Below are 57,671 nucleotides of genomic sequence, written 5' to 3' on the forward strand. Positions count from 1 at the left end.
AATATTGCCCAGATCTTGCGGGGCCGCGCTAGATGCGGCTGCTGAAGTATTCATAATTGCTTTAACCCTCCAAATCCTTATCCAAATGTTCTTTATTTAGTTTTTCCTAAGGTCTGTTGCTCTAATCCCGTAAAGCAAAGCGTCCAACGCTACACGGTAAAGCCGAATCGCTTCCTCCAGGTTCAAATCGCGCGAGGAATCGCCAAGCCCGCGGAACATGCCTTCCAGAACGCGGCCAAGATCTGAGGCGTTCACCGACTTGAATTCTCCAGAGTCAATGCCCCGTTGAATCAGTTTTTGGTAAAATACACGATTCTCCTCTGTCTTTATGGCGATTTGGCGGCAGCCTTCCTCGCTCTTGCCCCAGGCTTCCTCAAGAAACTCTCTGGCTGCCCGGTTCAAGGGATGATGGAATCCGCGTTCCAGTCCAGCTTCAATCATGCCATTAAGCATATCCGACGTGGTTTCATAGAGCTGTTCCTGCTCTGCCCATAGCGACTTCCATTCCGTTTCGAATTGATCCAGCAGCGTGAGGAATAATCCTTCCTTGCTTTTGAAGTGATAATAAATATTGGCCTTGCTCACTCCGGTAGCGGAAGCGATATCTTCTATAGAAGCAGCATGATAGCCTCGTTGTGAAAACAGGATGTTCGCAGCTTCTATAATACGCGATTTCGTCTCTTCGCTTTGCGTTTTCTTTTTGTTCAAGACGCCTCTCCTTCCTTGGGAACTGACCGTTTGAAAAACATAAACTGAACGGTCAGTCAGTATTGTAGCATGCACAATCCTTTTGTGCAATTCCTTTCTTTATCAGCGGCAAGCGGTGTTTGTTTTCATTTTGGTATAGGTAGTTTATAATAGTTGGGAACCATGGTGGGACATTCCGGGGACTAGGAGGAGTGTGAACGTTGCGTTTGAATCTGCCCAATCTGCTGACATCATTGCGATTTCTGTTGATTCCTGTCTATATTGGTATATTTGTTAGCGGTCACATGATTCCAGCTTTTCTCGTCGTGGTCGCCGCCGGTGTCACAGATGTGATGGACGGCTATATTGCCCGCAGATACGGACAAGTTACGACAGTTGGCGAGATGCTTGACCCTCTGGCGGATAAGCTTATGCTGATTACCGTCATTTTATCATTGCTGCTGACGAGCCATATCTCTTGGTGGGCCGCGGGAGCTATGTTTTTGCGCGATCTCGGAATGATTGCGGGAGGGCTATTGACGCATTTCCGGGGAAAACGGACCGTGCCTGCCAATTGGATGGGCAAGCTGACGACCGTGATGTTTTATTTTGCGATCATGTTTATATTTTTTCAAGCACCATTCGCCCATACATACTTGTGGATCGTTATTGCGTTTTCGTTCGTAACTTCTTTCGTATATTTGGCGTCTTATAAAGAGCTGAACCGCGAGAATAACACAACTACAGAGCAAGTATAAAAACAGAAAGAGGCTTGATCCCGACACTTTAGGTCAGGGTGATCAAGCCCCCTTATCTTAACCTCCATAATCTGCAGAGTTATGAAGGATAAGACTAGTTTCGCTTAGATTGGCCCGTTTTATACTATGAATTGTTGAAGGAGTCATAATGATGCTGGATATTAACCAAATTCAAGAAATCATTCCACACAGACCGCCATTTTTGCTCATTGACCGTATAGTGGAGGTCGAACCGGGCGTACGCGCCGTAGGACTTAAGAATGTCACGATGAACGAACCGTTTTTCACCGGTCATTTTCCAGGTTATCCGGTTATGCCGGGTGTATTGATCGTGGAGGCGCTCGCTCAGGTTGGTTCTGTGGCTATGCTGATGGTCGAGGCTAATAAAGGAAAACTGGGCTTTTTCGCAGGAATTGACGGATTCCGTTTCCGCGATCAGGTGAAGCCTGGCGACACGCTTATTCTCGAAGTGGAGATTACCCGTCTGAAGGGGCCAATCGGCAAAGGAAAAGCTACTGCTAAAGTAGGAGATAAGGTCGTCGCAGAGGGCGAGCTTATGTTTGCGTTGTCTGATCGTTCATAATTGTGGATTTTATGCAAGGATAAAGAATCCTATAGACAAGGGAGAGGTAGTCAAGGGTGAGCCAACTGACGAATGATAGCATCCAGACTCGATATGAGGCCTGGTTGAATGATCCTGTAATCGATTTGGCGACGAAGGAAGAGTTGCGGGCTATTGCAGGTGACGAGAAGGAACTGACGGATCGTTTTTACCGCGAGCTTGAATTTGGCACGGGGGGACTGCGCGGCGTGATGGGTGCCGGCACCAATCGGTTGAATGCATATACGGTAGGCAAAGCGACGCAAGGGCTTGCCAATTGGCTGCTGGCTAATCGCGTCGAGGGGAAAGGGCTTTCTGTCGTCATTGCCTACGATTCCCGTAACAATTCTGCGGAATTTGCCCTGGACACAGCTCTTGTGCTTGCCGGGAACGGAATTAAAGCCTATTTGTTCAAGGAGCTGCGCCCTACGCCGCAGTTATCGTTCGCTGTTCGCGACTTGGATGCTTCTGGGGGCATTGTAATAACAGCCAGCCATAACCCGCCGGAATATAACGGCTACAAAGCATACGGTGCGGATGGCTGCCAGCTGATACCGGAGGACGCTGAGCAGGTTATAGCCTCTATTGCGGCTATTGACAGCTTTGGCGTTATTCAACGTGCAAATAAAGGGGCTGCGGAATCAGAGGGCTTGCTTGTGTGGCTCGGGGAAGATGAGGACCGCCGATATACGGAGACGGTTGTTGGCGAGAGCCTGAACCGTGAGCTGCTGCAAGGTGAGCTGGGTGAGCGCTTCGGCATCGTCTTTACGCCGCTGCATGGATCAGGTAATAAGCCTGTACGCGACGCGCTCTTCGGCGCTGGTTTCAGGAAGGTGCTCGTCGTCCAGGAGCAGGAGCAGCCTGACGGCTACTTCAGCACGGTCAAATCGCCGAATCCGGAAGAACGGGAAGCGTTCGAGCTGGCCATTGCGCTGGCGAAGCAAGAAGCAGCGGATATGATTATCGGTACAGATCCGGATGCAGACCGGATGGGTGCGGTCGTCAAGGACGGCAATGGGGAATATGTTGTGCTGTCAGGCAATCAATCTGGTGCTTTGATGGTTCATTACAAGCTTAGCATCCTGAAGGAGAGAGGGCTGCTTCCGGGTAATGGCGTGGTCATCAAGACGATCGTGACAAGTGAGATGGGAGCCGATATTGCCCGCTCTTACGGAATGAGCGTCGAAAATACGCTGACCGGCTTCAAATATATCGGGGAAAAAATGACGGCATACGAGAAGAATGGGAAACGGGCTTTCTTGTTCGGTTATGAGGAGAGCTATGGCTACCTCTCCGGTACATATGCACGGGATAAGGATGCAGTAGTTGCTTCTTTGTTAATCAGCGAAGCAGCCGCTTACTACAGCAGTCAAGGCAAGACTCTTTATGACGTGCTGGTGGAGCTTTATGAGCAGTATGGCTTCTATCTCGAGGCGCTTGAATCTCGCACACTGAAAGGCTTCGATGGCGTGCAGAAGATCGGCGTGATTATGGAAGATTGGCGCTCCAACCCTCCAGTCGACATCAATGGCGTACGTGTCGTATCGGTTCAGGATTACGGAATCGGTCTGGACGGCCTTCGTCCGGAGAACGTGTTGAAATACGGTCTGGAAGACGGTTCATGGTTCTGCCTGAGACCTTCCGGCACGGAACCGAAAATTAAAATCTATTTTGGCGTAAAGAAAGAGTCGGCGGATGCTTCCGCTGCGGCGCTTCAGCAATTGCGGCAGACGGTTATGTCCCGTGTGGACGGACTGGCTTAACAAGGAATAGAACGGAGGATTAACGTGCTCATGCGTTGGCAGCGTTGGAATCGGAAAGCAAAGCTGTGGCTGTGGGTCATTACGCTAATTGGCGTAGTGGCAGCCATGCCGCTTGGCCTATCGCGAATGGCGATGGAGAAATCATCGAATACGATCGAGTATGTATTTGATCATCGGGATATTGTGGAGGTGGCGGAGCTTCGTCCGAATCCCAAGTCATTTTTGAATGAAAAGGTGGATTTGCTCAAAGAGTCCGGCATTACGACAATGGCTCTGTATGAGAGCTCGCTCAAGGAGCTCATGCAGGCGGGCAGACTTACGTATTACAATGAAAAAGATGCCGCTTTGCTGCAAGGAAAATTACCGGACGAGCGGGTTAACTATACCTATGTTCTCTTTAACGGCCGTGTGGAAGAAGAGAAGATCGGTCCGCTTCTGCGCGAAGCGTATGGACGGATGGAAGTTCCGGTCCGCAATTGGTCGTTCGATGGACGTCCCGGTTTAATAATCGAAGAATCGCTGACGGCAGCCGTGCTGAAAACGTTCGACTTTGATCCGATGACCATTGAGGAGCTTACGGATAAAGGCTTTCACATTTTGCCGCGCTTCTCAGATCGCGTGGTACCCTACGATTCGGAGCGTACGGCAGCGCAGCTGGAGCGGCTTAAGTCGTACGGCATAACGCGTGTTCTATTCGACGGAGAGAAGGCTAAAGGCGTGTCAGACCAATCGGCGCTGCATAGCCTTGACAGCTTCGGCGAATTACTTAAGCAATACGACATCGGTCTTATTGCGATTGAGAATTTGAAGAAACCTCAGCAAGGCATAAATAAATTGGCTTATTTGACAAATTATAATGTGACAAGGCTTTACTCCCTGTCGCCGGAAGACAGCATAGAGATGACGCAGGAAGGCATTGCCGACCGTTTCTTGCTGGCTGCCAAGGATCGCAATATTCGAATGTTCTTCCTGAATACGATGAATCAAGGCAGCGCGGATACAGGGCTGCTGAATCATTCGGTGGACAAGCTTGCCACTGCGATGAGCGGGCCTAATGGCGTAATCGCCCAGTTGGATGAGGCAGGTTACCCTTCGGGAATTGCCCAAGCGTTTACCTACGAAAAGCCATCATGGGAGAAGCCGGTGCGCGGTATTGTAGCGCTGGGAGCGATTGCGATAATCACGCTGCTGATCAGCGCGTTTATTCCGCATATCTCCATTCTGGTCTTTATCCTTGGCTTAATCGGTTCCGCAGGCTTGTTCGTTTTGAACAGCTCGCTTATGGAGCAAGCGCTTGCGCTTGGAGCAGCGGTGAGCGGTCCGACACTGGCGCTCATTTGGGTCATGAACCGGATCTATTCCCGGACGATTGGCGAGCGCCGCATGGTTGGCGGCGAAGAATGGACGGTTGGGAATCCGGCTAACGAACCTGAAGAACGGACACAATGGGTATTCCCTAGCGTGTCTATTGGCCGCAGAATCGGTATAGCGCTGAACTGGTTCATCGTGGCGACATGCATCTCGCTTACGGCCGTTCCGCTTGTATTCGGTTTGCTAAACAATATTACGTACAGTCTGGTGCTGGAGCAATTCAGAGGCGTTAGCGTATTGCATTTGGGTCCTATTGCTCTTATCGCACTGTACATCCTGCTTTATGAGGGCAATGAAGGCCGTGGCGTTATCAAGCGCGCGACCAAGCTGCTTCGTCAGCCGATCTTGGTTAGTTGGATCATTATTGCGGCTGTCGTAGGCGCGATAGGCTTCTACTATCTGTCCCGCACAGGCAACTCGGGACAAGTCTCCTGGATCGAGCTCATTATTCGCAATTGGCTGGAATCGACGTTCGGTGTTCGTCCGCGCTTTAAAGAGTTTATGCTGGGACATCCGCCGCTGCTGCTTGGACTGTTCCTCGCGATTCGTTACCGCGCGGCATGGGTATTAATCATTGTGGGCGCGATCGGACAGCTGACGATGGTTAGCACGTTCACGCACATTCATACGCCGCTGTATATTTCGATTGTACGCACACTGCTTGGCCTGGGCGCAGGTCTTATCATCGGCGCGATCTTTATCGCGGCTTGGATCGTATTGGAAGGAGCATGGCGCAAATGGCTGGCACCAATGATTCGCAAATATTCCGCATAGCCATATCCGGATATTACGGCTTTCGCAACAGCGGAGACGAAGCGGTGCTTCGTTCGATCCTGCTGGCGCTGAAGAATGAAGGAGACAAGCAGGGCGTAATCGTCCAGCCTATCGTGCTTAGCGCCGATCCGGCATGGACGACAGCGATGTATGGCGTGGAGTCCTTCCACCGGATGAAGCCGGGTGAAGTGCTCCGCGCGCTCCGCAGCTGTGACGGTCTGATCAGCGGCGGAGGCAGCTTGCTCCAGGACGTGACGAGCGGGAAGACGATTCCCTATTACATTGGTGTCATGAAGCTTGCGCAGTGGCTGGGCAAGCCGACCTTCGCCTATGCACAGGGAATCGGGCCGATCAATCGCCGCTCCATGGATTCTATGATCCGGAGCGCAATGCGCCGGAGCAAGTATGTGTCGGTGCGAGATGCGGAATCCGCCGCTCTGCTGGGGCGGATCGGCATCCCGCTGGACCGGATCGATGTCGTGCCCGATCCGGTGATGGGGCTGCCGCTGCCGGAGGGTTCACCGGCAGCGGAGCCGCGCGCGAGCGCGGACGGGACGCCGCCGATTATCGGCGTCTCGCTGCGCCGTTGGCGCGAGGACGGCGCCGATATGGCGCGCGCCGCCGAGGCGCTGGTCGCGCTGTCGAAGCGCAGGCCGGTTCGGCTGCGCTTCTTGCCGTTCCACACTCCTTCCGACCGGGTAACGTCGGAAGAGGTGATGGAACGGCTGAGCGGCCGGCTCGGCGAAGGAAGCTCCGCCGAGCTGGCCGCTCCTGGCGACGACCCCCAGGCGATGCTTCTGGAGGTCAGCCGCTGTGACGCTTTGTTCGGCATGCGCCTTCACGCGCTAATCTATGCCGCCAATCAGCAAATTCCGATGCTTGGGCTGTCGTACGACCCTAAGATCGATCAATTTATGAACCGCTTGAATCTGCGTCCGATCGGAACAACAGAATCGCTGGATGCCGAGTCATTCGCAGACGAAGCTTGCGATTTGCTTGACGCGCCGGAGGAGTGGCGAATCAAGCACGGTCCCGCTATCGAGACGTTAAAGCAACAAGCAAAAAATCCCGCGCAACAAATCTTGCAAATATTGCGTCAATATAGATCGAGGTGATTTCCTCATGTCGAAACAACTGCCAACCGTGCCGATATTCGGCGTACCGTTCTCGAAAATGAGCATGGACGAGACGGTTCATTATCTTACTGAGGCTATTGAGGATGGACGCTTGACGCATGTCGTAACAGCGAATCCGATTATGGTCATGGAAGCTTTGGACAAACCAGAATTTGCTGCCGTATTACGCAAGGCTGACCTGATCGTGCCGGATGGCGCAGGGGTTGTATGGGCTGCCAAGACGGGAGGCAATCCCGTCGCTGAGCGTGTAGCGGGCTTTGACCTGATGCATCGGCTCATGGAGCAAGGAGAGAAGCGGCGCTGGACAGCTTATTTGCTGGGGACCACTCAGGAAATCATTGAAGCTGCCGCCGAGAAGCTGCAATTGCAATATCCGCAGGTCCGTATTGTGGGCTGCCGCAACGGATTTTTTGGCCCGAATGAAGATGAGGAGATTGTGGAAGAGATTCGCAAGCTTAAGCCCCATCTGCTTTTCGTTGCCCGCGGCATGGATAAGGAAGCTTGGAATGCGCAGTACAAAGAACGTCTCGGCGTGCCCTTTATTATGGGTGTCGGGGGAAGCTTTGATATCGTATCCGGCAAGCTGAAGCGCGCGCCGATGTTCTATCAGAAGCTCCGAATTGAATGGCTATATCGCTTATTCCAAGAGCCTTCCCGCTATAAGCGGATGCTTGCGCTGCCGAAATTCGTCGTGAAAGTGCTCCGCAACAAAGAAAACGTGACAAAACCTCGTCCTGAGGCGCAATAATGTCGGTATTTTCATGAAAATTGGTTGAAAACGGTGTTGGTAATTCTTTTTCGAACGGAGTATAATTCACTTCGGAGCAAATGGTTGCCCAGGTGACTGTAGTCGCCGAATAAGGCGCCGTTTCCCGGTGAAATATAAGCAGAGCACTCGCTCATGGGTAAGACTGCTTATGTTTTCAGAAAAGGAGAGTTGTACACATGCCAGTTGGCTTCTTGTATACGATGGGATTTATTATCGCTCTTTTATTAGCACTTGCCATGACGCCGCTTGTGAAGAAATTTGCGTTCAAGATTGGTGCCATTGACAAACCGAACCACCGGAAAGTACATACGCGCATTATGCCGCGTCTCGGAGGACTTGCCATTTATATCGCATTCGTAGGCGCGTTCTTGGCCGTCTCGCCATTTATCCCGGACGGACTGTTACGCCCCCGCGATGTGAACATGATTAATGCGCTCCTTGTCGGCGGAACCATAATTATTATTCTTGGCGCGCTGGATGACCGCTTCGAGCTGTCAGCGAAGGTTAAGCTGCTGGGGCAAATTGCAGCCGCCTGCGTTGTTGTATTCGGCTTTGATGTACGGATTGATCTCGTCAACATTCCGTTCGGTGAGACCATGCAGCCGATCGCAGAGTGGATCGGTATTCCGCTTACTATCCTTTGGATTGTCGGTGTGACGAACGCCATTAATTTGATTGATGGCCTCGACGGGCTCGCCGCTGGCGTATCCGGTATCTCCATTGCGACGATTGTAGTGATGGCGTCCCTGATGGGCTTCCAGCCAGTTATTCTGCTCAGCACGTTGTTGCTCGGCGGCATAATCGGATTTTTAGTATTCAACTTTCATCCTGCCAAAATATTTATGGGTGATTCCGGCTCACTGTTCTTGGGCTTTAGCTTGGCGACCTTATCCATGCTTGGCTTCAAGCAGGTGACGATCGTATCCTTCGTTACGCCGCTGCTTATTATCGGCGTACCGCTCTCGGACACATTCTTTGCGATTGTGCGCCGCTGGGTGAACAAGAAGCCGATCTTTGCGCCGGATAAGGGGCATCTGCACCACAGGCTCCAGGACCTTGGCTTCAGCCATCGTCGCACGGTATTGATTATTTGGGGAATTGCCGCAATTTTTGGCGTCCTGGCCATTGTTCAGTCCGCTGTCGTACAATCGAGCGCAGCCAATTGGATTACCTTTGCGGTTATATGCTTGCTGATGTTCTTCTTGCAGATTGGCGCCGAGTTGACGGGCATCGTTGACAAGTCGAAGCGTCCGCTCATCAATTTCCTGGCTCGTATCGGCGTTCGTATAGCGAAGGTGGATACGCAGCAGTCGCGCGGCAAATAATTTTCGCACTTATACACATAGAGCTCTGTATTCTTCGGGATACAGGGCTTTTTTATATGTCCGGATACCTGTTCTCTAGGAGTATTAGCCTAATTGCGCCAGTAATTTACCAGCTTGTCTAAACATCTGAGTTTTAGCCGCCGATAAAATACATACAGAACTTTTCTTGGGTCAGTGCGTCTTATAACAGGAAGAGAGAATATCTGACTTTGGAGGTAGAGGGAGGAACGATTATAAGTCAGTCATCATCCTATGGACATGCTATCCAATGACTATAGACCTAATTCATTTGATCCAAGTAGTTCAGCTGACTTACGCGCAGCATAAGAACAGATCCGCATAAAGGAGGAACACCGTTTTGAAAAGAGTATTAGCCCTACTTTTGACATTTGCACTTATCGTGACGTTGCTGCCAACCTACATGGCTCCGCAAACGGCGAACGCTGCGGGAGCCTATTTCCTGTTCCCGAATGAGAATGACACAAGAGCCAACGCAAGAATTGTATCCACGAAGACGATTCAGATCGACGGTACGATTAACGGCGTTGTTGGCAGTTCCATTAGCTATAATGTCAAACAAGTGACTTCCACTGGATTAGAGGAAGTACTGAATACGACTGAAGAAATTACGACGGGGATCTCCACGACGGGCGATAACCGAATTAGCATTAATAGTCTCATCCTGTTCCCAGGTATGAACAAAATTACACTGAAAGGTATTGCAGGCACTTCGATTGTCTCGGAATCGATCTACATCGAATATCGTGACAACCCAATGCTGTATGACCTTAAGGTAACCTTCGAGAATCAGGATTACGATATGAAGGAAACAGGGCCTACTATGCTCTATTCCACAGCTCCAAACATTACGCAGCAAGGCCAGATCGTCATTACCGGCCGCGCGCCTAATGCTACAAAGGTAACAATTGATATCAACGGACGCAGCTACGACTTCAACGTGTCGACCGGCAACAACAACAACCGGTTCAGCACATCGCAGCTGACGATTGACAAAGGCATCAACAACATCAAGTTCAAAGTGCATAACGGTGGACAAGTTGTAGAAACGACACGTCAAGTTGCTTTCTATAACGGCGAGGTTACATACTATGACCTTAAGATCAGCAACAGCGCAAACCCGCCAAAGGAGTCCAATCTGCAAAACAACACGGACTTCTCGACTAATGCGGGAACCGGCATTAAAGTATCCGGTACAGCGATTATTCCTTTGCCTCTGCATGATCTGAACGGAACGGTAAACAACACCATTCCGACAACAGATCCAGTGGTATTTAAAAATGCTCTAACAGCGATGCTAGCTATGCGTATTCAAGGCGTAGCGACGGACCTTACCCCGGCTTCCGTATCTTACTCGCCAACTACGATTGATAGCACGACTAAGTTCATCACGGTTGATTTTACGTATAACATGCCGACTTTGTCGTTCGACGTAAAGAACAGTATTCGCTTCAAAGCACCAAACCTGACCCAGTTCGATTGGTCGACCTGGATCGACTTTACACTTAGAGACAATACAAAAGCGTATATCCACGACATTAACTACCTGACGGGCTTCGACGGCTCCATGACAGAAGCCATTACTGGTAATACCAACATGGTGCGTGCTAAAGACATTAGCCGCGTATTGAGCCTGCAAAGCACGGACATTCCTAGCGGGGGTGTAGACGTATACTCTGTGCCGATGGGCGTGGAATTGTTGATCGGCAACTATAACTCTGTTGTTGGACAAGATCTATCCCAGCTTAATGCGTTAGTGGGCAACATTCTGGTAGGTACTGTTCCGAACTCTACAGCGCTTAGCTACAAGCTGGTTGGTGAATCAGGCACCAGACCGCTGGGACAGATTGTTACCCAGACTGTCAATAACGAGCAGGTTTCATTCCTTCGCGTTTTTGTAGAAATTCAAAAACTGCCTACATCGGGTTCCAATACGATTACGTTCAAGTTGAATCATAATAATGCATCCAACGAGACGAAAAACGTTATCGCACGTTTGCTGTATGGCCCGTATATGAAATTCGATGCCATCGTTGATGGAATGGATGTTAAGTTTGATACAGTGAACGGCACGCCAGCAAGCCTTCTCAATCAGTTGGGCTTCTTGAAGGGCCAATTGTTCAATGTGGTCAATGACGGTGAAATTAAGTATGCCGGAGCAGATCAGTCTGTGTTCCTGTACATTAATAACGTGGCCGTTGAATTAGAGCAGCAACCGGGCTCGGTGACCAAGTTCCAGCCGAAAAACTTTAACGTTGATGCGACTCAGCAATTTATTGCAGGCATCTTGAATAAAGCCGGCAACAATACGATCAAGTTTGTTTTTGCATCCAAGAGCAATAATTATGAGTACACGCTAAGGTTCAGCATCGTACCAACGAACCTGCCGACGATTCCGTCTCCTAACTCGGACGGCGTCTACCCGTATTCGCAAGGCCAATGGCCGCCGGTATCGGCAGATTCCAACTTTAATAAGCAAGGGTCTGTCTACACAACAAGAGAAGCATATTTTGATGTATACGGCACATTTGACTTCGTAGATCTGGGTACAGTTCCTGCGAACGTTCAATCCAATGTAGACCCAACTAGATTATCAAACCCGCAAGATTATATTGTTACCATTGATTCGCCGGACTGGAAAAGCCCGGTCAATTGGAACTTGACGAAGCAATTCAAGATGGCGGATAAAGACCGCAATATTATTACGATTGATGGAAGCCCGGGCAGTGCCCACCATGTGATAAACGGAGCTGGAGAAAATCCATCCACTCCTGACGCAGCTGTACAATTCTATTATGATGTGAATGCACAGGACTTCTTCTTTACGATTAATAGCCAGGTAATGCCGGAGGATGGCAGTTCCTTGGTTTATGTAATCACAGTATTTAATGCCGGTGTTAATGGCCCGCGTGCCACATACCGTCTGGAAATCAATCCAATTTCCATCCCATACAGCATTAAATCGCCTGTCAAAGAAGAGCTTGTGACGAATAGAAACTTTGTTGAAGTTATTATCAGTTCCCCAGGCGCCGATTCGATTACGGTCGGGAAGCAAAAAGCGGAGCCGGTTACTTTCGTTGATTATGGAGCTAACGGAGGCGGAACGACTTATATTGAAGCCTACCGGGCAGTAGTCAAAGATTTGAGAGCGGGCAGGGATACCAAAATTCCGTTTACGATTACACGCGGTGAGGATACAATCAAGCAAGAGCTGACCGTCAAGTATGTGCCGACGAACATTCCAGGCGCACAAATGATGGAGACAATGGCTTCATCGCACAAATTGTTTAACAATTCATTGACGCTGACCTTCAGCAAAAATACGCAACTGATCAGGCCGGAATATAACGCGTCCACTGGTCATGCAACGCAAGTATACAATGGTAATGATTTATTGTTTGCCATTGCGAATCCTAATGATGGTATCGTAGACAGGCATTTATACGAAGGACAGCCGCCGAACTACTCGGCGACAAGTCAAGCTGCAGGCAACCTGCATATCGGTTATCGCTTCCAAGATGAAGCAAGACAGTTTATTAAAGCAAGCCCGCTTTACTGGATTGACGGAGGCTTGGCTGATAATCCGGATCCGACTAGCCCGGCGTACGATCCGATTACGACGGGGCAAGATCCGTTTCCGTTCCCGAACCTGCTGAACAAGTATACCGATAACTTTGCAGCACGCTGGGGACAATTCGATCGTGAATTGGTACCGAGCGCACCAGGTTCATTGACGCTAACCTACGACTCTAATGTCGTGCAAAGTGCAGGTACGACGATTACGGTATTCCGTTTTGACCCTTATAACAGTAAGTGGGAAAACATCGGCGGTGTTGTAGACGAGAAGAAGCGCACCATTACCGTTCCGTTTACGAAGTTCGGCTATTATGTAGCCGTTAAGCTGACGCGCGGCTTTAACGATATTACGGACCATCCGTATGCTCGTGAAGCGATGGAAGCGATCTTCGCTAAAGGCATTATGAATGCCATTGATCCTGTTGGTATGTTCGGCGGAGACCGTTACGTTACGCGTGGCGAGTTCACCCGTATGATCGTGAGAGCGATGGATCTGCCGTTAAACTTCAAGGGTGATCTGCATTTCTCCTATTATCCGGAGACGATAACGAACGCGAATCAGTCCAGCTCGATCTATGATTACCGTTATATTGAGACGGCTGCAAGGGCAGGTATCGTCAACGGCAAGCGTCCTGGCTTCTTCGATGAGGATGTGGAGCTCACGCGTCAGGAAGCGGCGGTTATACTTGCCAGAGCGCTTCAACTGAAGATGGAGCCAGATGCGACGAAAGCGAAGAAGTCGCTGGATAAGATATTTAAGGATTCTGGAACTTTTGATTTCTACTCCATCCCTGCAGTTCTAGCGATTCAAAAGAAAAACTTTATTCAAGGCAAGCTCATTAATCCGACAAATCCAAAAGAAGGATCCGTATTCGATCCAAAAGCAAGACTTCTTCGCAGCGATGCGGCTATTATCATGGCCCGCGTGATGAACGATATGAAGAAGCTTCCGAAGATATACAATTAATTACTGTGTTGGAAGAGGGGTTGGCGCTAAGCCAATCCCTCTTTTGTGCAATGTTACGAAAATTTTCAGCATTGATGCGTAATAGAGCTTGTACGAGAGTTATAGGGAGCATTTTTATCCATGGAAAATCTTTTGCATCGACTCCATGAATAGAACAAGCTATACTAACAACGTGCTAAGGACGCGGCTTCTCTTAGAAAAAACTCAGAAAAGTTTTTCTGAACGATTCGCAACTTTTCACGATCACATACGTTTAAATACATGACGTTGTCGAGAGGGCGCTACGATTTTAAATGGAATGAATTCACAAGTTCCTCTTTACGGTACGGGTAGCCCATTGTATAATGTTATAGTGATGCAGCTAGTCTAGCATCTATTCTTTCATGGTTTACAAGTTTCTACGACATGAGATTACATAGGGTTGATCATGCGTAGACATCATTTATACAAATTACTGCTCTACTCTGGGAAGGGGGTGAATCGGCTATGAGGGAAACGAGCAATTCATTATCCAAGCAAAACTCTCAACAACCGAAGCAATTTAGAGGAGGAGAAAAAAAGGTTATGAAGAAAAGTTTATCCCTGTTGGTTGCGATCGCAATGGTATTCTCCATGTTCGCAGCTGTAGCATCCGCAGCAGAGAAACAAACTGCTGGTGAGTACCTGCAAGAAATCGGTGTTATTAAAGGTAACCTTGAAGGAAACCTTAACGAAGACAAAGAATGGAAACGTGAAGATTTGACAGTTCTTCTGTCCCGTCTTCTGGGCGTAGAGAAAGCTGCTTCCGAGCACGCTAACACTCACGGCTTCACTGATGTAACTAACTCGTTCTACGATGGTTTCATCTCGTGGGCTAAAAAAGAAGGCCTGATGATCGGCAAAACCGAAACTACTTTTGGTTACAACGCTCCACTGACTAACCAACATTTCGCAGCTGTCGTTCTTCGCGCTCTGAAAATCGAAGCTGACTATGACGACGTTCCTAAAGTAGCAGTTGAAAAGAAACTGGTTGCTGAAGGCACTGACTTCGCTGCTAACGCTCTTCGTGGCGCTACTTACGAAGTTATCGTAACAGCTCTGAACACTGAAGTTACTGGCACTGGCAAGAAACTGGGCACAATCCTGGGTCTGAAAGGCTTTGAAGTTAAAGAGCTGACTCTTGACTCTGTAATCGCTCCTAGCCGTGCAACTGTTGTTCTTGACTTCAACACTGAAGTTGGCGCTGCTAAAGCTACAAACTTCACTGTACATGAAAAAGGCAACCAATACGCAATTAAAGTTATCGACAAAGTAGCAGTTGAAGGCGACAAAGTTACTTTGACTTTGATCGACACTCTTACAAACGATAAAGAGTATGTTGTAGAAGTTAACGGCCTGAAAACTAAAGCTGGCGACTACACGCTTGACCTGACTTCCAAAGATTTCAAATATGTTGCTCAAGCAGCAGCAAGCATTGGTTTTGCTCGCACAACAGTTGCTAAAGGTTCTGACGTTCCAGTTGTAATTAAAGATGCTAACGGCAACGACATTACAGCTAACTACAGCATCCCTGGCGACCTGACTATCGAAACTTCCGACACTACTAAAGTTGCAAGTGATCTGGAAGCAGTTAACGTTGGCTACGCAGTTGTTAACGTTAAACTGAACAACACTGATTTCGAAACTGGCAACACAATCATCAACGTTAAAGAAACTCTTTCCCAAGTAACTTCTTTTGGTAAAGTAGGCATCGGCAACATTGATGACCAAAAGCTTGACATCTTCGCTGGTGACACTGGCGTACTGAGCTTCCAAGTTCTTGACCAAAGCAACAACGTGGTTGACGCAGGTCAATACACAGCTTCTTTCAGATCGCTTAACCCAACAGTTGTAGTTGTTGACCAAGCTGGCCTGGTAACTCCAGTAAGCGCTGGTACTGCAACAGTAGTTCTGACTGCTGACGGCGGCGACGACAAGAAAATCTCCAAATCCGTAACAATCACTGTTAAAGCAGCAGCTAAAGCAACTTCTATCAAAGTTGAAGCAGCTAACTCGAAACTGGTTATCGGTTCCGCAATTGCTCAAACAGTTAAATTCGAAGTACTTGATCAATACGGCAACACATTCAAACCTACTTCTCCTGAAGTAACAGAAATCACTTACTCTATCAACAGAGACAAACTGGCTGACGGCGTTGCTAAAGACGTTGTTCAAACAGTAGGTATCGTTGACGGTAAAGCTGACATTGTTCTTAATCCTTATTCCGCAAGTGACGCTGAAGCACTTTCCGGTTCCCTGAAAGTGAAATACGGCTCCATGGAAAGAACTATCTCTGTTTCCCTTGTAAAAGCTGGAAACTTCGCTGGTTACGCTGCAGTTGCTGGTGACACTGCTCTTGACCTGAACGTTGACACAGCTGACAAAAAGCGTAAAGGTCCTACAAACACTACAATCACTGTTTACGAAAAAGACGTTAATGGCAACTACATTTCCGTTGTAAACAGCGGTGTAACTCTTGAAGATGCAGACGCTACTGGCGGTGCAGTATCTGTTGCTGGTCAAACAGTAACAAGCGCTAAAGTTGGATCCGAGAATGTTGTTGTTAAAGTAAACAGCGCTCGTGTTGCAACTATCGGCTTCACAGTAGTTAACACTACTCCAGCACTATCCACTGTTGCCCAAAACAACAATGCTGTAACAGTTAAAGCAGGCGACAGCTTGACTACTAAGTTGTTCGGTACTGATGCTGACGGCGGCGTGTTCGTTGGTTACAACCAATACGGCGACAAAGTTCAAATCATCCCTACACTGGATGCTACTAAAGTTCAAGTTATCTCTTCTGACCTGACTGTAGTAGACAACGATCTGAGCATCGGCGTTAAAGGTGAAGCAACTCTGACACTGAAAATCGCTGACAAACACTACATCATCGTAGTTAAAGTTGTTGACTAAGACTTAACAACTACATGAAAGAACCCCTTGGCATATGCCAAGGGGTTCTTTCTATTATTTTCAATAAATTACTCTTATAGAACGCAACAAATTAATTGGCTTATGCGTCTAATCTAATACCAAGATTAGGAGGGGTCTCATTGAATCATTATTTTCAGAAGCGCAGTCGAGTCATACAGCTATGTCTAGTACTTAGTCTGCTGATTGGATATACGATTGCACCGAATAATCGCATTGAAGCAGCAGCTACTGCGACATCTAAGAAACCAACTACCACTATCGCCTCGAACGTGCAAGCAATTCTTTATGATGCACAGCTTGTAACACAAGAACAAGGAAAACTAGCATCTTTTACGATCGCGATTCAGAATGATTCTTCGAATAGTCTTCAATTGCTGGATTATTGGGCAAAAATTAAATCCAAGTCCGGTAAAACGTATCCGACCAAATTAAAAGAAGCGGATAAAACTAAAGTAACAGCACCATCTAAGGGGACCACTTATCTTACATATTATGCATCTGTGGATAACCAAACCAAGCTTGCTGATTTGAGCATTGATTTAATTAAATGGGATTTCTCCAGCTCTAATTATGAGAGCAAATTAGGCACTTTGAACGCGTCGGGAACGGGATCTACCGCTTCATATGGCGTTAGAGAAATGTTATTCGGCAATAATAAGCTAAAAGGTCAAGTAAAGCAGTATACGCTTTATAAGGACAGCCAGTACGGCTACTTGACCGTTGATTATTCACTTGAGAATTTATCCTTAAGTTCTGTGGACCTGACTCCGGTCAATTACTTTGCGCAAATAGATGGCGGAAGCGTATTTGCATTCGACAAGAACACATCTAACATTACGCTTAAAGCTCGCGAAACCAAGATGATTACACTTTCCGTAGCCATACCATTGAAAAATCTTTCAAGCAAATTCTCATTAGTATTGTCTACGACGGAAGAGCAAAGTAAAACGAACTTGCCAATTGGTGTATTTGATCTACCGGCACTTAAGCCAACGGTTGCTGTTAAACCAAACGTAACGAAAGCTCTGTATCTGGGTGGCAATACACTTAACGTTACAGCAGGAGACAGCTTTGTTAGCTTAGCAGCTAATCACGAACAGCTTTCTACTCAATTTGTTTTGGAGAATACAAGTTCCACAAAATTGCCTTTACCTGCTTTGGAATTTTATCTGAAAACTAAAGAAGGTTATCTCTATCCATTAACCAGAGATTCAGACGCTGAAGTAGTACTTCTCCCTAAGATTAAACAATCGATTCAGCTTTCTGGACAAATTCCGAACAGCAGTATTCTGAAGACCAGTGAGATTGTTGTTTTCTATAAAAATGGTGGAGAAGATAGCAAGAGCAGCTTCCTGAGCAATTTTGCCGTAGCTGTGAAAACAGCAACTGGAGAGCAAAGCAGTGCAGTTGCACAATACAATGGATATGAAGTAAGACAAGAATCGATTCAGCGTACGCCTAACGACCTAACGGATCTGGTCGTAGCAGAATTTACCTTCAAAAATACTACAACGCAAGCGAAATCGAAGCTTCAACTTGGCGGACATTTCATTGTAGACGGTGTTAAAATTGATCCAGCGAAATCTACAATCGTTGTTCTGGATGATGTAACGACTGTAGGACCAAATCAAAGCTATAAAGTAGTTGCTTACACAGAGGTGCCTTATACGCAGGTAATAAGTAAAATCGAGTTTGTCATGAATGAGACAGATGCAGATAAGAAAAATGAAAAACAAATTCACATCTTCTCCGTTGATGCGCCTACTCAAGCTATAGAACTAGGCAGCAACGAAGCGTACAACATTACAAGTCTCGGAAAACGCGCTGAAGTAAGATTTGTAAAATCTGCTTTGTACAAAGGCACTAGCAGTGATTTCTTCTATGCTGAGGTTGAATATACCAATAAAGAGCGTAGAGCAATTAATCCGGCACAATTAGCTGGTTATATCCAGAATCAGAATGATTCGATTATCGATCTGACATTCAGTGAATACAAAGAAAAAGTGATGCCAAATGGCAAAGTAGTCATCTCAGCGTGGACGAAGGTGCCTAGAAACTTCGAGAAAGATAAGATTTCGTTCTATTTTGGCGAAGCTTTTAAACTGGCAGATGATAAAGGGACCGCTGTGGTGAAACCAGTATTTACAGATTATGCAATTAAAGAAATTGCAGTACAAAAAGACTTGAAAAAGATTGGATTCATGAATAACTCGTTAGACATTCGTTATGTTGTAGCTACTATGCATGCATCGGATGGCTATGCGATTGATAGCGTAAAAGTATCATTTGAATATGATCTTGTTGAATCGGAAGATGCTGATCGGGCATTTGCTGAAGAGCACAAGTTGATATTTGAATTTGTGGATAACGATTATAAAGATATCGTATTCACGAAAGAACTGGCTCTTGGCAAAGACAATAACAAAGACGAACTGGTTGTAGGTAAAAAGCTGCAAAAAGAGTTCGTATTCCAAAATCAACTGGTTACTCACAAGAATGAGTACGCAAAAGGCTTCACCATCAATGTTTATGACTCCTTCCAAGGTTTCAAAACATTGATCGCGTCGCAAAACATGCAATGGGGTACAGTAAACGATTAAACTACCCAATCCCCCTGAAATCTAGTATCCTAGTACGTATAGGATACTAGACGGAGAGGAGACTTCTAGAGTGAAACAGAAGATGTTGAAAGTAATGGGAGCGGCTGTGTTAGTGACAGCAGGTGTCTGGACCGGAATGGTTCTGGCGAAGCCGCTTGAAGCGAACTCAGCCGTTACACCGGGAACGATTGAAGATCCTGTTGTGACCAAGAGCTATGTAGACGAACAGATTGCCAAGCTGAACGGTGGCGGCAATACAGGAAATAATAACGGCAACTCCGGTGAGACTGGCGCCAGCGTCAAGCTGGAGGTCGTAGAGGTGCCTGTAGGCAAAACATTGATGGCTTCGGCTGGTGCTGAGGTGGTCGTCCGCGTAGGCAAAGCGGTGGCCTATAGCTCCGATACGAATGGTATCTCGGATCTGACAGGCGGTGTGGATATCAAGAGTGGCAAGGACGTGCCGACGAATCACTTGATATGGTTCCCGCGTGATGGCCGTGGCATTAAAGGACATCCGAATGAGACGAATATTCTGACCGTTCTTGTAAAAGGCAATTATACAATCAAATAGTAATGGCAATTTCTAAAAGCTATCCCAATGATATCATTGGGGTAGCTTTTTTTGGTCGTATATATTTATCCCTTACATGCTATAAATTTCTCCAAGTTCCATTAAGTTATACGCTTGAAGCCAAGAAGGTGGATGCACAATAGGGGTGTAATCCATTCCTTACGGAGGTGCATGTATAATGAGTCGTTCCAATAAAGTGGTTGTTCCCAACTGTAAAGCCGCACTTAACCAAATGAAATACGAAATTGCAGCAGAATTCGGTCTGATGACAGGCGGATATTCTTCCAATGGTGCCGATACTGAGTTTGCAGGTGAGCTAGGCTCCGTGTCCGGTCAAGGCGGCAGCGTACATTGGTCAGGGCTCTCTACTCGTCAGGCCGGATCTGTAGGCGGAGAGATCACTCGTAGGCTTGTCGCGCAGGCTGAACAGGTGTTAAACGGAGGCTTCCAGTTATAATTGGCAAATGAGGCGTCCATTGACACCAAGCGACATTTTCGGTATCATAAATTTTTAGAAGAAGAGTTGTCTAACAACCTTTTCCTTCGTGGAAAAGGTTCGTTTTTTGTGTAGAACATTCGCACTTATTCAATACTAAGGTTGTAGGAGGTTGATATGGATGTCGGTTAAAGGACGCCACTTATTCACATCGGAATCAGTAACGGAGGGACACCCGGATAAGATTTGTGACCAAATCTCGGACGCCGTTCTTGATGCATTCCTGGAAGCAGACCCTAATGCGCGCGTAGCGTGCGAAGTTTCGGTAGCGACTGGCCTCGTGCTTGTTATTGGCGAAATCAGCAGCCGTGCGGATTATATTGATATTTCGGCGATCGCTCGCCGTACGATTAAGGAAATTGGCTATACACGCGCGAAATATGGATTCGACTCCAGCACTTGTGCCGTTCTGACTTCGTTGAACGAGCAATCCGCTGACATCGCTCAAGGCGTTAATGCTGCGCTTGAAACACGCGATGGCAAAGACATGAAGCAAGAGAATGAAGATATTGGCGCAGGCGACCAAGGTCTGATGTTCGGTTTCGCTACGAACGAGACACCTGAGCTGATGCCATTGCCAATCGCATTGTCGCACCGTATCGCACGCCGCTTGTCCGAAGTGCGTAAGAACGAGACGCTTGCCTACCTCCGTCCGGACGGCAAAACGCAAGTAACGATTGAATACGTAGACGGCAAGCCAGTTCGTGTAGATACAATTGTCGTATCTACTCAACATGCGGAAGAAATAACGCTGGAGCAAATCCAAAGCGACATCATGGAGCATGTTATTAAACCGGTTGTTCCAGTTGAATGGCTGGACGAGCAAACCAAATACTTTATCAACCCTACAGGCCGTTTCGTTATCGGCGGTCCTCAAGGCGATGCCGGTCTTACAGGCCGTAAAATCATCGTTGATACTTACGGCGGCTACGCTCGTCATGGCGGCGGTGCCTTCTCCGGCAAGGATCCTACAAAAGTTGACCGTTCCGCTGCCTACGCAGCTCGCTACGTTGCGAAAAACATCGTTGCGGCTGGTCTGGCTGACAAATGTGAAATCCAGCTTGCTTATGCAATTGGCGTAGCACAGCCGGTTTCCATCAATGTCGATACGTATGGTACAGGCAAAGTGTCTGAGGAGAAGCTGGTTGAGCTAATCACGAGCAACTTCGACCTTCGTCCTGCTGGCATTATCAAGATGCTGGACCTTCGTCGTCCAATCTACGCTCAAACTGCAGCTTACGGCCACTTCGGACGTACAGACGTGGATCTTCCTTGGGAGCGCGTAGACAAAGCCGAGCTGCTTAAAGCAGGAGCTGGCCTATAATCCCTTTTGGAAAATAATAGTGCGCATGCGCAACTTAAAAGTCGTTTTACCCGTCAACTTGTACTGATGGGTGAAACGGCTTTTATTTTTGTTATGACTATAGGGCTATCGGCACAAAAAAGTGTACGAACCTAACATTTTCATGCATTCAGACCGAAAAATAAGGTACGAGTGTATATTTGAGGAGTGAACATTATGTATCGTATGCGCAAGTTGTCCTTATTCTTATCTATTGCTATGCTACTTCAATTCGCATTGCCTGGCTGGTCGTCATCCGAGAACATTTCGGCAGCGCCGGGAGGTCCTGTTGTTACAAGCTTCTTCCCCGGCAAAAATTTGGACAATGTGCCGCTGCGCACGAGCTTGCGTCTGACCTTCGACGAAAATGTCAAATTGGGCGCTTCTTCAACAAGCATTTACATATACAAAACGGAAAACAATGCTCTAATTGAGAAGATAGGCGCTACAAGCGGCAGAGTATCGATATCCGGCAATCAAGCGACGATCACCCCGGCGCTTAGTTCGCTCGGAGGCAAGTTCGAACTGAACACTGAATATTATGTGTTGATCGACCAAGGTGCTTTTGTGAACGACTCCAATGGAGCGTCTTATTTGGGGATTCAGGATGCGACAACCTGGCGCTTCCGTACGGTGCTCGTGGAAGACAATACGAGGCCGCAGTATACGTACCGGAGTCCGGAGGGCGATAATGCCTCCATTACAAGTCCAATTACGATGTCCTTCAGCAAGCCTGTTTATGCAGCAAGCGGAGACATTGTTCTGGAATCGACAGAGGATAATCGTTATATTCCAGTGACATCATCCAGCGTAACCGGAAGCGGAACGTCTTATATCACGATTACGCCGGACGGGGCACTTATGCCTAAGACAACTTATCGTGTACGTATTTCCGGCAGCAACTTCCAAGATTCATCAGGCAATACTTTTGCCGGCATGACCTGGACATTTACAACGGGGTCAGCGCCTGTTAATTTGGCAAACAGCAATCCCTTTACCCCTGCAAAGAACGCAACTCTTGTTCCAACTACTGGAACTGAGCTGACGATTCGCTTTGACCAGCAGGTTCAGGCTAATACGAATAAATACATTGAAATTCGGAGAGTAAGCGACAACGTAGCCGTACAACGCATTCTTGCGACGTCGAGCGCTGTAAAAGTGGATTTTAACTCTGTGACGATTAAACCGAGTACCTTGGCACCGAACACGCCTTATTACGTGTGGATCGAGCCAGGTGCATTCTCCAGGCCGAATCCAAATGCGAGTCAGTGGTTCTATGGCATAAGCTCCGCTACGGTTTGGAATTTTACAACCGGATTTGGCAATGATACATCGCCTCCAAACGTGACGACCTATTCGCCAACCAGAGGCGGCACATTGTCGAACTTGAACGGCAAGCTGACGTTAACCTTTAACAAAGAAGTATATTTGAATAACGGTGACATTGAGATCCGCCATGCCAATAGCGGCACGCTGTTCCGTTCCATTCCAATTACGTCTACACGTGTGAAGGGCGCAGGAACAAAGGAGCTGACAATTGACGCGACAAGCCACGTATCCTCAAGTGATGCGGCCAAGTCCTTTGTCAATAACACGAGATACTACGTAACAATCGGGAACCGTGCGATTAGAGACGGGGCGGGCAATTTCTTCACGGGTATCTCCGGTTCCAGTGGATGGTCCTTCATAGCGACACAGGATGACAAGAAGCCCAATATAGTCAGCCTTACACCAGCGAACAATTCGAATGTAGTAGAGGTCAACGATACGTTCAAAGCGACATTCGATAAGCCGATCATGGTATCAACAGATTCGTTCAAACAAATTAAATTTATAACAAAGGTTCAGGAAGGTTACCGCACGATTGTTGCGTCCTACTCTATTGATCCTGAAGACAATAAAAGCATTATCATTAATCCCGGCAGATTCGCACTATCACTAGATACACGGTATTTTGTGAACATTGACGAGGGAGCCGTTACAGACTTGGCGGGCAATGATTTTGCGGGCATACTGAATGAATACCAGTGGACCTTCTTGACGAGAGGCGCAGATACTACGCCTCCGTCTATCTCCAGAACAGAAGTTAGCGGATCGACGATTCGACTGATCTACAATGAGCCGTTGAAAGAAAGCTTAAAGCCGTCTGCGGCCAGCTTCTACGTTACTGTAGCGGGATTGCCGCGCAACGTAACGGGTGTGAAGATTGAAGGGAATATCGTATTTGTAACCTTGGCGAGCAGCGTGACTGCCAATCAAAAAGTGACGTTGTCTTACACGAAGCCAGGCAATCCGCAAATCCGTGATTTGTCGGACAATGCAGCAGATACTTTGAACAATGTGGATATCTCCAATGGCGCTTCAAATACGAGCCCTGTCATCTCTAGCGCTACGGCTTCGGGTACGACGGTTACGTTAAGATTCAGCGAAGAGCTGATGAAGCCGCATGCTTATGCGTACAGTCAGTTCACGATTACGGTGGGCGGCGTCAATTATAGCGCCAATACATTAACGCAAAACGGCAATACCCTTACACTGAACCTGTTCAGCTCGATTCCAAGCGGTCAACAGGTGCATATTTCTTATAGCCCGATCAGTTATCCGATTATCGGCGTATCCGGCAACCATGTCTCATCCTTCAGCAACTATTTAGCCAATTCGGGAAGCAGCGGCGGAGGCGGTACAGGAGGCACGACAGGCGCTCCGCAGATACAGAGCGTAGCGGCTTCAGGCAACATGGTATCGATCCGATACAATCGGGCGCTCAATACCACAACAACGCCAGGCACGTTCCAGTTCAGCGTACAAGCTGATAGTCAATCCAAGTCCGTCACGAACGTCACGTTGTCCGGCGACTCTGTTATATTGACACTGAGCGCTACCATTTCGAATCCATCGACGATGAGAGTGTCCTATTACGGCAGCAGCAGCACTACGAAGGATATTTACGGCAATGCTGCGGCTTCATTCAATAGCTTGTCGATTACGAGTGGAACAGGGGGCGGCAATACAGGAAGCATCTCGATGATTGGAGCCATCCTGAAAGGCAATCAGCTGACGATTTCCTTCAGCGAGACGCTTGATCCGTCTTACGTACCGTCGAATACTTTCTTTGTGGTAAGAGTTAAAGATATGGTTCGGTTGGTGACAGGTGTCAAAGTGGAAGGAAGTACGGTCATTCTGACACTGGATAACGCAGCCAAAGTGGGCGAAAAAGCGGAAGTGACGTATTTGAGCAATTCCAATGGGCTCCGTTCCATATCGGGCAATACGGTTAATGTTTTCAACAACGCCAATGTTGCGAACCAGACAACGATTCTGGATAGCTTGACCGGCGATTACGAGGCTGCCGATGGCGGTGGCGTGGGTATCTTGCCATCCGCTTCCACGATCACCAATGATACTTCACCGGCAGGCGTATCGGCCAATCGTTATACATTGGTAAGTGAGAAGTTTATTGCAGCCGTTACAACGTCCAGAGATGCTGGCTTAACAAGCCCTCGCATCGTTTTCAAAGTTCCGGATTATGAGAATGCAGCGCTTGTTGCTGTACCAATCGTGGCACTTGAGATGGCGAACAGACAAGGCGGAGATGTGACCTTTGTAGTTCAGCATGGAGATGCAACGTTCGAGCTTCCTCTGAAGACGTTGAACTTCTCTGAGCTGTCCAGAGCGCTGAACGGCAGCGGGTCAACCAACCATCTGTTGCTGGCTATTGATAAAGGGAACTCTTCCAAGACCCAAGCGCTGACTACGGCTCTGAACAGCTCCAGCGCATCGATCATCGCAGGACCACTTAACTTTGAAATTTTGGTCGTGAATGGTTCCAACAAGCAAGAAGTAACAAATTACAGCGGGTATGTCTCCAGAACGCTCAAGACAACTGCTAGTGTGAATAATAGCCAGTCCGCGGTTGTATGGCTGGACCCTGTGACAGGTACGCTATCATATGTACCTACTACCTTCAAACAAGAAGGTGGCTCGACTAAAGCGACATTCAAACGTAAAGGAAATGGCGCTTATGCGCTGGTGCGGAACTCCAAGAGCTTCAGCGATATGGGCAAACACTGGTCATCGGATACCGTTCAAATGATGGCGCGCAAGTTCATCGTAGAAGGACGCACCGCGTCCACCTATGAGCCGGACAAGCCGATTACACGCGGTGAATTCGCCACGTATATCGCCAAAGGACTGGGCTTGGCAGGCAATCGTACGGCTGCGGCCAAGTTCAAGGATGTGAATGCAGATACGGTCATGGGCGCCTACATTGGAGCAGCGGCTTCAGCAGGCATCGTAAATGGTACAAGCAGCACAGCCTTTAAGCCAAATAACTTCATTACGCGTCAGGAAATGGCGGCCATGATGATGCGTGCGGCGAAGGTAACCGGCATGAGCGTAAGCTTGCCCAGCTCGGTTGACTCGTATCTCCAGAAGTATACAGACCGCACCAAGGTGAGTGCCTATGCGAAGACCAATATGGCAGAAGCTGTCTACCTGGGCATTATCAACGGCAAAACGAATACAACGCTTAGCCCGACGACGAACGCTTCAAGGGCAGAAGGCGCGGTTATGATCATGCGTCTATTGGAGAAAGCGGAATTTCTGACACAGTAATTGGATTGAATAGGACCTTAGCTCGCGGGAACGCATCCCGGGCATAAGGTCCTATTTTTATGGGACAGGTCTTATTGGAAGAGTTGAATGCTGTTAAGAAAGGCATATATAGCTAATATCTATCGCTTGGTCAATAGTGATAGCAGTCTTTTATGGACGAAACTTTAAACCCTTTCTTGTAGTCTATACTAAGTAGTTACATAGAGATGGGAGAGTTGCTAGAATTATGAGCAAGCGATCAGACAGCATTGGTCGGCAGAAGAGCAGAGTGAGTAGACGAGTCGTCATTATCGCAGTAAGCGGAGTCCTATTGGCACAACCTATTGCCGGATTGCTTCCGGGGAATGGAGCATCCTTTATCGTATCACAGGCGGAGGCGGCAAACGCAGCGCCTGTTTTGAAGCTTAAGCAGTCACAGATTATTACAGCGGGCGCTAAGCGTATGGATTATGTATGGCATACAACCAGAAGCAATAAGGCTGTCAAAACCGATGTGCATGTCATTGAAGTGGATCTCACGAATCCGCATGTAACATTAAATGCCATGAGCGGCAGGAATAATAGCGTCGGACAGCGAAACAATATTTTGAACATGACAAAAGAAAGCGGAGCGGTTGCCGGAATTAACGGTGATGTGTTCGTAATGGCGAATGAAGGAGCGCCTCTGGGCGCGCAAGTGACAAGCGGCTCTCTAATGGTCAGCCCATCGAAACTGAATGGCATGTACGCATTCGCTATGACGACAGACCGCAAGCCGATGATTGATGCATTTACCTTCAGCGGAACGGTTACGGCGGAGAACGGTCAGACGTTCGCGATTGAAGGCCTCAACCAATCGACTTATACGCCGGAGATTGCAGGCGTGACTTATAGTCATGTAGACAACCTGTTCATCTACACAAGCGCTTGGGGCGGAGCGGAGAGACCAAGAAATTCTGCAACAAAGCCGACTGAGGTTCTCGTTCGCAATGGTATCGTGGAGCAGATCAGCGAAAACGAACAGATTGCTGGCGCAGTTCCGGCAGACGGCTATATTTTGCGGGGACACGGCAAAGCTGCCGCTTTCATCAAAGCGAATATTCAAGTAGGTCAAGCCGTCACATCGGATTATACGCTTGTCTCACAGACGACGAAGCAGCCTGTCGATACTTCGACTCTGCAAATGCTAGTCGGCGGACATACGCTTCTCGTCGATAATGGAGCCGCTTCTTCATTCTCCAGAGATATTCAAGGTGTAAGCGGTTCATCCTTTACATCTCGTACCGGGATTGGCTACTCCAAGGACGGAACAAAGGTGTACATGATTACAAGCGAAAGATCCGGCAGCAATACCGGATTAAGCTTGAGAGAGCTTCAGCAGATCATGGTTCAGCTAGGCGTACATAAAGGCGTTAATATGGACGGAGGCGGCTCGACTACGATGACCGAGCGTCCGCTTGGCACAACGAATTTGCAGCTGGCTCATCCGACGCAGGAGAGCTCGCAGCGATCCGTATCGAACGGAATCGGCGTCTTTACAACCGCTCCTCAAGGTACGGTAAGAGGCATGTCCGTCTATGGTTCCAATATTATGTTGCTCGGCCAGACAGCCAAATATGCGGTAAGCGCGTATGATACATACTACAATCCGATCACAGTGGATCCAACGACGCTGACATGGACTTCATCAGCTGCGGTTGGCAAGTTTGAGCAAAATGCATTTACGGCGAGCAAAATTGGCAAAACTACATTTACAGCCAAATCGGGCAATGTGGAAGCCAAATATGAGGTCGAGGTTATTGGCCAAGATCAAATCGCCTCGATGAAAATTAACACTTCTGCCGGCATGCTGTCGCCAGGCAGCTCGGTGAGCGTGCCCATTACGGTGAAGCTGAAAAACGGCAAAACGTACAACCTGACAGGAGATTCCTTGAAGTGGGAATTTGTTGGCTTCGAGGGAACGTATCAGAACGGTGCCATTACCGTTAACAGCGTTGACGGCAAATCGACTACAGGTTATGCGGTCGGCAGCTACGATGGATATGGAGCAATGATTCCGTTCGTTAAAGGAGAAGAAGCGGTTGTCGTCGAAGACTTTGAAGTGTCACGCTATGGGATCACTTCGCAAGTGACGCCTGCGGACACGACAAAAGGCGGCGTGAAGCTCATTAGCGACCTGCCGGACCAAACGAGCCGTGGCCTCCAAATATCGTATGACTTCTCGGCAGGAACAGGGACAAGGGCTTCCTACGCGGTATTCGGAACCAATGGCGTAACGCTAGCAGGTTCGCCAACCTCAATGACGATGGACGTATTCAGCGATAACAGCAAGAATTGGGTAAGGGCCGAAGTGGTTGACGCAAGCGGCAAGACCCATCTGCTGGACGTAGCCAAGGAACTGAATTGGGATGGCTGGAAAAACGTCAAAATCGATGTAGGTAGCGCAGGCATCGCATTCCCGGCCAAGCTGAAGCGCATTTATGTGGTGACCATTGATCAAAACAGCGATAAGAAGGCGCCTTCCGGTGCTATTGCGATTGATAATATCGTCCTTCGTACTGCGGCAACTGTGAAGGAACCGGCAAGATCGTCAATCGTCATGAATATAGGCAACACGAATGCATCTGTTAATGGCAAAGGTATTAAGCTGGAGGCGGCTCCGCTCATTCAGCAGGGCTCGACTTATGTGCCGTTGCGTTTTGTCTCGGAAGCGATGGGTGCCGAGGTGCTCTACGATGACAAGACACGGAAAGTAACCGTGCTGCGTGGAAGCCAAATGATCGAGATGACGATTGGCAAGAAGGATTATATGCTGAACGGCGTGCGGTATACGTCGGATGTAGCGCCATTTACGCGTAATGGCAGAACGCTGATTCCGGTCCGATTGTTCTCGGAGAAGCTGGGCTTCAAAGTCGGTTACGATGAGAAAGCCAAAAAAGTTACCATAGAATAGCTAGACGGAATACGGATAAAGTGTGGTATTATAAAGAGGAATATCCTTTTTCGATGGGGAGTGCCTAGCCGCAGTGGATCACCTTACGGTCGATATTAATAGAGTAATCTCGAATGCCATTCAAGTCATGGAGGATAGCAAATATCAAATCTATGAAATATGCGAATCGGCACGAACGGAGCTGGAAGCGCTGGAGTCTGAGCTTGAACAGGTGCTTCAGGAGACAGTCCGGACGATCGATAAGGTAGATCAGTTAGAACAGGAGTACCGGCGCGCGCGTATGCGTCTGACGGAAGTCAGCCGAGACTTCGTGCGGTATAAGGAAGAAGATATTAAGTCCGCATACGAGAAGGCGACTCAGATCCAGCTGGACCTGATGGTTTATCGCGAGAAAGAAAATTATTTGAAATCTCGCAGGGATGATCTTCAGAAGCGGGTGCGCAATGTCGAGAAATCGATTGAGCGTGCGGAGATGATCGGCTCCCAGATCAATGTGGTACTGGAGTATTTGTCGGGGGATTTGAATCAGGTTACACGCATTATTGAATCAGCCAAGACCAGGCAGCTACTGGGATTGAAAATCATATTGGCGCAGGAGGAGGAGCGAAAGCGCATTGCGAGGGAGATTCATGACGGCCCTGCGCAGTCGCTTGCGAACATCGTCCTGCGTACCGAGATTGCGGAGCGCATGCTCATCAAGCAGCAGTTCGAGCTGGTGCAGGATGAGCTGGTGGATCTGAAGAGCCAGGTGCGTTCCGGACTTGAGGAAATTAGAAAGATCATATTTAACCTTCGTCCAATGGCGCTAGACGATCTTGGTCTGGTGCCTACGCTGCGTAAATTCGCCCAGGACTTCGAGGAGAAGGCCAGGGTTCATACCGTATTCGAGCTGACGGGGAAGGAAATCCGGCTGCCTTCCGCCATGGAGGCAGCCATCTACCGGATGGTGCAGGAAGCGTTCTCTAATATACTGAAACATGCGAACGCTTCCCATGTATCTCTGGACATCTGCTACAGCCCGCAGCTTATTACGTTGACGATTCAGGATAACGGGAATGGCTTTCTGGTAGGCTTGGACGATCAGCCTACCAGCCGCAATTCCCATTTTGGCCTGGTTGGCATGAGGGAGCGCGTGGAATTGATCGAGGGAAGGATGGTAATAGACTCAAAACCTGGGCAGGGAACGAAGATTGTAATAGACATTCCAGCAACTTCCGAACATAGAAAGGAGAATGAGAATAATGAACCAGATATCGGCTAGCAGTTCCACTAAGATTAAGATTCTATTGGCTGATGACCATCAGCTTTTTCGTGAAGGATTAAAGCGCATTCTTAATATGGAAAACGATATAGAAGTAATAGGCGAATGCGGTGATGGCATTCAGGTATTGGAATTCTGCAATCATACCATTCCAGAAATCGTACTCATGGACATCAACATGCCGATTGAGACGGGAGTTGTCACCACAGAGCGTCTGAAGGGGATGTTCCCGGACGTTAAGGTTATTATTCTATCGATTCACGATGATGAAAGCTATGTTTTTGAGACGCTTCGCAAAGGTGCGACAGGCTATCTGTTGAAGGATATGGAGGCTGAGTCGCTCATTAACGCAATCCGCTCTGTACATCACGGACATTCTTACATTCATCCGAAGGTGACAGGCAAGCTCATTAACCAGCTACGCCGTATGACGTACCTGGATGAGATGGGCGTTGCTTCTGGTGCAGCAGCAGCGAAGGAGCCAGGCGTTAAATATATTGCAACTGAAGATAGCCCATTAACACGTCGTGAGGCGGAAGTACTTCGTTTGATGGCGGAGGGCAAGAGCAATAAGATGATCGGCGAGTATCTGTTCATTAGCGAGAAGACGGTTAAAAACCATGTCAGCAGCATTCTGCAGAAGATGGAAGTCGACGATCGCACGCAAGCCGTTATCAATTCCATTAAGTTTGGCTGGGTTACGCTTTAACGATAAATAGGTATGAATCCATTTAATCAATGGCAACAAAGCCCTTGAGGCAAGCATCGCTTGCTCCAAGGGCTTTGTTCGTTGTTGCTTATATGGATGACATTACCTCGCTAATACCATCCTCAAGATTCGTTATTGCGCCGTCTCTTCCGAAGAGTGGCTAAGCCAGTTACGAGAATAAAGGAACCTAACAAATAGTATGGAACAGGACTATTTTCTCCAGTCTTAGGCAACTTGTCGATCGGAACGGATTGTTCCGGATTATTCTCATCGGTAGATTGATCGATGATTTCTTCACCCTCATCCGTGCCTCCGCCAATTGGCACTTCCTCTTCTTCAACCGTTATGATAGTTGGCGTAGGAGTAGGAGCGGTCGACTCCACCGGAGTAGGCGTAGGTGATTCGCTTGGCGTAGCAGACGGCGTCTCCAATGGCGGTGTCGCAGTTGGCGTACTCGTAGGTGTGGATGTCGGTGTGCTTGTAGGCGTCCAAGTCGGCGTGCTCGTAGGTGTCGGAGTAGGTGTATTCGTCGGTGTCGAAGTAGGCGTGCTCGTAGGTGTCGGAGTAGGTGTATTCGTAGGTGTCGGAGTAGGTGTATTCGTCGGTGTCGAAGTAGGCGTGCTCGTAGGTGTAGGAGTCGGTGTCTCCGTAGGTGTCGGAGTAGGTGTATTCGTAGGTGTCGGAGTCGGTGTCTCCGTAGGTGTCGGAGTAGGCGTATTCGTAGGTGTCGGAGTCGGTGTCTCCGTAGGTGTCGGAGTAGGTGTATTCGTAGGTGTAGGAGTCGGTGTCTCCGTAGGTGTAGGAGTTGGCGTGCTCGTAGGTGTAGGAGTTGGTGTCTCCGTAGGCGTAGGAGTTGGTGTCTCCGTAAGCGTAGGAGTTGGTGTCTCCGTAGGCGTAGGAGTTGGCGTGCTCGTAGGTGTCGGAGTCGGTTCTGGACAACTTCCTGCGTTGTATAATAGATGATACCTTAAAGTCAAATGGTCATGCCCGTATCCCGGGTTCAAAGTGAATTGAGTGGGTCCTGCATAAAGATCCAATTGGCTTAAACCGCATTGAGGTAATGAAATGTCGAGCGAATAATTGCCGGCGTTATTCAACTGGACACTATTGCTGGAAAAATGCTTCTGATTTTCGTAAGGCGTAGGCGAGCCTTCGTACGTATACGCCGAGAATGTCACTTCTACGCAGTCTTTATTCGTTTTAAAGGTGGCCGTTGCAGTGCCGTCTCCATTTATTTTGATAAACGGAACGCCTGGCTCCTGCTGGTCAATCGCCCCAAAATGTTTAGAGTAGCTGGTACATACAGCAGCGGTCGCATCTTCTAATACATCTTCCGGCAGTGATTGCGCATTCAAGCTCTCTATAGAAGCTTCCTGCTCATTCGTCCGTCCTTCTGCAAATACAATGGAGCTGAGTGTTAAGGAAGACATCATTAGCAAAGCTAAAGCGATAGATAGAGGCCTTTTCATTTTCTTCATCCGTTCACTCTCCTTTTATCTATATGATCATTGGGCCCGGTTCGGGCTATAAGGACGATTCCACTCCCCCTTCATTATGCAGGCCATCATATCAACGATATGAATATACGTGTACAAAAATGATAGCATATTATGGTAATTGAGCAAGAGTGTATTTTTGGTGAGAAGGCTCGTATTTTTGTCGAATGGTGTACGTTCCCTCAAATTGTGCTCCACTTGTCCCTGAAAGCCGTAACCGATGGGCGGTTAGCGGCATATAGTGTGGCAAGGGTATGCTGACGAAGTGGTTTTGCATGGCAAAACGATTAGGAGGTGCCGACAGTGGAGCTTATCCTTCTCATCATCGGTTGTTATGCTGTTGCGGCGTTGTTCGTGCATCTGGCTTTTTGGATCGGACAGAGGCGGTCCCGGACGGAGAAGCATTTTGTGCTCATTGCGGGGCAGGCCGGAAAAAATATGGAATGGTATTTAAGGATGCTGCATGCCTTCTCCCGTTGGCTGGGCAGGGATATCCGCCTCACGGTGGTGGATGCCGGGGCATCGGAGGAGACCATGGCTATTGTGGAGCGATGGAAGCGAAGGGGCGAGCAGGTTCACATTCATGCAGTTGCAGTAAAAGAACAGGAGCAAGAAGGCATTACAAGTGGTAAGCGCTCGCAGCCATCCGGAGGCACTGCGGTGCAGCTCATGTGGCTGCTGCAGGCTGAAGGCATTGTGTCGGAGTCAGATCACGCAGTGCTTGTCGATTTGCAAAACCCGGCCGACTTGTCGAAGATGCCGTTTTGACTTATAATTCCATTATAGAGATGAATGAAGAGTGAAGCACACTTGAGACGCCTTACGGGCGTTATCGGGTGTGCTTTTTTTGTTGATTTCAATCGGAGATTGGAGGAGAGTCGGGCATGAAAGCGTGGGTGTATATCGTACATAAAGGTACTGAATGGGAAGTAAAAATGACGCTGGAGCCGCAAGTGGATTACTGGTATTGGTTCGAAGGAGGGGGCTGCCAAGAGCGGGCAGATGCAGGATGGTTTTGGAGCGAGCCTTTGCCGTTAGGCTGGGCCTGCCGGGTTGCTGAGGGTTGGGATTATCGGCCGAGTGTGAGAGGTAGCCGAAAGTATGTCTTAAGTAAGGAGTTGTCGGGGAGTGGTGCAGGTTCGAAGGAAGCGCTGGCCTACTTGGCTCAAATGATACAACGTGTGCATAATGAATACCTTTCGGCGGAAAGGGGGGTAAAAGGCACTTCACAGCGGGCCGGCGAGAAGGTTAAGGATTCGCCGGATCGGATGGGGTGGCTGGAGCGAGCGGAGTATTGGCCGCGAGACGACCGGGGTAAGCTGAAAGGTAGCGTAGCGGAGAGAGGCATGGAGCAGGTGGCGGCGTCGGTGAGCATAGCCGCCGGGCTGCTGCAGGGACGTGCGCTGCTTAGCGGAGAAGCGCGCGCCCTGCTTGAGGGCGCTAGCGCGCCGGTGGCAGGAGCCAGCTGGAGCGAAGCGGTGCAGCTGGCGGCTTTGCTCGGGCGCGTGCGCCTTAGCGGAGCGGTCGCCGCCGCTAGTGGGCGGGCCGACGCCCGGGGGCGCAGCCGCTGCCTGCGCTGCGGCTGCGGCGAGGAGCAGTTGCGCCGCACGAGCTGTGCGTCGTGCGACAGAATCTGTGCGTATTGCGAGGCATGCCTGACGATGGGGAGGAGCCGGGAATGCGAGCTGCTGGTGCTGGGCAGGTATGAAGCGTCTGAGAAGGGGAAATGGGCCAGGGAGGGCTCTGCGGGTCCGGAGCTGCCTGTGAAGGAGAGGCTTAAGAAGTGGGGGCTTAGTCCTGCCCAGCATGCAGCGGCTACGGATGCTTTGCGTTTTGTTGAATCGCAGCCGTTGTACAACAAGGGAAGCAGTCTCCGCCATGGAGCCCGCTTATCGAGCAGCCTGGCTGCGGGAAAGGGCTCTTGGTGCCAGAAAGCCGCAGAGTGGCATAGACGCCATCCCCTGTTGCACGAATGGCCGAAGACTCTCTTGTCCTGGGTCACACCACCGGCAGAGGAACGAACGGATATACGCAACTTTTTGTTGTGGGCGGTTACGGGGGCCGGGAAGACGGAAATGATCTTCCCGCTTGTCGATTCTGTAATAAGCCGGGGAGGCAGGGCGCTGATCGCTTCTCCGCGACGGGATGTTGTTTTGGAGTTAGATCCGCGCATTAGGCGCGCATTCCCTGATGCGCAAGTGGTGACGTTGTATGGCGGAAGCGAGCAGAGGTGGGAGCGGGGCGAGATTACGTTATCGACCACCCATCAGCTGTTCCGTTTTCAGGAGGCTTTCGATCTCGTCATTCTTGATGAGTTAGATGCTTTTCCCTATCACGGAGATCCCATGCTTAAGTATGCGGCGGACAAGAGCTGTTTACCGGGCGCTCCGCGCCTGCTCCTATCCGCTACTCCGCCTCGTGATCTTCAGCGGGCAGCCCGGAGCGGCAAGCTGGCGCATGCCCGCGTTCCTGTGCGCTATCACAGGCATCCTTTGCCTGTTCCCAGCCTTGTGGGCGCACCGACTGTGAGGGGCATGCTCGAGGAGAGCAAGCTTCCTCTGGCCTTGACGAAGGCGCTGAGAGGCTCCCTTGGCCGGGGCGCCCAAATCTTCGTGTTCGTGCAGCGAATTGCGCAGGCGGAGCCTCTGGCAGCCCTGCTGCGCCGCAAGCTGCAATGTCCGCATGTCGATGCCACATCTTCGCAGGATCCGGATCGGGCTGCCAAAGTCATAAACTTCCGTAAGGGCGATATTCGCCTGCTAGTTACGACCACGATTCTGGAGAGAGGGGTGACGATTCCTAGAAGCGACGTCTACATTTTGGATGCGGACGGGAAATTGTTCGATGAAGCTTCCCTTGTACAGATGGCGGGCCGGGCTGGACGATCTGCCGATGATCCGGGCGGCAAGGTATATTTTTTCGCGCCGGAGCGCAATCAATCTCAGCTACAAGCAGTGCGACATATCCGATCGATGAACAAGATAGCAAAGGAGCGGGGGTACCTGCTGCCTGTATATACGGGAAAGGGAGTGCGCGCATGAGCGGCTTGGGACAAAGGTTGGGGCGTCTCAAATCGATTCTTCGGACCGCAGGAGAGCGGCCGATGGAATGGCTGTCTCCAGCTGTAACTGGCTGTATGCTATGCGGGAAAACCGTGCTGCCCCAACAAGGGGACTCCTATCCTGAGCGGGGTATGGCCTCGTACCGTCAACTTCGACAGGCCACATGCGTAAGCTGCTTTGTGTCCATCCCTTGGCTGGACCGGATTCAATGCGAGATATGCGGCAGAGGAGTAAGCTGCGGGGATTGCTTACGGCGGACGGAACGTCATTTTGTATGCAATCGCAGTGCGGTCGGTTATAGCTCCGCTATGCGCGAATGGCTCGCCATGTACAAGTATCGGGGACATGAGCGCCTTGCTCCCTTGCTTGCGGAGATGCTGGTGCCGGTCTTCATTCGGCTTACGGAGGAAACAGGAGTCTTCAGCTATAAAAGAGGTCGGATTGGGTTGAGGGAGGGGCCGGGTAGAGGGCTTCAACGGTTCAAGCAATGGGTACACCATGCATGGAATCCATATGCAGACTTATCCCGAAGCTGGGATGCGATCACGTATGTGCCGATCAGCGGGGAGCGGGCGCAGGAGCGGGGATTTAATCAGGCTCAGCAGCTGGCGCTCCATTTGGCGGACAAGTTCGAGATTCCGATCTATGATTTGCTGAGACGCGACCGGCATACCGAGAAGATGAGCTTTAAGACAAGAGCGGAGCGGCAGCGTGATTCCCGTTCTCTATTTACAGGGAATGAAGCTCAGATCAGGAAGCTGGAGAGTCGGACACCTGCTAATACGGAAGCCTATCGAATTCTTCTCATTGATGACATTTACACAACAGGCAGCACTGCCGAAGCCTGCGCCGTAGCGCTGATTCATTGCGCCTCTCGACCGGTTCATCTGTACACGCTGACGTGGGCGAGATCGTAATCGGTGATCTTTTATGACAAAATAGCGAATCTCTCCTTTATGTAACTATAAAATTAATGAAAAGCGTGCTGAAATCCGTTAATATAGATAGAAATGCAGAAGTGAAGATGAGGAGGGCCTGAGCGATGAATTTGGATAATTGTCCTCGTTGCGGAAAGCTGTTTGCCAAAAATTTCAGAGATGTGTGTCCGGTGTGCATACGTGATATTGATAAGGAGTATCAGCTTTGCGCCGACTACTTAAGAGAGTTTAAAGGTGCGATCATTAGCGAGCTGTCGGATCAGACAGGCGTATCGATCAAGCAAATTACTAAGTTTATTCGCGAGGGCCGGATCTCGATGGTTAATGCTCCGAACATGTCCTATCCTTGTGAGTCTTGCGGAACGCTCATTAAGGATAGCCATCTATGTGACAACTGCCGGAATCGTCTGACGAAATCCATCAATGAGATTTCCGAGCGAAAATCCGCGAGTTCCTCGGAGGATAAGAACGCCGAGATTTCCTATCGGGGAATCAATAAATACAAAGATAAATTTTGATAACTATAAATTAAATCTTGACAGAAGCCGATATTAGTAGTGACGACAATCGGCTTTTTTAGTTTCCAAGATAGATGAGGTGGAGAAATTGAAGATAAATGAAACCAACCGTATTGGTTCTATGCAATCCTACCAGAAGCAAAATGATTTTCGGTTGAATGACACCAATAAAACAAAGAAAAAGGACGAGGTTCACATCTCGGCTGAAGCAAAAGAAATGCTGACGACAAGCAAGCTTAACAGTGCGGAAAGAGCGCAATATATAGACCAGTTGAAGCAGTCTGTTACGACTGGGACGTATCGTGTAGAAGCGGAGAAAATTGCAGAGAAGCTATTGCCCTATCTTAAGAATAACTAACTCTTGTATGAACGTAGGTGAGCCTATTGACCATTCAGCATATCGCAGATAATTTAAATCAATTGTCTGAACGGCATGAACAGCTTATAGAGTCCGGATTGAAAAAGAAGCAAGCGATTATATCAAAAGATCTGGATACATTAATGCGGATCATGCGAAATGAGTCAAAGCTCATTAAGGAAATTTCCTTATTGGATGATGAACGAGCTTCCTTATCCAGAAAGCTGATGATCGAGAAGGGCGTCAAACACCGATTTAATATGAGCTTTAAGCAACTTATGAGTATTGTCTTTAATGTTGATGATCGGTTGCTCATGCAGGGCGTCCATAGACGCCTGGAGGAAGCGCTGATAGAGTTAAGACGGATTAATGAGATTAATCAGGCGCTGCTTAATCAATCTTTGGACTTTATTCAATTTTCCATTGAGTTGTTCATATCTCCGGAGGATGAGAGCTACACTTACAAACGCCCTACGGATTATCCGAGTCAACCTAGAGCTTAAGGAGGCAGTCCATTATGAGGTCAACCTTTCATGGCATTGAGACAGCCAAGAGGAGTTTGTTTACGAACCAAGCGTCTATTAACACGATCGGTCACAATATTTCGAACGCGAATACTCCCGGCTACTCGCGCCAGCGTGTCAATCTGGTAGCCTCGAGGCCGATAGAAGCTCCAGGATTCATGAGAAGCAATATTCCGGGGCAACTAGGAACGGGTGTTGAATTTGTCTCGATTACCCGTATCCGGGAGCAATTCCTGGATGATCAGTTCCGTAACGGCAATTCGACATATGGCAGTTGGAATGTTCAATCCTCCACGTTAAATAAGCTGGAGACAATCTTTAATGAACCTTCCGATTCCGGCCTTCGCACAGTCATGGATAACTTTTGGAAGGCATGGACGGATTTAAGCAAAAATCCTGAGGATATTACCGGCAGGAAGATTGTTCGGGAGAATGCGCTTGCTCTTGTCGACTCCTTTAACACCACGAGCAAGCATTTAACTGATCTTCAATCAGATTTGACAAGTAGCATTAATACGAAGGTATCGCAAGTTAATTCTATAGCGCAATCCATTGCATCCCTCAACTATGAGATTAAAAGACTAGAAGGCCATGGAGATAACCCGAATGATTTGAGAGACCAACGAGATTATTTGGTTGATCAATTATCTGCTATTGCAAATGTAACGGTTGTGCAAACTAACAATGGTTACGATATCTCATTGGGCGGCCTGGCTCTGGTCGAAGGTCAAACGCCTAATGAGGTAACCGCAGCAGATATAGAAGCTCAGTTTAATGCTGGCCGATTAACGGGCGGAGAGCTGGCGGGTATGATCTTGTCCCGTGACAAATACGTAGCCGATTATAAAGAACAACTTGATGCATTGGCGGACACGCTAGTGAACGGCGAAATTACCATTACGATACCGGCTGGATCCATGTATGAGGGTAATAAATTGGCAGATGATTTGCCGCTTACTGTCAAAGGGATTAATGGATTGCATAAGCTCGGGTATCTCTTTACGAATCCACCTGAATTGGCAGGGGACATCTTTGAGTCTGCGAACGGTGTGGGCACTCCGATTACAGCGGCGAGTATTAAGCTCAGTCAGGCAATTATGGATGATCCAATGAAAATTGCGACATCTATGCGTGTTGAAACTAGTAATGGCGTAGCCGAAACGGTCAAGGGTAATAACGTACTTGCCAACTTGATGTCTGGGTTAAAGGATACGGAATTCAGCTTCTCGCCTACGAGCAGCGGCAATGGTATTTCGAATGGTACGATCGATTCTTATTATCAGTCGGTTATCGGGCAATTGGGAGTACAGTCTCAAGAAGCACAGCGTCAATTGAAAAATCAGTATGATATTGTCAACCAGGTCGAATCCAGCCGGCAATCCGTCAGCGGCGTTTCACTGGATGAAGAAATGTCGGAGTTAATTAAATATCAGCATGCTTATGCAGCGGCGGCAAGGTTTATGACCTCCATCGATGAAACGCTGGACAAAGTGATTAATGGTATGGGTGTAGTCGGCCGCTAGAAAGATCTAACCTAGACAGGAGGTAATATGAATGGCACTCCGCGTGACCCCGGGAATGATGCATAACAACTTAATGCGTAATATTACGCATAACCTAGGACGAATGGAAAACCAGCAGTATATGCTCTCCACCGGAAGGAAACTTAACAAGCCTTCAGATGACCCGGTAGGCATTACATATTCTCTTCGTTACCGCAGTGAATTGGCTATGAATGAGCAATATGATAAAAATATTTCGGCGGCCAAGGCACAGCTGCAGCATACAGACAACGTACTGGGACAATTAAATGAAGTCGTTCAGCGAGCAAAAGTACTGGTCGTTCAAGCTCTTAACGGAACTAATCCACAAACTGCGTTGGATGCAATTGCTGTAGAAATAGACACCCTTTATGAACAAAGTGTCATGATCGGGAATGACTCGTTAAATGGAAAATTCACATTTAATGGACAGCTAACTGACAAGAAGCCTTATGATGCTGCTACAGCTGAAACACAAGATTCAGATAATGAGAAATCGAATATTACATTATCTTCAGGTATTTCAGTTTCAGTGAACGTAACAGGTAATGAGGTATTTGGCAGTTCCTCAGAAGCAGATAATTTATTTAAAGTGTTGAAGGATATTAAGAATGCACTAACGCCGACGGTCAATAATACAACATTGAATAATGCGGCAGCACGATTAGATACGCGATATGAACAAATCATTAATGTGCGTTCGGAAATGGGGGCGCGTACCAACCGTGTCGATCTAATCGATCAAAGGTTACAAGATTTAGCATTAAACTTACATGACCTTCAAGGTGAAGTCGAAGATGCGGATATGGCTGAGACAATAATGAAATTTACACAAGAGCAAAGCGTCTATCAGGCCTCGCTGGCAACTGGCGCCAAAATTGTTCAGCCAACGCTTATTGATTATCTTCGCTAAGAAGAGGTGATTCGATGAACGACTTGAGATTATCCATTAGGCAGTCCTTTGCATTAATCGGTATGGACTCCACGCCTACACGACAAGTAATGGAATCCCCCAGAGGGGAGCAGCAGATTGAGCAGCCGCCTGCCCGAATGGAGTTCTCCTCAACCGCTTCTCAATTGAACATCGATTCTTCTGAGGCCTGGATGGCCTTGGGACGCGGCCCGCATATGGATTGGAACCAACGTTTATATGGACAGATGAAATCGGTTTTCCTTCAAAATCTGGCGCAAACCGTGGAAGCGGGGAGCCGTATGGCTCAGATCACCAACCCGCGCAGCGCATTTGCGGATTTAGGAAGACAAAGCATGTCAAGAGAGAGCCTTGTGGACTATCAGTTGAGCAAACCGAACTATAATAATGTCAAGTTTGATTATACGCCATCTGAAGTAGATACAGTCATAGAGCCGTCGAAGGTGGAAGTGAACTATATACCCATGAAACCAGATATACAGGTGGAGCAGGGTAAGCTTGATATTTATTTAAGGCAGAAAAATTCAATAGCCATTGAAGTCAGTACGTATGACTGGTATAAATAAACATGCTATAGCGAAAGCTATAGCATTCGTTTTTTAAGGAGGACAGGATGGAAAAACAATGGATAGGCGGAATAATAGATTTTAATGGAAGTATTTATGGATTCGAAGATTATCGTTACTTTAGAGTAGAGGCTATGAACGAGGAAAGCCATTTTAGTTTATTAAGCAGCATGGATGATTCGAATATAGGTTTTCTGGTGACTTCGCCATTCGACTTCAATAAGAGTTATGAATTTAAATTGTCTGAAGAAATCATCGAAACCCTTAAAGTGGAGAGGCCGGACGATATCGTTGTTATGGTAATTGCAACGGTAAAACAGCCCTTTGAATCATCAACGGTCAACTTATTAGCGCCTTTGGTCGTGAATATGAAGAATGGGATAGGTCGTCAGATTGTGTTGCCGTCAGACCAATATTCTGTACATACTCCCGTATTCCCGACTAGAAACGAAGGTGATGAATAAGGTGCTCATTTTAAGCCGTAAGCGCGGGCAGTCCATCGTTCTTAATGATTCGATTGAAATATTTGTGACGGCGATTGAAGGGGATCAAGTGAAAATCGGTATTGTCGCCCCAAAGGACATCAACATCATTCGTAAAGAAGTAATTGAAGACGTAAAAGCTGTAAATCGTAATGCTATGTCATCAATTCCTGATTTAGAGCTTTTCAAGGAATGGGAAAAAAGCACTAAAAAAAATAAATAAAAATTTATCAACAACTATAAACAAATAAATACCAGCCGTCGATATATATCATGTGAGGCGAAATGCCCACCCACAAGGAAGTGGAACAAACTCATTCAGGGAGGAAATTCAAATGATTATCAACCACAATCTTAACGCAATGAACTCTCATCGTAACCTTGTATTCAACAACATCCAACAAGGTAAATCCAGTGAAAAGCTTTCTTCCGGTTATAGAATTAACCGTGCAGCTGACGATGCTGCTGGTCTTTCCATCTCCGAGAAAATGCGTTCGCAAATCAAATCGATGAACCAAGGTATGCGCAATACGCAAGATGGTATTTCCATGGTACAAGCGGCTGAGGGCGCTTTGAACGAAGTTTCCGATATGCTGACTCGTATGAAAGAACTTGCGGTTCAATCGGCGAACGGTACGTATTCGACTGATGACCGTAATGCAATGCAAGCTGAGTATACTAACCTTACAACAGCTATTCAAGATATTGCAGACAACTTTAAATTTAACGGTGTAACTTTGCTGGCTGGTACGGCTGGCCAAATTACAGTTCAAACTGGTGGTACAACAACTGATGTCGTAATTATTGATTTTGATGCTGCTGATATCTCTACTTTGGCTCTTGGTGGCGTAGCGACCTCGGCAACAGCTACAACTGCACTAGGACAAGTAGATACTGCTATTAATACGGTTAATAGCGCTCGTTCCGCACTGGGTGCAGCTCAAAACCAGTTGGAGCATGTATTCAATAACGTTGGCGTTAACGCTGAGAACCTGCAGGCTGCTGAGTCGCGTATTCGTGACACAGATATGGCTTCTGAGATGATGAAGTATACGAAGTTTAACATTTTGCAACAAGCTTCGACTGCTATGTTGGCACAAGCTAACCAAGCACCTCAAGGCGTACTTCAATTGCTTCGTTAAGATTAGTGTGAATGAAAGGAGGGCCACTATATTGTGGTCCTCTTTTTAGTTCATAACACTTGAGACTTTTGACATTCACTCTAAATAATAGAGTCCTTTATTACGATATATATAGTAAAAGAAAAAGTGAAATGGAAGGTGATTAACATGCCTATGCGCATCACTGGAATGAGCTCAGGCCTTGATATTGATTCTATGATCAGAGACATTATGAAGGCTGAGAGAATGCCAGTAAATAAACTCTTGCAAAAGAAGCAAACAATGCAATGGAAAGTTGAAAGCTTTAATAATATGAATCTAAAGTTTTCAGCTTTACGTGAGTCAGTTTCGACTTTAAGGTTTTCAGGCGGTTGGGCAATACAACTTGATGGGAACGGAAAAGTTGATAAACAGACTGAAGACAGCATGGTTGCAAAAATAAAAAACTTTGTAGATAAATACAACGATACGGTAAGTAACCTTAATGAAAAATTGGGTGAAACCGTTAATCGTGGTTTTCTCCCTTTAACATCCGATGAAAAATCAGCTATGAATGAAACTGACATTAAAAACTGGGAAGAAAAGGCCAAAAGTGGACTTTTGAGAAATGATGATGCACTAAAGAAAGCTCTAAATGAATTAAGGGGTTTAACGGCTGCCACTATTTCAGGCGCTAATCCAGCCTATGATACACTGGGGGAGATTGGAATCTCAACTCCTACTTACGCTAAAGGCTCGCCTGACAACGGTAAACTTACAATTGATGAAGCAAAGCTTAGAAGCGCGATTCAAGACGATCCAACAGCTGTGGTGGGGTTGTTTTCCAAACAAGGCACAACATTTGAGGAAAAGGGTGTATTTCAGAGGGCTTATGAAACGATAGAAAATGCCATTTTATCGGTTAATCGAAAAATACATGGCGGACTTTCAGCAGCCGAAAGCCTTACCTCACAAATGACCAATATTGATAAGAAAGTTGAAGAAAAAAACAAGCAATTAGTAAAGCGTGAGGATCGGTATTATCAGATGTTTGCTGCAATGGAAAAAGCAATCGCAAATGGAAATGCGCAAATGTCTTGGTTAATGCAACAATTTGGATAATGAAAGGCTGTGAGCAATATGGAGATATCAACCCATAATCAGCCAGTTCAGTCACCGGTGACAAGAGAAGCTGCCCCGTACATTCGTGTAAGCGGCGAATACCAAGTATTAAAGACGAAAAGTAAAAACAACATCTTATCGGTAAGTGAACAGGCTCTGGTCAAAGCAATTGATAAAGCTAACCAAGCAGTACAAGGAACAGAACATTCATTTAACTATAAAATACATGAGGCAACACATCAAGTAATCGTACAGATTTTGGACAGAAATACTAAAGAAGTTGTTCATGAGATTCCTTCAGAAAAGTTTATTGATTTAATTGAGAAATTGAAGGAATTAACGGTGGGGGCCATCATTGACGAAAAAAGGTGATATTAGATGATGCAACAAGCACAGAGTAATTATTTGCATACAAAAATTCAGACTTCATCCCCGGGTCAATTAACGTTAATGCTCTATAGTGGGTGCATTAAGTTTATGAAGCTGGCAGTCATGTGTTTAGAGAAGCGTGATTATGCAGGTAAACATACTAATTTTGTAAAGGCGCAGAACATAATTGATGAGCTTCAGTCAACCTTAAATATGGAGTATGAATTATCGTTGCAACTAAATAGTCTGTACATCTATATCAATGAAAGACTTTTTGAGGCGAATGCTAAGCAAGATCTAGAAGCGGCTGAGGAGTGCATCCGTTTAGTGACTGAGCTCCGCGATACATGGGCAGATGCGCTAAAAGAACTTGCACCCAATGGGCAGGTGGCAACAACATGACGACTAGCAGTGTAGAGTCTTTATTGCTGGAGTTGCTAGAGTTGACAAGGTCAATCAATCAACTTGATCTTGAAGAAGAAGCAAACTATGATTTGCTTCTTTCTCTTCAAGATCAGCAAGTTAAATTACGGGAAAGTATTAGCCAAATCATTGAATCTAGTAACTATATTTATTCTGAAGCTGATCGAGATATAATGAAGGAATGTATAGAACTAGAACACATATCTCGGAACCGCTATCTGCAATTTAAGACTCATGCAAGCTCAAAATTGGAGCTCATATCAGGAAGTAGAAAGTCGCGTGGAGCTTATCAAGGAGAATACATTCAACATACAGGCTATTTTATTGATAAGCAGAATTGAACGCTTGTAAAAGTCGGTAAAATAAACTAATATAGTAATTAGACCCATGAAAATAGTACTAAAATAGAATATTAGCAAAGCTATAGAAATATAGTGACGCAAAGCCATGGGTCTTAACTCTCGGTTCTTAAGTCCGAGAGAAGATTGCCAGGTTGCCCATTGAATTGGTAATCCAACAATAGCAACCTGCTATTGTTTTTATTTATATTAGAGGAGGAAAAACATGAGTAAGGTTAAGCAAAACATGTTGCTTTTGTTTATGCTATGGTTCGCTGTGAGTGGTGTTTTTTTAGGTCCTAAACAAGCAACAGCTTCTTTGATGGATTATGTAACGGTAACCAAAACCGCAAATCCAACAAAAATTTCAACATTAGAGGAGACGGAAATTACTCTGAATATTACAGGTACTCCGCCTGTAAATGTAGTGATGCCGAATGATGTAGTACTAGTTATAGACAAATCAGGGAGTATGGCACCTGGTTATAACAATGGTGAAGATAAAATGACAAATGCCAAAGAAGCGGCTAAAGGTTTCGTAGATTTAATGGATTTGTCAAAGCATCGTGTTGCAGTAGTGGATTTTTCTGGGTCCAATATGATCGATTCATTAGATTTTACAACTGATAAAACAACAGCGAAAAGCTACATTGATACGATACAAGCAAATGGTTCAACAGCAACAGGAGATGCAATTGATACTGCTAGAGCATTATTGGCAAATCATCGGCCTGAAGCGCAACCAGTTATAGTAATTATGACGGATGGTGATGCAACACAACCTTCTAATGATCCTTATGGCTATGCAAAACAAAAAGCTATGCAAGCTAAAGAAGAAGGAATCATTTTCTATACAATTGCACTGCTTAAGGCAACAGATGATCCGGCCACAAGCGGTCCGAACGTGTTGTTGAAAGAGATGGCTACAACTGCAAATCATCATCATTTTGTACTGGGCTCAACTGGCCTAAGTGAGATTTATGCAGCAATCGTAAGAGAGATTGGCTTAGCAAGCGCATATAATGTCGCAGTATCTGATGTTGTCGGGAGTAATTTTGAGATTGTACCAGGATCTTATGATCATAACATCCCTAAACCAACGGTAACCGGAAATACCCTGACCTGGACGTTTAATGAATTGAAAAATAATACACTTTCATTTACTTATAAGATTCGACCTGTGGATGCAACGGTTACTGGTAAATTCCCAGTGTCTCTTAACACTTCAAGCATTACATATTTAGATTATGCGGGGGCTAGTCGTGTCAAGAGCATTCCTAGTGTAAATGTTGACGTGAGGTTCCCAGCACCAACTATTACTTCAATTACAGAACCATCAGGTCATCCAGACGGAGGGGAAACAGTAACGATTCAAGGAGAGTATTTCTTGCCTGGTGCTGGAGTGACATTTGGGGGTAAGCAAGCAAGTCAAGTAACTGTAGTTAGTAATAATGAAATCACTGCAGTAACCCCAAGTGGAAAACAAGGTACTGTAGAGGTTAGAGTTACGAATCCTGATTCACAATATGCAAGCATTCCATATCAGTACAAGACCAATCCTGTCATAACTACATTTACTCCAAATAGTGGACCAGTAGCGGGCGGAGATATCGTCATTGTAGAGGGGAATTTTCTTGTAAAAGGTTTAAGTATTAAATTCGGAGACGTTCCGGCAACGATATCCTCCCATACGGGATTATCTTATATTGTCTTGAATACACCTCCAACTACAACAGCTGGTCCGGTTGATGTTACTTTCACGAATCCAGATGGCACGAGTACTACACTTGCTGACGGTTATACCTATATTGAGCCTGTTCAACCAGAGCCAGTAGTTTTATCTGTCACGCCTAATTCTGGAATAATTACCGGTGGAGAACAAGTATTTGTAAACGGGAAGAATTTTAATAAAAATCTTAAAGTGCTAGTAGGCTCCAAAGAGGCTGCTACCACTTTTCAATCTAAAACCCAATTAAGCATCATTGTGCCTCCTGGTGATGCTCTAGGACTGACCAGCGTATCAGTACGTGATGCAGAAGGCGAGTTGTATGTCTTGCCTGATGCATATACATACAATCCTATAGTATATCCGGAACCTACTCTTTCGAGTATCAGTCCAAATAGCGGATTGATTGCCGGTGGTGAAATAGTTTATTTAAGCGGTAAAAAGTTTGTAAGAAATGTTACAAAAGTATTTATAGGCGATAAAGAAGCGGAGATCATTCAATTTAATGCATCGCAATTAACGGTATCCGTACCAGCAGGGGAAGCTGCAGGTAAAGTGGATGTTAAAGTTGTAACGGACATCCATGAAGCGACTTTGCCACAAGCTTACGAGTATAAACTTCCGGTAATTCCAGTATTAGAGGTAACAAGTATATCGCCTAATCGTGGGTTAACCACAGGTGGCGAGCTAGTTAATATTACAGGCAACAACTTTGTTCGTAACGCAACTGTGACATTCGGTAATCAGACGGTTAGCACAACCTTCTGGAGTAAGACTCTTATTACTGCCGTAGTACCAGCTGTAAGCACAACAGGAACTGTAGATGTTATAGTTACTAATCCTGATGGGGCTACTGATGTGATAGAGAATGGATATGAATATATAGCTGTAACTCCGACAATAACGAGTTTATCACCTGCACGTGGCAATAAAACAGGTGGTGAAGTAATTTATGTATCTGGTACTAACTTTGATAGGTCTGCAGTGGTTAGCATTAATGGTATTGCTGCTACTACTGTCTATTTGAGTAAGTCCAGCTTGCAAGTTACCGTACCTGCAAGTCCAGTAACGGGGGAAGTACAGTTAGTTGTTACTTTAGGAACGGGCACATCAGCAAGTGCTGCATTCGTATATGACAACGGGCCTCAATTACCAGCCCCTACCATTAAAAACTTGTCACAAGCGACTGGAAAAGCAGGAGATTTCGTTTATATTACGGGAACGAACTTCAACAAAAGCTCTATCATATCTATTAATTCCGTACCAGTGACGGAACAGTATTACTACACTGCAAAAAGTTTAGCTTTTGTCCTTCCGGCTGGTTACTCAGGACCTGTTGTAGTAACTGTAACTAACCCAGATGGTCAAGTGAGTAATGAAGTTATAATCACATATAATTAAGGAATAACAAAGAAACAGCTTGTCTCAATTGAGACAAGCTGTTTCTTTGTACAAGGCTAACTAATTTCTAGAACGAGAATTAAAGTAGGAAGGAAAGGTTTTTCATTTCTGCATAAGTGGTCAAATAACTATCTAGAAATGATGTAGATTGCTCGGTCGAGCAGAAAGAGCGTACCCATCCAATTAGGTCATGGGTAGGTGCTAGACTAAGAGCGGCCTCCATGAATAATATGCCATCATCCGGATTTCCGTTCATTAGCTGCCATTGTCCTATGTTAGCGAGGCTGTCTTCAGATACAGCATCATTATCGAGAAGTATTGCAAATAATTCAATTGCTTCATTCCAATATCCTAGAGAGTACAAACGATTAGCTAATTGGTTTATCGTATGGCTGTTCGCCAGGATCTGTAAGAGGTCATAATAAGTATCAACATAATTATACTTTTTAAATAGTAGCAATACATCTGCGAGAAGACTTGAAGCTTCGTCAGATAATAATGGTTGGTATGTTGAGTCCTTACGAATATTCTGGAAATGAAGCCATAATTCTTCGCATGAACGGAGATTATCTACGTTTACTATATGTTTCAAATACGTATAGTCGTTGTAAATAATTGCAGCCGACATTCCAACAGATGATGAAAAGGCGCTTGAATCATTCGGGAAAATCGGTGATTTTGAATGACTGAGTAATTCATAAGATAGTTGGTCATTGTGCGAGAGAGAAATATTCAGTTTACTTAAATAATGTTTACTTAGAGATAAGCTTCCAGCTAATAATCCCATCTGAAATAGTGTTGCGTGTTCTATCTCATTTGTATTTGGATATAATTTCTGGAATAGCTGTATGATCGCATTATCTTGCTCATTTTGGATTAGCAGTTCGAATAATTGTCGGAGTACGTTATAATTTTTCGGCTGCAATTGGAGTAATTTGACCCAATATCGAACTGCTTCATGATTATTGCGAAGTTTAAAATAAATCATACCAATCATTCGCAGAGGGACAGTTGTACCGTAAGAAGGTTGTACTTTCCAGTAATCCTTCCCATCTTTTGATGCTGTCTCGGCGATTTGAATGGCGTCTTTGAAGTGCAGTATGGCTTTGTCAAGATATCCAAGTTGTTCAAAAAATACTCCGAGATAACAATGATAATCTGCAATTTTTGGTGATCTGTTAATAGCTTCAGTAATTAACTTATAAGCTTCCGGTAAATGCTGAAATTGAAGTTCAGTTGAAATTAAATTATCTAAGAGATGTGAGTACCATGCGTCTTGTGGTTTGCTTGCTGCAAAGCTAGTGCGATAGTATAATAAAGCTGCTTCATGATTGTTTACACTATTATATCCATTGGCCAGTATAAAGCAAAAATAAGGATCTGATAGTTTTTGAGGAGTCTTCATAGACTCCAGAATATTCAGGTTGCGGTCTGATTTATTTTGGCTCTTTACTCGAACTTCTGTGTATCCATCGTGATATATGGGGAATTGAAACTCTTTTAATACTAGCGAGCCATTATCTTTCGTTAGTTGCTCATGGATTGGATTTATATAATAGATCCCTTTGAAATTCGGGAAAATTCGAGCTCCTGAAGATATCATAATTTGGGATGCGTCAGCTGACTTTCCGGTAAAGTTGTGTATCGGCAATAAAAATGTGGGCAAGTGATCTGAGTCCCGATAAATAGATTCAAGTGTGTCTCGAAGTGAAGAGTGATCTGAGTGATTTAAATACTCATCAGCATCGAGTATTAATATCCACTTGCCGGTTGCGTGTTGAATGGATGTGTTTCGCGCAGCCGCAAAGTTACTATTCCATTGAAAATCAAGCACATGTGTAGTATATCTAAGAGCAATGTTGCGTGTGGAGTCGGTAGAGCCAGTATCAACTATTATGATCTCATCTACTAATCCATTAACGCTATCGAGACAACGAGCAAGAACTTGTTCTTCATTTTTTACAATCATGCATAAGGAAAGAAGTTTAGTCATGTTAACCTCCGATGGTTAGATCATTATATTATATATCGGTTTACGTCTGACGATAAATAAGGTATTCAGTTTTGGAAGGAAGGAGCACCTGATGATAAAGTTATCTCTAGTCATGATCGTTCGTAATGAAGAGAAAGTGCTGGCCAGATGCTTGAACAGTGTACTTACAGTGGTTGATGAAATAATTGTGATTGATACAGGCTCGACTGATTCAACTAAGGAAATCGCTTCTGGATTCGGAGCGAAAATCTTCGAATATGAATGGCAAGAAGATTTTGCTGCTGCAAGGAACTATGGGCTTGAACAAACGACAGGACAATGGGTTATTGTGCTGGATGCTGATGAGTATATTCTAAATGACTGTGGCGATACTATACGGACTTTTATAAGCGAGCGTCAGTCAATTGGGAGAATAAGAATTACTAATAAATTTGTAGGGGAAAACGGATTGGCCTTTTCTAATGTGTATATTAAGAGACTGTTTCCTGCACATTGTCGATATGTGGGGAGTATCCACGAACAGATTGCTTCCGATCTTCCGAGTGAAATCATTGATGTGAATGTTTTTCACGATGGATATTATAATACTAATAAATCTAGGAGAAACATAGATATATTAACGAAGGAATTAAGTAATCATCCTCAGGATGCCTATTATTTATTTCAGATTGCTAAAGAATTTAATGCCTTAAAGGAACATAATCGTGTTTTTGATTATTTAAGTAAGGCTTATCAACTAATGCAAGGCAATGAACCATTTGCACCTAATATAGTGGTGGATTATATGTATTCAGTAAACGCGACACGAAACTTTGAAATAGGACTTAAGGTTATCAATGAATGGCAAGAAACCTTAGCAAATTTTGCGGATTTCCACTTTGTTTGCGGACTTTTTTACTTGGATCTAATGATAAGCAACCCAGAACGGTATATTCATTATCTTCCCAAAGTTGAAGAATGTTATTTACGTTGTCTGACAATTGGAGAGAACAGTACTTATGCAAACGTTGTTGGTACAGGAAGTTTTTCGGCGATGAATAACCTGGCTGCTTACTATGAGGTTACCGGACAGAAGGAGAAAGCGGCTGCTTTTTTCGAGAACGCAAAGAATACCAAGGCGAAATTTGAGTCATCATTAACATAGAGAAAATCTAGGTATACCGCACATGTATTCGCTTACAACAAATTGTTTGACAATTCCATGATTTCGGTGGTATAGTCAGATTGTGGGCCAGACCTTAAGACGCCTCACAGTATTTGAAGATGAAGGGAATGTTTGCGAATGCAAGGTAAAGTTAAATGGTTTAACGCAGAGAAGGGTTATGGATTCATCGAGACTGAGCAAGGCGGCGACGTATTTGTTCACTTCTCCGCAATCCAATCCGAAGGCTTCAAAACACTCGAAGAAGGCCAAGCGGTTGAATTCGACATTGTAGAAGGCGCACGCGGTCCACAAGCTGCAAACGTAGTCAAACTGTAATCATCCGGCTATCATTAGCCACTGTATAGATGGTTCAATTGACAGTGCCTATTACACTCAAGCTCCGGTTCTCCGGAGCTTTTTTCTGTTTGTTTAAATGATAGAAAAGTGTACATTAAATAGGGCCGAAAAGTCTGTCACTTTTCAGACATTAAAATTCTGAAAATTCCAAATACACTAAAAACTCTTTTGAATTAGGCTCCTGCATATGCTATAATAAGAGCATGTAAAGGAGGAATGCCCCATGAATTACAACATTCGAGGTCAACGCTTTCAGGTGACAGAAGCTTTGAGAGATTACACCGAGAAGAAATTAAGCCGATTGGAGAAGTACTTTGACGCCCCAATCGCCTCCGAAATCACAGTAACCTTATCCGTGACGAAAGGTCAGCACGCAGTAGAGGTTACCATTCCGCTAGTCGGCGTCATGCTCAGAGCCGAGGAGAAGAGCGCAGATATGTACGCTTCGATCGACCTGGTGGTCGATAAGCTGGAGCGGCAGATCCGCAAGCACAAAACCAAAGTCAATCGCAAATTCAGACAGGGCAGCGGAGTGAGAGCCTTGTTCCGTGAAGAAGGCTCCGCAGTTAGCGTACTTGAGGAAGAGGATGATCTGGAGCTTGTACGAACCAAGCGGTTTACGTTGAAGCCGATGGACGTGGAGGAAGCCATTCTCCAGATGAATATGATCGGACATAACTTTTTCGTATTCGCCAATGCCGACAATAAAGAAGTCAATGTCGTGTACAAGCGCGATGACGGAAAGTACGGATTAATTGAACAAAACTGAGTCCTTTCCATTTATAATCAAATTACATTGAATACTGATAGCCCCGCTCCGATAAGGAGCGGGGCTTTTTTGATTCGCGAGGCATCGTTGAGCGTTGTGGAGCTGAATGGTTTACATAACCGCTGAATACAAATGTCCCCTCCCCTTATTGATAATGATAATCAATTTCAATTATAATGAAAGGACAAAGCCGGATATCGGAGGATGGATATGTCTTTAAATGAGCTAATGGTGCTGTGGAATCATATGTATATCAAGGTGATGGATGTCCGGCGCTGCGAGATGTTGCCGGGCGAAGTGGGATCTGGCCATGCGCTTCCGGCGCATGCCTTTTTGTTCAGTGTACGCGGCAGTGCGCAGGTGCAAATCAACGATGTTCGTTATACGGTTAGCCGTTGCCAGCTCATTCACGGGTCCAAAGGCGCTGTGCTTCGAATGGCCGCTTATGACGTACCCTTCGAATATTATCTTCTCTATTATAAAGCCGAGATGGCCCGATCCTACCGACAGGAAATTGCTTTTTTGACAGAGAGCAGCAATCGCCTGTTGGCTCCATACTGTTTTGTCCCCCATGAGCCGGTATCGCTATTGCACAAGCTCGATGAACTGCTGGCCATTTGGAATAGCGACAGCCCCGATGCTTTTAGGCAGTTTCAGGCCAAAACGCTATTTCACGCTTGGGTTTGCGAGATGCTCCGGCAAATGGGTGAGCAGTCGGATAGCCGCTATGAGCCGGATCTGGTCGGTCAGGCTACACGTTACATTTACGCGCATTACAGGGAGCCAATCACGCTCGATTCTTTGGCCAAGGCGCTGAATTATAGCGTGCCCTACATTACAAAGCAATTCAAACGGCAGACAGGCAAGAGCCCCATCGATTTTTTAATTGGCGTGCGAATCGAAAAAGCGAAGGAGCTTCTTCGCCGCACCGATACCTCCGTACAAGAAATTGCCGAGGGCGTCGGATATGCGGATCTGTCCTATTTTGCGAAAACATTCAAAAAACATACGGGTCAAACGCCCCTTCAATATAAAGAGAACGCGGGTGGTGTGCATGAAACAAGAGCAGATCGTTATATAAACAGGATCAGATCCTCCCTTGTTCCGAGGAAGCGTCGGAACTACAATTTCAATAGTGGTGAGAATGATTATCACTATAATGAAACCAACAAGGGAGAGAATACAGAAATGTTTCTTTATGAGAAAAAAGGAAAGCTCGCCATGATTATGATGGGGATTATTCTATTGCTCAGCGCATGTTCCGGATCAGGGAATGCGGCCGGCGGTGCCGGGGCTTCAAATACAACAGCAGCAGCAGCGCTGCAGGGGGGAGAAATGTCACCGACGGAGACAGCTGCGAATGAACAGGCATCACAGCAGACATGGCCAAGGACATATAAGGGCGCCATGGGCAAAGACATCGTCATCGAAAAACAGCCGGAGCGGGTCGTTGTGATGCATTTTGCGATGATGGAGTATTTTTTTGCGCTGGATACGCCGCCGATTGCATCCACGCTTGCCGACCGCATCCTGTCGTCCTTCGAGACGCTGCAGCCTTATGCGGAATCGGCCGGTGTGACGGATATTGGCCAAGTGGTTACGCCTAATCTGGAATTGATGACCGAGCTGAACCCGGATCTGATTGTGGCGTTTGCCGGCACACATAATGAGGCGTATGAGGATTTGAGCAAGCTGGCGCCGGTCGCCATGCTCGATACTTCCGAGATGGGCTGGAGAGAAATGCTGCGCGAATATGCTTCACTAATTGGCAAGGAGCAATTGGCAGATGACTATATCAAGGATTTGGAAGCATTGATGAGCGAAGCAAGAAGCGAGCTTGCACCTTATCAAGGCAAAAAAGTGACGTTCCTCCGTCCGGCGGACAACGGCAACACATTTTTTGTACTCGACGAAAGCTCCGTCGAATACGTATACGACCAGGAGCTCGGTCTGGGCCTCCAGTCGCCGGGCGAATATAAAACCCAAGAAGAAATGGTCTCGCTGGAAGGGGTCATTGAGCTGAACCCGGACATCATTTTCCTGGTAGACTATTTGGACAATATGGATACCCACTTTGCGGAACTGGGGAAAAGCAAGGTGTGGAACTCGATTAATGCGGTCAAGGAGCAAAGGGTGTATCCGCTGGACGTCTCCATTGACGCCGGAGGACCCCTTGCTATCCGATATGTAGTCGAGAAAATGCTGGAGTATTTGACCCCTTAAGGAAGAGGGAGAAGGGGAGGCTTCATATTATGAAAGCTACGTATGTGAGCGATAGGTTTCAGGATCATCGGCTGCATCTGTATTTGCCTGAAGGCTATGAGATCGGTGAAAAGCATTACCCCGTTGTATATGTTCAGGATGGAGGAGACTTGATTGATCCTGAGCATAGCGATATTTTGCAGCGGATTGGAGCGAGGTCGGCCGAAGGAGGCATGCTGGAGTTCCTGTTTGTCGGCATCGAACCGCTGGACCGGAATGACGAGTATACGCCGTTCATTGCTCCCAATGTGTTCGAGCCCGGCAAGCTGTTTGGCGGCAATGCTTCTCAATACGCCGAGTGGCTGGCTACGGAGTTGAAGCCGTATATCGATGACCGGTTTCGGACGCTGCCAGAAGCGGAGCATACCGGCATTATGGGGTTTTCCTTCGGCGGGCTAATATCTGTCTATACGGCGCTGTTGTACCCCCGCCAGTTTGGCAAAATCGGAAGCTTCTCCGGTTCCTTCTGGTATCCGGGCATCGTGGATTGGATCAAGCGGCTAAAGCTCCAGCCTTCGAATCAGCGCCTTTACATGAATGTGGGCCATGCTGAAGGTTCGGAGCGGACCAACGGCCAGCAATGGATGGTTCCGAACAATCGAACCTTATGGGCGTATTTGAGCCAATACAATATGACCCCGGAGACGGTCAAGCTGGATATCTATGAAAGCGATGTTCACTCGTTCGAAAAGGGCGTCCGGTATGTGCCGGATGCTCTGGCATGGCTTTTCGGGAAATAGCCTTTCCCGGTCCTCTCGATCGCGCTGCCCGGGGTACATTGCGGCAGGGTCTACAAACTGTTACAATTTAAAACAAATAGACCTACTACCGAAAGAGGGGAAAACCATGCTCGGACTGGTTAAGAAAATATTCGGAGACGCGAATGAACGCGAAGTCAAACGCATTCAACGCACTGTTGATGAAATTAATAGCATGGAATCAAAGTTCACGGCGCTGACAGATGAGCAGCTGCGCGCGAAGACGGATGAATTCAAGGCTCGCCTGGAGAAGGGCGAGGAGATTGACGCTCTGCTGCCGGAAGCTTTTGCGACCGTACGGGAAGCATCGAAGCGTACACTCGGCATGCGTCACTTTGACGTACAGCTGCTTGGCGGCATGGTGCTGCATGAAGGCAAGATTGCCGAGATGAAGACTGGTGAAGGTAAGACGCTCGTAGCGACGCTTCCCGTATATCTGAACGCTTTGCTTGGCAAAGGCGTGCATGTTGTTACGGTCAACGGATATCTGGCACAGCGCGATAGCGAGATCATGGGCCAGCTCTATAACTTCTTAGGGATGACAGTTGGATGCAACCTGCATGGCCTGTCTCATTCTGAGAAGCAAGAGGCTTATGCTTGCGATATCACATATGGCACGAACAACGAATTCGGATTTGACTACCTGCGCGATAATATGGTGCTGTACAAAGAGCAGATGGTACAACGTCCTCTTTATTATTCCATTATTGACGAAGTGGACTCCATTCTCGTGGATGAAGCGCGTACCCCGCTTATTATTTCGGGACAAGCTGCGAAGTCGACAGAGCTGTACCATGCAGCGGATCGTTTTGTGAGCCGTTTGAAAGTAGAAGAGGACTTCACGATCGACATAAAGCTTCGTAATACAATTTTGACCGAGTCTGGGGTGGAGAAGGCAGAGCGCGCCTTCGGCATCGAGAACTTGTTTGACCATGCCAACGTAACCGTCAATCACCACATTCAGCAAGCGCTGAAAGCGAACTTTATTATGAAACGTGACGTCGATTACGTCGTGCAAGAAGACGAAGTCGTTATCGTCGATGAATTTACGGGCCGTCTGATGTCCGGCCGCCGTTACAGCGATGGCTTGCACCAAGCGATCGAGGCGAAGGAGCAGCTCAAGGTTCAGAACGAAAGCATGACGCTTGCCACGATCACGTTCCAGAACTACTTCCGTATGTACCGCAAGCTTGCGGGTATGACGGGTACAGCGAAGACGGAGGAAGAAGAGTTCCGCCGGATTTACGGTCTGGACGTAATCCAAGTTCCGACGAATCGTTCTATGATTCGTAAGGATATACCGGATGTCGTGTACAAATCCGAGAACGGCAAATTCAAAGCCGTTGTGGAAGAAATCGTGAAACGCCATGCGAATAAGCAGCCGGTGCTAGTCGGTACGATCTCCATCGAGAACTCCGAGAAGCTGTCCGAGATGCTGAAGCGCAGAGGCGTTACTCATAAAGTCCTCAATGCGAAGTTCCATGCCGAAGAGGCAGAGATCATCTCGCGCGCGGGTCAAGCTGGCTCCGTCACCATCGCGACGAACATGGCTGGCCGGGGTACGGATATTTTGCTGGGCGACTCCGTTGGAGAGCTTGGCGGACTTCATATTATCGGCACAGAGCGTCACGAGAGCAGACGGATCGATAACCAGCTTCGTGGTCGTGCCGGTCGTCAAGGCGACCCGGGCTCCTCGCAGTTCTATCTGTCGCTCGAAGATGAGCTGATGCGCCGTTTCGGTGCTGAGAATATTATGGCCATGATGGACCGTCTCGGTCTGGAGGAAGACCAGCCGATCGAGAGCCGTATGATTTCAAGAGCCGTTGAATCCGCCCAGAAGCGGGTAGAGGGCAGCAACTTCGATACGCGGAAAGTCGTCTTGCAATATGACGACGTGATGAATCAGCAGCGTGAGGTTATCTACAAGCAGCGCCGTGATATTCTGGAGTCGGCGGACATCCGCAGCGAGGTCATGGAGATGATCAAGCCGGTCGTTGATCGTATCGTGGATGCACATTGTTCCGAAGATATTCCGGAGGAGTGGGATCTGCAAGCGATCGTGGATTATGTCCACGCCAATCTGCTTGAGGAAGGCTCTCTGAAGAAGGAAGATATCTGGGGCAAGGAAAAAGAAGAAATTAACGAGTTCCTGCTTAATAAAGTCGTTGCGCTTTACAACGAGCGTGAAGAGGCGCTTGGACCTGAGACGATGCGTGAATTCGAGAAGGTTGTCGTGCTGCGTGCAGTAGACAGCAAGTGGATGGATCATAT

General features: G+C 46.9%; 44 protein-coding genes and 1 riboswitch (2 of these 45 only partly in view). Of the genes, 40 read left to right on the forward strand and 4 right to left on the reverse strand.

All coding sequences use genetic code 11. From position 1 onward, the window contains the following. Both ACFVSO_RS24315 and ACFVSO_RS24320 read right to left on the reverse strand, forming a co-directional pair. Positions 1-54: the 5' end (the start) of an MDR family MFS transporter gene (locus ACFVSO_RS24315; protein ID WP_387478728.1), read on the reverse strand. The gene continues 1,404 nt to the left of window position 1, outside the view; the window shows 54 of its 1,458 coding nt (coding positions 1-54); it begins with the start codon at positions 52-54; the stop codon falls past the left edge of the window. Between the two features lie 42 nt (positions 55-96). Beyond that, positions 97-708, reverse strand: a complete 612-nt coding sequence (locus ACFVSO_RS24320; RefSeq protein WP_387478731.1) for a TetR/AcrR family transcriptional regulator — start codon at positions 706-708, stop codon at positions 97-99. 206 nt (positions 709-914) lie between these two features. Here ACFVSO_RS24320 and ACFVSO_RS24325 point away from each other — a divergent pair, with 206 nt between their 5' ends. From ACFVSO_RS24325 to ACFVSO_RS24405, 17 genes are all read left to right on the forward strand, one after another. After that, entirely contained in the window at positions 915-1,445 is a 531-nt protein-coding gene (locus ACFVSO_RS24325) for a CDP-alcohol phosphatidyltransferase family protein (RefSeq protein ID WP_387478895.1), read from the forward strand. Between the two features lie 151 nt (positions 1,446-1,596). Beyond that, on the forward strand, positions 1,597-2,028 hold the full coding sequence (gene fabZ, locus ACFVSO_RS24330) for a 3-hydroxyacyl-ACP dehydratase FabZ (protein WP_387478898.1): 432 nt from the start codon (positions 1,597-1,599) through the stop codon (positions 2,026-2,028). A 65-nt stretch (positions 2,029-2,093) separates the two neighbouring features. Then, positions 2,094-3,809 carry a phospho-sugar mutase gene (locus tag ACFVSO_RS24335; RefSeq protein WP_387478901.1) on the forward strand — a complete coding sequence of 572 codons (1,716 nt, stop codon included), beginning with the start codon at positions 2,094-2,096 and terminating at the stop codon, positions 3,807-3,809. Between the two features lie 30 nt (positions 3,810-3,839). After that, positions 3,840-5,954, forward strand: coding sequence for a DUF5693 family protein (locus ACFVSO_RS24340; protein WP_387478733.1), 2,115 nt, complete (start codon positions 3,840-3,842; stop codon positions 5,952-5,954). After that, complete coding sequence (gene csaB / locus ACFVSO_RS24345) at positions 5,918-7,069, forward strand: polysaccharide pyruvyl transferase CsaB (RefSeq protein ID WP_387478735.1); 1,152 nt, start codon at positions 5,918-5,920, stop codon at positions 7,067-7,069. The genes ACFVSO_RS24340 and csaB overlap by 37 nt, the downstream gene beginning before the upstream one ends. A 7-nt stretch (positions 7,070-7,076) precedes the next feature. Next, complete coding sequence (locus tag ACFVSO_RS24350; protein ID WP_387478737.1) at positions 7,077-7,838, forward strand: WecB/TagA/CpsF family glycosyltransferase; 762 nt, start codon at positions 7,077-7,079, stop codon at positions 7,836-7,838. Positions 7,839-8,035: 197 nt separating this feature from the next. Further along, positions 8,036-9,184, forward strand: coding sequence for a glycosyltransferase family 4 protein (locus ACFVSO_RS24355; protein ID WP_387478739.1), 1,149 nt, complete (start codon positions 8,036-8,038; stop codon positions 9,182-9,184). Positions 9,185-9,542: 358 nt separating this feature from the next. Next, positions 9,543-13,745 (forward strand): S-layer homology domain-containing protein, encoded by a 4,203-nt coding sequence (locus ACFVSO_RS24360; RefSeq protein WP_387478741.1) that lies wholly within the window; start codon positions 9,543-9,545, stop codon positions 13,743-13,745. A gap of 486 nt (positions 13,746-14,231) precedes the next feature. Beyond that, positions 14,232-16,676 carry an Ig-like domain-containing protein gene (locus ACFVSO_RS24365; RefSeq protein WP_387478744.1) on the forward strand — a complete coding sequence of 815 codons (2,445 nt, stop codon included), beginning with the start codon at positions 14,232-14,234 and terminating at the stop codon, positions 16,674-16,676. A 140-nt stretch (positions 16,677-16,816) separates the two neighbouring features. Further along, positions 16,817-19,297 carry a hypothetical protein gene (locus ACFVSO_RS24370; protein WP_387478747.1) on the forward strand — a complete coding sequence of 827 codons (2,481 nt, stop codon included), beginning with the start codon at positions 16,817-16,819 and terminating at the stop codon, positions 19,295-19,297. A 70-nt stretch (positions 19,298-19,367) separates the two neighbouring features. After that, on the forward strand, positions 19,368-19,868 hold the full coding sequence (locus ACFVSO_RS24375; RefSeq protein WP_387478750.1) for a hypothetical protein: 501 nt from the start codon (positions 19,368-19,370) through the stop codon (positions 19,866-19,868). A gap of 178 nt (positions 19,869-20,046) precedes the next feature. Beyond that, the gene (locus ACFVSO_RS24380) at positions 20,047-20,325 is read left to right on the forward strand and encodes an alpha/beta-type small acid-soluble spore protein (protein ID WP_387478753.1); all 279 of its coding nucleotides are present in this window, start codon (positions 20,047-20,049) and stop codon (positions 20,323-20,325) included. 160 nt (positions 20,326-20,485) lie between these two features. Further along, positions 20,486-21,688: a methionine adenosyltransferase gene (metK, locus tag ACFVSO_RS24385; protein WP_387478756.1), complete on the forward strand. Its 1,203-nt coding sequence runs from the start codon at positions 20,486-20,488 to the stop codon at positions 21,686-21,688. Between the two features lie 195 nt (positions 21,689-21,883). Further along, a complete protein-coding gene (locus ACFVSO_RS24390; protein ID WP_387478758.1) occupies positions 21,884-26,320 on the forward strand; it encodes an Ig-like domain-containing protein in 4,437 nt (1,478 codons plus the stop codon). Positions 26,321-26,546: 226 nt separating this feature from the next. After that, positions 26,547-29,252 carry a stalk domain-containing protein gene (locus tag ACFVSO_RS24395; protein ID WP_387478760.1) on the forward strand — a complete coding sequence of 902 codons (2,706 nt, stop codon included), beginning with the start codon at positions 26,547-26,549 and terminating at the stop codon, positions 29,250-29,252. A gap of 73 nt (positions 29,253-29,325) precedes the next feature. Then, positions 29,326-30,513, forward strand: a complete 1,188-nt coding sequence (locus tag ACFVSO_RS24400) for a sensor histidine kinase (RefSeq protein ID WP_387478762.1) — start codon at positions 29,326-29,328, stop codon at positions 30,511-30,513. Next, positions 30,494-31,222 carry a response regulator gene (locus tag ACFVSO_RS24405; RefSeq protein ID WP_387478764.1) on the forward strand — a complete coding sequence of 243 codons (729 nt, stop codon included), beginning with the start codon at positions 30,494-30,496 and terminating at the stop codon, positions 31,220-31,222. The genes ACFVSO_RS24400 and ACFVSO_RS24405 overlap by 20 nt, the downstream gene beginning before the upstream one ends. Positions 31,223-31,344: 122 nt before the next feature. Here the strand turns inward: ACFVSO_RS24405 and ACFVSO_RS24410 are convergent, their stop codons facing one another. After that, positions 31,345-32,700: an LPXTG cell wall anchor domain-containing protein gene (locus ACFVSO_RS24410; RefSeq protein WP_387478765.1), complete on the reverse strand. Its 1,356-nt coding sequence runs from the start codon at positions 32,698-32,700 to the stop codon at positions 31,345-31,347. A 321-nt stretch (positions 32,701-33,021) separates the two neighbouring features. Here ACFVSO_RS24410 and ACFVSO_RS24415 point away from each other — a divergent pair, with 321 nt between their 5' ends. From ACFVSO_RS24415 to ACFVSO_RS24495, 17 genes are all read left to right on the forward strand, one after another. Beyond that, entirely contained in the window at positions 33,022-33,486 is a 465-nt protein-coding gene (locus tag ACFVSO_RS24415) for a hypothetical protein (RefSeq protein WP_387478767.1), read from the forward strand. A gap of 116 nt (positions 33,487-33,602) precedes the next feature. Continuing rightward, positions 33,603-35,759, forward strand: a complete 2,157-nt coding sequence (locus ACFVSO_RS24420) for an ATP-dependent helicase ComFA (protein ID WP_387478770.1) — start codon at positions 33,603-33,605, stop codon at positions 35,757-35,759. Continuing rightward, positions 35,756-36,697 carry a ComF family protein gene (locus tag ACFVSO_RS24425; protein ID WP_387478773.1) on the forward strand — a complete coding sequence of 314 codons (942 nt, stop codon included), beginning with the start codon at positions 35,756-35,758 and terminating at the stop codon, positions 36,695-36,697. Before ACFVSO_RS24420 ends, ACFVSO_RS24425 begins: the two co-directional genes overlap by 4 nt. 125 nt (positions 36,698-36,822) lie before the next feature. Further along, a complete protein-coding gene (locus ACFVSO_RS24430; protein WP_387478776.1) occupies positions 36,823-37,236 on the forward strand; it encodes a TIGR03826 family flagellar region protein in 414 nt (137 codons plus the stop codon). Between the two features lie 70 nt (positions 37,237-37,306). After that, on the forward strand, positions 37,307-37,594 hold the full coding sequence (flgM, locus tag ACFVSO_RS24435; RefSeq protein ID WP_387478904.1) for a flagellar biosynthesis anti-sigma factor FlgM: 288 nt from the start codon (positions 37,307-37,309) through the stop codon (positions 37,592-37,594). A gap of 26 nt (positions 37,595-37,620) precedes the next feature. Continuing rightward, positions 37,621-38,097 (forward strand): flagellar protein FlgN, encoded by a 477-nt coding sequence (locus tag ACFVSO_RS24440; protein ID WP_387478777.1) that lies wholly within the window; start codon positions 37,621-37,623, stop codon positions 38,095-38,097. Positions 38,098-38,111: 14 nt separating this feature from the next. After that, positions 38,112-39,641 (forward strand): flagellar hook-associated protein FlgK, encoded by a 1,530-nt coding sequence (flgK, locus tag ACFVSO_RS24445; RefSeq protein WP_387478780.1) that lies wholly within the window; start codon positions 38,112-38,114, stop codon positions 39,639-39,641. A gap of 31 nt (positions 39,642-39,672) precedes the next feature. Next, a complete protein-coding gene (gene flgL / locus ACFVSO_RS24450) occupies positions 39,673-40,572 on the forward strand; it encodes a flagellar hook-associated protein FlgL (protein ID WP_387478783.1) in 900 nt (299 codons plus the stop codon). Positions 40,573-40,586: 14 nt separating this feature from the next. Continuing rightward, positions 40,587-41,156, forward strand: coding sequence for a DUF6470 family protein (locus ACFVSO_RS24455; protein ID WP_387478786.1), 570 nt, complete (start codon positions 40,587-40,589; stop codon positions 41,154-41,156). Positions 41,157-41,203: 47 nt separating this feature from the next. Beyond that, positions 41,204-41,620 carry a flagellar assembly protein FliW gene (gene fliW, locus ACFVSO_RS24460; RefSeq protein WP_387478789.1) on the forward strand — a complete coding sequence of 139 codons (417 nt, stop codon included), beginning with the start codon at positions 41,204-41,206 and terminating at the stop codon, positions 41,618-41,620. Position 41,621: 1 nt separating this feature from the next. Next, positions 41,622-41,861, forward strand: coding sequence for a carbon storage regulator (locus ACFVSO_RS24465; RefSeq protein WP_387478792.1), 240 nt, complete (start codon positions 41,622-41,624; stop codon positions 41,859-41,861). A 112-nt stretch (positions 41,862-41,973) separates the two neighbouring features. Continuing rightward, complete coding sequence (locus ACFVSO_RS24470) at positions 41,974-42,780, forward strand: flagellin N-terminal helical domain-containing protein (RefSeq protein ID WP_387478795.1); 807 nt, start codon at positions 41,974-41,976, stop codon at positions 42,778-42,780. A 147-nt stretch (positions 42,781-42,927) separates the two neighbouring features. Further along, positions 42,928-43,860 carry a flagellar filament capping protein FliD gene (gene fliD / locus ACFVSO_RS24475; protein ID WP_387478798.1) on the forward strand — a complete coding sequence of 311 codons (933 nt, stop codon included), beginning with the start codon at positions 42,928-42,930 and terminating at the stop codon, positions 43,858-43,860. An 18-nt stretch (positions 43,861-43,878) separates the two neighbouring features. Continuing rightward, positions 43,879-44,232, forward strand: coding sequence for a flagellar protein FlaG (locus ACFVSO_RS24480; RefSeq protein ID WP_387478801.1), 354 nt, complete (start codon positions 43,879-43,881; stop codon positions 44,230-44,232). A gap of 6 nt (positions 44,233-44,238) precedes the next feature. Further along, the gene (fliS, locus tag ACFVSO_RS24485; RefSeq protein WP_387478804.1) at positions 44,239-44,631 is read left to right on the forward strand and encodes a flagellar export chaperone FliS; all 393 of its coding nucleotides are present in this window, start codon (positions 44,239-44,241) and stop codon (positions 44,629-44,631) included. After that, positions 44,628-44,993 carry a hypothetical protein gene (locus ACFVSO_RS24490; protein WP_387478806.1) on the forward strand — a complete coding sequence of 122 codons (366 nt, stop codon included), beginning with the start codon at positions 44,628-44,630 and terminating at the stop codon, positions 44,991-44,993. The genes fliS and ACFVSO_RS24490 overlap by 4 nt, the downstream gene beginning before the upstream one ends. A 63-nt stretch (positions 44,994-45,056) precedes the next feature. Further along, positions 45,057-45,153: riboswitch (cyclic di-GMP riboswitch) on the forward strand. A 63-nt stretch (positions 45,154-45,216) separates the two neighbouring features. After that, the gene (locus tag ACFVSO_RS24495) at positions 45,217-48,117 is read left to right on the forward strand and encodes an IPT/TIG domain-containing protein (protein ID WP_387478808.1); all 2,901 of its coding nucleotides are present in this window, start codon (positions 45,217-45,219) and stop codon (positions 48,115-48,117) included. Between the two features lie 79 nt (positions 48,118-48,196). Here ACFVSO_RS24495 and ACFVSO_RS24500 read toward each other — a convergent pair whose 3' ends face one another. Beyond that, complete coding sequence (locus ACFVSO_RS24500; protein WP_387478811.1) at positions 48,197-50,110, reverse strand: glycosyltransferase; 1,914 nt, start codon at positions 50,108-50,110, stop codon at positions 48,197-48,199. A 91-nt stretch (positions 50,111-50,201) separates the two neighbouring features. On the opposite strand from ACFVSO_RS24500, the gene ACFVSO_RS24505 reads away from it, so the two are divergent. The 6 genes from ACFVSO_RS24505 to secA form a co-directional block, all read left to right on the forward strand. After that, the gene (locus tag ACFVSO_RS24505) at positions 50,202-51,254 is read left to right on the forward strand and encodes a glycosyltransferase family 2 protein (RefSeq protein ID WP_387478814.1); all 1,053 of its coding nucleotides are present in this window, start codon (positions 50,202-50,204) and stop codon (positions 51,252-51,254) included. Between the two features lie 138 nt (positions 51,255-51,392). After that, positions 51,393-51,590: a cold shock domain-containing protein gene (locus ACFVSO_RS24510; protein WP_087569424.1), complete on the forward strand. Its 198-nt coding sequence runs from the start codon at positions 51,393-51,395 to the stop codon at positions 51,588-51,590. A gap of 244 nt (positions 51,591-51,834) precedes the next feature. Continuing rightward, on the forward strand, positions 51,835-52,380 hold the full coding sequence (gene hpf / locus ACFVSO_RS24515) for a ribosome hibernation-promoting factor, HPF/YfiA family (protein ID WP_387478818.1): 546 nt from the start codon (positions 51,835-51,837) through the stop codon (positions 52,378-52,380). 210 nt (positions 52,381-52,590) lie between these two features. Next, entirely contained in the window at positions 52,591-54,603 is a 2,013-nt protein-coding gene (locus tag ACFVSO_RS24520; protein WP_387478821.1) for a helix-turn-helix domain-containing protein, read from the forward strand. A 29-nt stretch (positions 54,604-54,632) separates the two neighbouring features. Next, entirely contained in the window at positions 54,633-55,382 is a 750-nt protein-coding gene (locus ACFVSO_RS24525) for an alpha/beta hydrolase (RefSeq protein ID WP_387478824.1), read from the forward strand. A 106-nt stretch (positions 55,383-55,488) separates the two neighbouring features. Then, positions 55,489-57,671: the 5' portion of a preprotein translocase subunit SecA gene (gene secA / locus ACFVSO_RS24530; RefSeq protein WP_387478826.1), read on the forward strand. It continues 325 nt past the right edge of the window; 2,183 of the gene's 2,508 nt are visible here — the first part of the coding sequence; the start codon lies at positions 55,489-55,491; its stop codon lies beyond the right edge, outside the window.

The sequence above is a fragment of the Paenibacillus sp. NPDC057967 genome (assembly GCF_042887015.1).
Taxonomy (GTDB): Bacteria; Bacillota; Bacilli; order Paenibacillales; family Paenibacillaceae; genus Pristimantibacillus.

What these genes read in the sequence shown, in the direction of transcription:
- fabZ (WP_387478898.1), top strand. Translation starts at nt 1,597, where the DNA reads ATGCTGGATATTAACCAAATTCAAGAAATCATTCCACACAGACCGCCA.
- ACFVSO_RS24340 (WP_387478733.1), top strand. Translation starts at nt 3,840, where the DNA reads ATGCGTTGGCAGCGTTGGAATCGGAAAGCAAAGCTGTGGCTGTGGGTC.
- csaB (WP_387478735.1), top strand. Translation starts at nt 5,918, where the DNA reads ATGGCTGGCACCAATGATTCGCAAATATTCCGCATAGCCATATCCGGA.
- ACFVSO_RS24350 (WP_387478737.1), top strand. Translation starts at nt 7,077, where the DNA reads ATGTCGAAACAACTGCCAACCGTGCCGATATTCGGCGTACCGTTCTCG.
- ACFVSO_RS24355 (WP_387478739.1), top strand. Translation starts at nt 8,036, where the DNA reads ATGCCAGTTGGCTTCTTGTATACGATGGGATTTATTATCGCTCTTTTA.
- ACFVSO_RS24365 (WP_387478744.1), top strand. Translation starts at nt 14,232, where the DNA reads ATGAGGGAAACGAGCAATTCATTATCCAAGCAAAACTCTCAACAACCG.
- ACFVSO_RS24380 (WP_387478753.1), top strand. Translation starts at nt 20,047, where the DNA reads ATGAGTCGTTCCAATAAAGTGGTTGTTCCCAACTGTAAAGCCGCACTT.
- metK (WP_387478756.1), top strand. Translation starts at nt 20,486, where the DNA reads ATGTCGGTTAAAGGACGCCACTTATTCACATCGGAATCAGTAACGGAG.
- ACFVSO_RS24390 (WP_387478758.1), top strand. Translation starts at nt 21,884, where the DNA reads ATGTATCGTATGCGCAAGTTGTCCTTATTCTTATCTATTGCTATGCTA.
- ACFVSO_RS24395 (WP_387478760.1), top strand. Translation starts at nt 26,547, where the DNA reads ATGAGCAAGCGATCAGACAGCATTGGTCGGCAGAAGAGCAGAGTGAGT.
- ACFVSO_RS24405 (WP_387478764.1), top strand. Translation starts at nt 30,494, where the DNA reads ATGAACCAGATATCGGCTAGCAGTTCCACTAAGATTAAGATTCTATTG.
- ACFVSO_RS24410 (WP_387478765.1), bottom strand. Translation starts at nt 32,700, where the DNA reads ATGAAGAAAATGAAAAGGCCTCTATCTATCGCTTTAGCTTTGCTAATG.
- ACFVSO_RS24420 (WP_387478770.1), top strand. Translation starts at nt 33,603, where the DNA reads ATGAAAGCGTGGGTGTATATCGTACATAAAGGTACTGAATGGGAAGTA.
- ACFVSO_RS24425 (WP_387478773.1), top strand. Translation starts at nt 35,756, where the DNA reads ATGAGCGGCTTGGGACAAAGGTTGGGGCGTCTCAAATCGATTCTTCGG.
- ACFVSO_RS24430 (WP_387478776.1), top strand. Translation starts at nt 36,823, where the DNA reads ATGAATTTGGATAATTGTCCTCGTTGCGGAAAGCTGTTTGCCAAAAAT.
- flgK (WP_387478780.1), top strand. Translation starts at nt 38,112, where the DNA reads ATGAGGTCAACCTTTCATGGCATTGAGACAGCCAAGAGGAGTTTGTTT.
- flgL (WP_387478783.1), top strand. Translation starts at nt 39,673, where the DNA reads ATGGCACTCCGCGTGACCCCGGGAATGATGCATAACAACTTAATGCGT.
- ACFVSO_RS24455 (WP_387478786.1), top strand. Translation starts at nt 40,587, where the DNA reads ATGAACGACTTGAGATTATCCATTAGGCAGTCCTTTGCATTAATCGGT.
- fliW (WP_387478789.1), top strand. Translation starts at nt 41,204, where the DNA reads ATGGAAAAACAATGGATAGGCGGAATAATAGATTTTAATGGAAGTATT.
- ACFVSO_RS24470 (WP_387478795.1), top strand. Translation starts at nt 41,974, where the DNA reads ATGATTATCAACCACAATCTTAACGCAATGAACTCTCATCGTAACCTT.
- fliD (WP_387478798.1), top strand. Translation starts at nt 42,928, where the DNA reads ATGCCTATGCGCATCACTGGAATGAGCTCAGGCCTTGATATTGATTCT.
- ACFVSO_RS24480 (WP_387478801.1), top strand. Translation starts at nt 43,879, where the DNA reads ATGGAGATATCAACCCATAATCAGCCAGTTCAGTCACCGGTGACAAGA.
- fliS (WP_387478804.1), top strand. Translation starts at nt 44,239, where the DNA reads ATGATGCAACAAGCACAGAGTAATTATTTGCATACAAAAATTCAGACT.
- ACFVSO_RS24490 (WP_387478806.1), top strand. Translation starts at nt 44,628, where the DNA reads ATGACGACTAGCAGTGTAGAGTCTTTATTGCTGGAGTTGCTAGAGTTG.
- ACFVSO_RS24495 (WP_387478808.1), top strand. Translation starts at nt 45,217, where the DNA reads ATGAGTAAGGTTAAGCAAAACATGTTGCTTTTGTTTATGCTATGGTTC.
- ACFVSO_RS24500 (WP_387478811.1), bottom strand. Translation starts at nt 50,110, where the DNA reads ATGACTAAACTTCTTTCCTTATGCATGATTGTAAAAAATGAAGAACAA.
- ACFVSO_RS24505 (WP_387478814.1), top strand. Translation starts at nt 50,202, where the DNA reads ATGATAAAGTTATCTCTAGTCATGATCGTTCGTAATGAAGAGAAAGTG.
- ACFVSO_RS24510 (WP_087569424.1), top strand. Translation starts at nt 51,393, where the DNA reads ATGCAAGGTAAAGTTAAATGGTTTAACGCAGAGAAGGGTTATGGATTC.
- hpf (WP_387478818.1), top strand. Translation starts at nt 51,835, where the DNA reads ATGAATTACAACATTCGAGGTCAACGCTTTCAGGTGACAGAAGCTTTG.
- ACFVSO_RS24520 (WP_387478821.1), top strand. Translation starts at nt 52,591, where the DNA reads ATGTCTTTAAATGAGCTAATGGTGCTGTGGAATCATATGTATATCAAG.
- ACFVSO_RS24525 (WP_387478824.1), top strand. Translation starts at nt 54,633, where the DNA reads ATGAAAGCTACGTATGTGAGCGATAGGTTTCAGGATCATCGGCTGCAT.